Source organism: Thermococcus indicus, assembly GCF_006274605.1.
GTDB classification, from domain to species: Archaea; Methanobacteriota_B; Thermococci; order Thermococcales; family Thermococcaceae; genus Thermococcus; species Thermococcus indicus.
Map to the genome: position 1 here is coordinate 1 of NZ_CP040846.1, position 54,090 is coordinate 54,090.

Here is a 54,090-nt window from a genome sequence, read left to right on the forward strand (position 1 = left end):
ATGGCTGAAAGTGTTGGTGAAGTTCCAAGCGGCGAAAAGGAGTTCGCCGAATCCACCCGCAGGATAAGAGACATCATCGAATTTCCCGAGATAAATGAGGAAGAGTTTGAGCGCATGCTCAAGAGCGCGAGCAGGGCCTACGGAGGGCCCCTGCCGCACAGGACGTACTCCCTCTGTCCCGAAACGAGGAGGGTCGTTCCTGCCCTCGTTTGGGAGAACGATGGAAAGGTCTGGATAACCAAACGCTGTCCCGAAGGTATGATAACCGACGTTTATTACGAGAGCGTTGATCAGTACTACCGCTTCCAGAAGTGGAAGTTCGATTTCAAGCTCATGAGCACGAACGTTGAGAACACCGGAGTGAACTGCCCGTTCGACTGTGGATTGTGCGCCAGACATCGCTCCCACACGAACCTGCTCAACATCGTCCTGACCAACAGGTGTAATTTGAGTTGCTGGTACTGCCTGCCAAGGGACGAGGAGGTCCTCTTCAGGATAAACGGAGAGACGGTTATAGCAAGGATGGAGGACGTTTCCAAACTCATCAACTTCGAGCACAGGGTCGAGATAGACGGCTTCTCAGGCGAGTATGGAACGCCTGACTTCCTCGAGGTGCTGACCTTCAGGGACGGCAGGGCCGAGTGGACAAAGGTAACCAAATTCCTCAGAAGAAAGCATGAGGGTAAGGTCTACAGGATTAGGACCCACACCGGAAGGACTCTCAGAACGACCCCGGAGCACAAGTTCCTCGTCTACTCCAACGGCGGCTTCGTCAAGAAGAGGGCAGATGAACTTTCCCCCGGCGATGAACTCGTTCTGCTCTGGAACTTTGATGCCAAAGACGAAGTTGAGGAAATAGACCTCATTGAGGCCTTCAAAGAGCTGCCGGAGGAGGAAAAGGGGAAAGTTTACGTAAGGGGCATTAAAGACCTTGACCTCTCCCCGCTAAAGGCCAAATACGGCGAGAGAATCTACCAGTGGAAGGGCCAGGACTCAATGCCGCTTAAGGCCTTCTACGAGCTCGGCGTTGGTGGAACCTTCAGGCTTGGAAGGGACGCCACAAGCCACGAGATTCCTTCGAGGCTAAAAATAACCCCCGAATTCGCCAAGCTCATCGGCTACTTCATAGCGGACGGCCACTACACTGACAAAGACCTGAGAATAACCGTCGCCCACGAGGACGTTGAGAGGGAGATAATCGGCATAATCGAAAGCCTTGGCTTACCGCACAGCACTCTCGAATGGGAGGGCAAGGCGAAGCAGATAGTCATTGGCAGCAGGCTGATGAGGCTCGTCTTCAAACACGCCCTGGGAATCCCGGAGAAGGCCGAGAACAAGAGGCTTCCGAAGAACTTTCTGAGGTTGCCCTTCGATGCCAAGGTTGCCCTCCTGAGCGGGCTCTTCAACGGCGACGGCTACGTTGTGAGGGGTAAGAAACACCTCAACATAGGCTACGCGAGCGTGTCGAGGGGACTGATAAGGGACATCCTCTACCTGCTGGCCTCCCTCGGAGTGTTCGCGAGGGTCTACACGGTTCCAAAGGAGAGAATGAAAGGGGCCAACCACGACCTGTACAAGCTCTACATAGCGGGTCAGGATATGGTCAAGCTTGTCGAGATGCTTGAGCTGAGGGAAGGCCACAGGGAGAGACTCGGCGACGTCGGGGAAAGAAAGCCCGCGAGAATAGACCGCGTGGGAGACTTCTTCATCGACACGGTTGAAGCCATCGAGACGGAGGAATACAGCGGCTACGTCTACGACCTTGAGGTTGATGCTGAAGAGCATGCATTCATTGCGGGCGATGGAATGCTGATAAGCAACTGCTTCTTCTACGCCAAAGAAGGCCAGCCGATTTACGAGCCGACCCTTGAGCAGATAAGGATGATGCTCCGCAACGCCAAGAGGCAGCACCCGGTTGGGGCGAACGCCATCCAGCTCACCGGCGGCGAGCCAACCCTCCGCGAGGACCTCATCGAGATAATCAAAATCGCGAAGGAAGAAGGTTACGACCACGTCCAGCTCAACACCGACGGCATAAAGCTCGCCTTCGAGCCGGAGCTGGTGAAGAAGATCCGCGAGGCGGGCGTTAATACCCTCTACATGAGCTACGACGGAATGACGCCCCAGACCAACTGGAAGAACCACTGGGAGGTTCCACTCATCCTCGAGAACGTCAGGAAGGTCGGCGGGCCCGGCATAGTCCTCGTCCCGACCACCATCAGGAACGTCAACGACCATGAGCTCGGTGCCATAATCAACTTCGGCCTCAACCACATCGATATAATAAGGGGTGTGAACTTCCAGCCCATTTCCCTCGTCGGAAGGGTTCCTCGGAAGGAGCGCCAGCGCTTCAGGATAACGATCCCCGGGGCCATAGAGAGGATAGAGGAGCAGACCAACGGGGCAATAGCCATGGACGACTGGTACCCGATTCCGATAGCAGGACACATAGCCAGGTTCTTTGAGGCGTTCACCGGCTCCCGCTACTACATGACCAGCCACTACTGCTGCGGCGCTGCCACCTACGTCTTCCTCGACCGCGAGAACAAGAAGGTGGTGCCCATAAGCAGGTTCCTCGACGTCGAGGGCTTCGTCGAGTACCTCGAGAGCAAGGCTGAGGAGATAGAGAACTGGAAGACCATGGGCAGGTTCCAGAAGCTCAAGCTCGGGGCGGAGATATTCATGAAGTTCCGCTCCTTCTACGACGACAGATACGCACCCAAGGGCATCAAGGTCCTCGACCTCATAAAGAACGCCTTCATGTACGGCAACTACGACGCCCTCGGAAAGTTCCACACTAACGCTCTCTTCCTCGGAATGATGCATTTCATGGACGAGTACAACTACGACGTCGAGCGCGTCGAGCGCTGCGTCATCCACTACGCCATGCCGGACGGCAGGACGGTGCCCTTCTGCACCTTCAACGTGATTCCCGAGCTCTACAGGGACAAGGTGCAGGCCCAGTTCAGCTACACCTGGGAGGAGTGGAAGAAACTCCACCCGGACTGGGAGTACCACAGGGACAAATACATCAGGACGAAGGAGTTCGTTGAGCGGATGAAGAACAGCGAGCTTTACAGGAAGACCTACATCGACATAGAGGACTACTTTGGCCTGAACACGAGGTGAGGTGGTGGAGATGAGCGAGGGGATTTACAGCAGGGCCCTCATCAGGATGGACCTCAAGTTCGGCAGGGTAACCCCCGACGAGGCCCGCGCCAGACAGTACGAGCTCCTCAAGGACGGACGGATATGGAGGGTCTCCATCAACGGCTACGCCCGGAGCGGCTTCGTGGTCTTCGACGAGGGAGCCATATCAAAGGACGAAGTGCTTGAAAAGCTGAGGGACTTCGAGCCGGAGGTCACCGCCATAAGAAGGCTCACCGTCGCGGAGCTTATCGAATCGAGCTACTCATGGAACAACGTTCTTTCAAAGGCATGAGGCCGTTTATCGTGTTTCTTCACTTCTCCCCATTTGAATGCCCGCAGACCACTATCGGACCTCCATTTCGCCAAGAATACACCCCAGAGGACTTCGCTTCCAGAATGAAAAAGTAATCACCTACATACCGCCCTACACAAAAGCGCTTTAAGTTTTGAGGGTTATAACATCAATAGTCAGACATTGGTATACTGTTCAGTCGTCTGACGACCGTGATGGACCACAGGCAAGGGGTGGTTTCCATGCAGTTTAAGAAGAAGATCATCATGACAATGGCGGCGGCTCTGATTATTACAATACTGATAGGCTCCCTCATTGTGATATCATCCTCGCTCATGATGAGGGACAACATACGCAAATCCCTCGACCAGGAACTGAGCAACAACCTCCCCCGGCTCATGGCGGAGGGCATCAAGGACCCGACAACCAAGGAGGCGGGGATGATAGCAACGGGCTCCGCTGAACTGGGTGCAAAGCTGTTCGACGATTACTTTGAGAAGATGAAGGTTATGGGATCGGTTGCCATAGAGGCCGTTGACGTGGCGTATTCGAACTACGACGAGAGCGATCCAAAGTTCAAAGCGTTTCTCCTGGACAGGTTTAAGGCGGTTAAAGACCTGGATCCAAACATAGCCTACGTCTACTTCGGAAGCACGAGCGGCGGAATGTACATGTGGCCCGACGAGCCCCTGCCAGAGGGCTACGACCCGAGGGTCAGGCCGTGGTACCAGGAGGCGGTGGCAAAGAACGGCCCGATATGGACGGAGCCGTACCAGGACGCGTCAACCGGAAAGTGGATAGTCACGTACTCCGAGCCCATCTACATCAACGGCAAGCTCGTCGGCGTCATAGGCGTTGACGTCTTCGTCTCCACGCTGATAGAGCAGTCAAAGGAAATAAAGATAGGTCAGAGCGGGTACATAGCCATCCTAAACAAAGACGGAACCATCATAGTGCACCCCAACGAGAGCCTGGTTCAGACGTTCAACATAAACGACGACCCCAACCTCAGGTCCCTCTCCGACGAACTCAACAAGAACAAGGATAAGGGATGGGTTCTCTATTCATTCCAGGGCGTGGAGAAGGTCGCGGGATACAAGAGGATGAAGACTACCGGGTGGATAGTCCTGGCCACGGTGCCTCTCCACGAGCTCACTGACCCCCTGACCGAGGCAATATCGGGCACGCTCAACCAGAGCACGGATAAGATAACAGCTTCCATCAACAAAACAGTCGATGACGGTCTGAAAACGACGATAATGGGCTCCATTATAGCGGTCCTCGTCGGAATCCTCATGCTGTTCATCGGTTACAGAACCCTCAACAAGACACTTAAGCCGCTTGAGGAGTTGAGGCGGGTCGCGCAGGCTCTCGCCGAGGGAAGATTAAGCGACGTGAGCAAACAACTCAACCAAATCCACTACATTGAAGACGACGAAATCGGAGCCCTCATAAAAGCCTTCGAAGCCGTCGGAAAAGACCTAGTCGGAACACTCAACGCAATAGGCGAAAAACTCGAACGCCTCGCCGAAGGCGACCTAAGCAACGGCCTAAGCGTCGAAGCCAGAGGCGAACTCCAGGAGATCATCCAGGACCTCAAGGACACAACCCATAAGCTCAAGGGCCTCATCGGCGAAATAGTCAACGTCACCAACGAACTCGACAAGAGGGCCAACATCCTCGCCCAAATCACAACCGACGTAACAGAAGCCATCAACCAAGTCAACGAAGCCGTACAACAAGTCAGCATCGAAGCCCAAAGACAACAAGAAAGCATCAACGAAATAACCGAAGGAATGCGCTTCGTCTCAGAAACAAGCGCCGAAAGCGTCAGAGCAATGGAAGAGTTCGAGGCAGCGGTAACGGAAGTCCTCAACATAGCCAACGAAGGCAGGCAGAAGGGCGAAATCTCAGCCAGACAGATAGAGAGCATCCAGGAGATGATGAGCAGCATCGAGAGCGCCGTCAGGAAGGTTGCTGAGATGAGCAGGAGTATTGAGGAGATTACGAACGTGATTACTAACATTGCCGAGCAGACGAATCTCCTGGCTTTGAACGCTGCGATTGAGGCGGCGAGGGCTGGTGAAGCTGGAAGAGGCTTCGCTGTGGTCGCCCAGGAGATTAGAAAGCTTGCAGAGGAGAGTAAACAGGCGGCCGACAACATCAAGAACATCATCGACCAGATTACCGGCGAAATCCGCGATGCAGTAGACAGCACCCAGAAGGGTGTCACCGTGGTGAGTGAAAGCGCGGACACGCTCAGGGAAACCATAACGTACCTGACCAATATCGCCGATCTGCTTCAGGATGCGAGTTCGAGGATGGGTGAGGTTAAGGAGCAGATTGTTAGGACGCAGGATGAGGTTGAGAATGCTTTGAGGTCTCTTGAGAACCTGGCTGCGAGTGCCGAGGAGACCACAGCTTCAGCGGAGGAGGTAAGCTCGGCAGTTGAGGAGCAGACTGCAGCAACGGAAGAACTCGAAAGAGCCGCCAAAGACCTCAAAAACATCGTGTCCCAGCTGCGGACAATAATAAGCAAGTTCAGGCTGTGAAAAAAAAGGGCTCAGCGGAGCTCTATTCTCACTTTTCCTTTCATATCCCCTTTCTCCAGCTCGAAGCCCACGATGCCGCTGAAGGAGTCCAGCTCAAGGATGTTCTTCCCCGCCCTAACGTCGAACCTCTCGGCGACTGCCTCCCCCGCCGGGAGCGATAGGTCGTACTCGTAGACCGTCAGCCGGTTGTCGCCGCTGAGGTGAAGAACCATTCTCGGCTCGCGGTAGCCGTCCAGCGGGATTCCACCGAAGGTCCCCGCCCCAATGTCCTTTGCGGCACTCGGAAGCGCGAGCGGAAGGGAGAAGCTCACCGCCGGCGGCCTCTCTTGAATTATCCTCTCGTCGAGAACCACTACCTCCCTGTTCCCCGTGTCGAAGGGCGTCGCCTCCGTCGCGCCCGTGTTGGGGGCGGTGTTGGTGGCAACGAGGAGCCTTCCGCCGACTTTCTCGATGCTCGTCACCCTGGCGCCGAATGCCCCGACTATCCTGACCATCGGCGGGGCAACGTAGATGAGAACGCTCGGCCCGACGACGGTGTTGGTGGCGGCCCACTCGATTCCCGCATCCTGGGAACCTGGCCTGTAAACCGCGTCGTGGTGCGCGTTGAAGGCGGTGATAATGCCCCCGCCGACGTTTATCGCGTTCACCCTGAATGGGGCGTAGAAGGTGTAGAAGTCGAAGAGCCTGAAGAACCTGAACTCCTCGCCCATGAGGGGATTCCCTGCCAGAACCCCTCCCCTGACGAAGGCGAAGGCGCGGTTGTAGGCGGAAGCCATCGCCCCGAGCTCGGGCCTTATGTACGGCCGTCCATCGACGCTTCCACCGGGCTGGAACGTCTCCCATCTCCCCTCCACCAGGTCCAGCGCTTTAAACTCCCTCAGACCGCCGGTGAAGTTGTTCCCAACGCCGAAAAAGGCGGCATCGTGAACCCTGGTTCCCTTGGGGGCCGGCTCGTGAATCAGCGCCTCGGCCTTTCCGGTTCTTCTGTCGAGGGCGTAGACGCCGAGGTTGGCGTGGCCGTCCTCCCTCGCGAGGAGAAGCCTGTCATTGTAGGGGTCGTAGAGTATATCGCTCACCTCTCCCGCCCAGTCGGTCTCGTGGTGGATGGAATCCTTCCAGAGAAGCCTTATGGAGTCGTTCTCGGTGTCGTAAACGTGAACGTGGGAGTACTTGTTGTGGAAGAGTATCCTCCTGTCCTCACGGTAAATCGCCGGCGCGTGAACCCAGCCACCGAAGTAAATGAACTCGTCAACCGTCTCGACCGCGTTGTAGGTGTCGCCGCCGCTCGTCGGGGCGTCTCCGAGGAGGGTGAAGTCGTAAACATTTTCCTCCCCGCTCCCGAGGTCTATGAAGTGCGCCTCCGCCTCAAAGGCCAGCGTGAAGTAGAGCGTCCCGTTGTGATATTTCAGCCCGAATATTCCTCCGCTGCCCCATTCTGGACCGTAGCGACCCGGAAAACTGTAGTTCCCCATGAGCATGATATCACCGGTGGTGTTACGCAACGGGGGCTTATTGGCCTTTCGCATCACCCGGGACGCTTTTATATGGAGGCACCCTAGACTGGAGCATGAGGCCCTACCGCGGACTGGCGATAATATTCGGCTTCTACGCGCTGGGTGAGTTTACAGCATATGCCCTCAACCTGACGATTCCGGGGAGCGTGCTCGGCATGCTCTTCCTCCTGGGCGCACTGCATACAGGTCTCATCAAACTGGGGTGGGTTGAAGGGGAAGCGGAACTCTTCGTCAGGAACATGAGCGTCATGTTCATCCCTCCTGGCGTGGGCATAGTGACCTACCTCGGCCTGATAAAGAGCCAGGCGGTACCGATATTCGTCGCCCTGGTTCTGAGCTTCCTGATTACGCTCGTCGTAACGGCGAAGACCGTCGAGTTCCTCAGGAGGGAGGAGGAATGAACCCGCTCGGAATAACCCTCACGCTGGTGGTCTTCTACCTGTTCTCGGAACTCCACTCCAGAAAGAGAGCCTTCTACACGAACCCGGTTCTCCTGTCCATAATCACGATAGCGGTTATCCTCAAGTGGTTCGGAATCCCCTACGGGAGCTACATGGATAGCGCGGTTATACTCAAGTTCCTTCTCGGGCCGGCGGTGGTGAGTCTGGCCGTTCCGGTTTACAAGGGCAGGGAGACCATAAAAGCCTACGCGAGGGAGATAGCGCTCGGAGTAGCCGTCGGCGGAACGGTTGCAATCCTCAGCGCCTTCTACATCGCCAGACTCCTCGGCGGAAGTGAGGAAGTTCTCCTCAGCATAGCCCCCAAGAGCGTTACCACCGCCATAGCGATCGGTATAAGCGAGAAGATAGGCGGCATTCCAGCTTTAACCGCGGTACTCGTGATACTGACAGGGATAATGGGGAACGCGGTCGGGCCGGAATTGCTCGGCCTCATCAAGGTTAGGGACAGAATAGCACGCGGTCTGGCGATGGGGGTTAGTTCCCATGGCCTTGGAACGGCGAGGATAATACTGGACGATGAGCTCGCGGGAGCGGTGAGCGGCCTTGCGATGGCCCTGAACGGCGTCTTCACGTCACTCCTGCTTCCCCACCTTATCGAAGTCCTCAAGTAGGCACTCGCTTATCCTGAGCCGGTCCTTGGCATCAAGGAAGAGCGTGAAGTCGCGCTTCGCTATCCTGTCGCTTATCGGGGCGTGCTCCACGAGAAAGGCGATTATCTCCGCCGTGCTGTACGGCACCTTGATTTTCAGCTCGTCGGCCTTCAGGAAGAGCCTCTCCGGAACGTTGAAGATGTCCTCACCCTTCCTCACATCGACGCTTATCTTGGAGTTTATCTGCTCCCAGATCAGGAGGGTGTTTCTGGCCTTCTCGATCTTGTCAAGCGCGCGCCTCTCAAGGATGCTTATGTTGGCCCGGCTCGTTCCGAGCATCTCGGCTATCTCGCTCTGTTTGAGGCCCCTGGCGCGGAGGCGGAGAATTTTAATCTGCTGCTCGGTTAGAAAGCTCCCCTTCCCCATTTTAAACACCTGAGTTTAACAAGGCGCAGAAGGTTAAAAGTTTTTCTCGATACCCTTCCAACCGGATATCTAAAAGATACCCAAAAAACACCGCCCAAAATCGGTACGGTAGGGAGAACGTCGCAGTTCAGAACTTTTAGAACAGGAGAGGGTTTCTGGTGGTCCCGCGGCCCGGATTTGAACCGGGGACCTGCGGATCTACAGTCCGCCGCCGCTCCCAGGCTAGGCTACCGCGGGACCTCTGCCCGTTCCATAGTGCCCCGGGTAGGTTTATAAATTTTTCTCCCGATTCAGTGGGGGTGGGAGCATGAAGCTGTACGAACCGGTCACACTCGCGATGCCCCTTGCAAAGAGGATCGGCGAGTTCATACTTGAGGAAGGCCGCATTCCGGAGGGGGACGAAATCAGGGGATTCATGAGGGAGTTCGGACTCGAGGAGAGCTGTCTCGAGAGGGGGATGGCGGTATACAGGACAAAGTTCCTGGTCGCCCTCGCGTTCCCGCGCGGAGAGAACGTCGTCATCGACGTCATATCATCCAGCGGAGAGCTGAGCGACGCCCTGGAGGTCATAGCGTACAGGGACCGGGAGCTGGGTGCCTTCGTCGTGGAGATACTGCCGGCGAACGACCTCGAGTACGGGGGCAACATAGGCGTAGAACCGATAATCATAGACGAGAAGACCCTCGAGCCCGAGAGCTTCCCTGTCCTCGGCCACTTCGAGGAGGATGAAGAGGGACTCTTCCTCGTCATAGACCGCGAGACCTACTCGAGGTGGAGGGAAAACGGCGACCCGCACACCTGCCCAATATGCGGCGGAGAGCTCGCCTGGAAGGGGAAGAAAGCCTACTGCCGGGACTGCGGCTATGGCGTGAGGGTAAAAGGTTAAGTACCAAGAGAAAGAACCATTCCCGGGGGAGTGTGATGATAGTAAAGTTTGACGTGTATTTCGATGGAGAGTACTGGTGTGCCAGAGGAATTAACGAGGACATCTTCACTCAGGGAAAAACCCTAGATGAGCTAATGGAAAACCTCCAGAAGGCTGTAGAGCTCCATTTTGAGGAGGATATCGAGAGGGGAGAGAAGATAATCGTCATGACGCTCTCGGAGTTTGAGGTGTCCAGAGTTGAGCAAACTGCCAGCGGTTAGCGGCGAGAAGTTGATAAAACTCCTCAAAATGCTTGGATACACTGTTGTAAGACAGCGCGGAAGCCACGTCAGACTTGAGAAAAGAACCCCATTGGGGACGCATAAGATAACTGTTCCGTATCATGACGAGATAGCCAAAGGAACCCTCAACGACATCCTCAACAAAGTTTCCCTCTGGAACGGGATTCCCCGGGAAGAATTGATTGAGATTCTCAAAAAGCTTTGAGGTGAAACCATGAGCAGGGCAGTAAAAACCCAGCTTGTTAAATACTCCCGCCTCGCCCACGAGCGCGGTTTGACGGCCGCCTTTGGAGGAAACCTGAGCATCAGGAGGGGAAACCTCGTCTTCATCAAGGCCACCGGGGCGGTAATGGACGACATGACTGCCGAGCAGGTCGCCGTAATCGACATGAGCGGAAGGCAGGTCTCCGGGGTGAGGCCGTCGTCGGAGTACAGGCTCCACCTTGCGGTTTACAGAATGAGGCCCGACGTCAGGGCCATCGCCCATCTGCACCCGCCGTACTCCATCGCCGCCTCGACGCTGGTGGAGGGGGAGCTGCCGATAATAACACCGGAGGCAGAGATATACCTGAGGAGAATCCCGATAGCCCCGTTCAGGCCCGCTGGGACGAAAGAGCTGGCGGAGGTCACCTCGGAGGCCCTCCGGAACTCAGACGCGGCAATAATGGCCAAGCACGGCATAGTGACCGTCGGAAGAACCCTGAGGGAAGCCTTCTACAAGGCGGAGCTCGTTGAAGAGAGCGCGAAGCTCTGGTACCTTGCCAGAAAAGGCTGATTAAACGCAGGAAATGAGCGTAAAAAGGAAACGCTCACTTGACCTGCTCGAGGGCACCGAGGACCTCCCAGATGATCGTCCTCGTGTGCATCGGCATGTTCGGGTCCTCGCTTATCTCCTCGAGGATGGCTATCGCATCGGCGGCCCTGACGGCCGGCTCCTTGCTCTCGTCGAGGAGGGCCTCTATGGCCTGCTCAGCGGCGCGCCTTATGTTCCTGGGAACAACGGTGTCCTGAACGACCTGCTCCTTGAGAACCTGCACGATCTGGCCGATGAGCTCGCTCATTCCATCACCCCCTTTTCTAAAGAATTGTTACTAAAACCTTCCCGGATTATCTTAAGCTCTCCTAACTAAAAAGCTTTTCGGTCAATCGTCGAAACCAAAGGAGAGGAGAGAGCCTGAATCAAAACTCAACACCCCTCCTGGCGAGGATACCCTTCTGATAGGGGTGCTTTATCTCCCTCATCTCGGTGACGTAGTCAACTAATTCAAACAGCTCCTCTGGACAGTAGCGGCCGGTCAGGACGAGCTCCGTGTGGGGCGCTCTGTTCCCGATGAGCTCTTTGACTTCCTCGACATCGAGCATTCCAAAGCCGAGGGCGACGCAGATTTCGTCGAGGATCACCAGATCCCACTCCCCGCTCGAGACTACCTCCTTGGCCCGTTGAAGGGCTTTCTTTGCCGCCTCGATGTCGTCGGGCTCGGGCTTTCCGTGGACGAACTTGGGCAAACCGAAGGACTCTATAACTGCACCGCACTCGGCTATCTTCTTCTGCTCGCCGTAAACGTCCGGGGCCTTCATGAACTGGAGGATTATCACCCTCCCGCCGGAGCCGAGCATCCTGACGGCGAGGCCGAAGGCGGCGGTGGTCTTTCCCTTCCCGTTGCCTGTGTAGATGTGCACAAGGCCGAGCTTGTCTTTCCATGTCATGTGAATTCACCGGGATGGATATAATCGCCAGGGGTTTTAAAAGGGTGTTGGATAGAATAGGGAAATGATTAAATTCTCGCCAGTGCAAATCCCAAAATGGTGAAACCAGATGGCGGATTACTTCTTAATATCCCTTTCAAACAGGGAAAACTTGGAGCTCTGCATAAAGTATAGCCTTGCAGGGTTCACAAATAGCATAAACGGCCTCTGGACCTTTTTTGATATAGATGTTGGGGATTATGTCTCATTTCTATACGGGGCTCGAGTTAGAAACCTCTACAAGGTTACCAAGAAAGTCGCCTATAAGAACGCCGAGAATCTTCCTCCTTGGCCACCAATAACATTTAGGTCAAAAAGAACGTATTATTTTCCATTCAGACTGTTCCTGAAACAGGAAAGGGAATTTAACGAACCAATGGTCAGACCTGAATTTTCTTACGTAGCTGAGAATCTGCTCTTGAGAGGAGGATATAGAAAGACCCATTTCCAAGCCGACACAATAACGTTTTACAACGTTTCCGAGATGGGAACAGTATTTGATGGCGAAATCAAGTATCTAGAGTTAAATGCCGAAACGTTTGAACCCAAAATTGTTTTTAGGAAAGAAAATCAAAAAATTCCGGAAAAGTTCTACTTTAAAGAACTTATACTCCAGTCTCTCGTGAGAAGAAAAATCCAAAGTTCCGTTCTCGATGATGCTTTGGAATTCTTTGGTGTTGATAAGTCCCCAGATGAGTTTGAAGTACTTGGTGAAAAAGCCCTTCCTGAGGGATACGTCGATATATTCATCAAGCTAAGACACCCAACTGGGACAAATAAGTATCTGCTCGTGGAAGTTAAAACAGGGAAGGCACAAAGAAAAGACGTAGAACAGTTAACAGGATACATAAGCGAATTTAGCAATGAAACTGTTGGGGGAATATTAATCGCCAGAGATTTTTCAAAGTCTGCTTTTAATAATTCCAAGATCCTACCAGTTAGATACTATTTTAATGACCTAGACAAATCGGCAGAGTATAGTTACAAAGAACTGCTGAGAATGCTAACTTTAGAGGTGGTAATATGAGAAAAAGACTGTTTATGTTCGTAACACCTGATGGAGTTACATATTCGTCCCCCAACGAGATGTATCCCGATGTGGAAAATCTCCAAGTGCTTGGATTTGGTGAAGGGTTGAATGAAGAAGAAGCGTTTGAGGACTTTATCAAGAACAATAGATGGGTGTTGGAGACACAGTTTAACGAAGTGATATGCATAGAGGTAAAGTCGAAAATTTACCAGGGCAAAAGATTTTATCTCAACAACGGAAGCTCGGCGAGCTCGACTTCAAATCCTTCATTCCAAAGCTAAGGTTGGTCACAGTCCGTGACCGCTTTGAGATGTTGTTTGCTAAAGAGCGCATACCTCAAAATTCATAACCTCTAATGGGGGATTTCTCATAGAAATCACCGTATATTTAAGTCCACTTTTCTTTTTGACGCCCGTAGGGCGTCGTATTTGAGGGACTACCTTTGGTTTGGCTAATTAACGAGAATCCAAACTAAAAATTAGCCTCTTGGTAGATGCACACTGGAAGAAGACACCTGAAAAGCTGTCACGAACTTTGATGAAACTTTGCCCAGCAAAGTTTCTTATGGGGCCAGGGCCGGGATTTGAACCCGGGCTAGGGGATCCACAGTCCCCTGTGCTAACCAGGCTACACCACCCTGGCCATTTCCAGCTAAACCTTTTGGGTTAGCTTTATAAAGTTTTCGACAGAAGGGGCTGAAAGAGGAAGCTGAGACCTTTTACTTACCACAACCCTCGCTTAACGACGCTTTCGCGGGAATTAAGAATCGTCAGGAGGTTTCAACATGAAAGCCAAACGCGAAGCCCTTGTGAGCCTCTTCACAGCTATGAGAGAAGGAAAGGTTGACGAAGATATAATTGACCTCCTGCTGCTCATCAACTCAATTAACGGCGTTTACACGACCTCCTCCTGCTCCGGCAGGATAGGCATAATGGAGGAACCGGACCTCGGGGCCAAGCCCCTCGCGAGGTGGCTGATCAAGGTCCACAGGCCGATGGAGTTCGAGGAGGCAAGGGGGGCCCTGAGAAACGCCGAGAAGGGCCTCATATTCCTCAAGAGCCAGCCGCCCATATTCCACATCGTCGCCGAGGACCTTGAGGGAGCGAGGAGGCTCCACGAGCTCGGCCTGTCGAGCGGCTTCAAGTACACCACCTTCAAGGTCGTCTCGAAGCGCTACCTTGTGGAGATAAACGCCACCGAGTACCTGACGGCACCGCTCGGTAGGGATGGAAGGATACTCGTGGACGATGAGTACCTCAGTTTCGCCGTTGACCTCGGCAACGACATGCTGAGACGGAGCAAGGGCCGGCTGCCCCGGCTTGAGGAGAGATTCAGGGCACTGCGGGAGGAACTCGGCGGGGACGAACTGTTCTACGAGCTGGCGGAACGATTCGAAGTTAAACTGCGGTGAGGGGCATGAAGCTTTTCATTGATGAAAGCGGCGACCTAGGAGGTATGCGGAGTGGTAAACGCTATTTTATCGTCGCTGGAGTGGTTTGCGACGAATCCGAGGCAAGACAGCATATAAAAGGGACACTTCGAGATCTCAAATCCCCCGAACTGAAATTCAGCAGACTTTCCTACGAGAACAAGCGGAAAGCGCTTTCCCTGCTGAGTACTATTGATTTCATGGCTGGATATGCCGTTCTTTCTAAAAACGACAGGGGATTAATGGAGTGGCTCGATAAGTCAAAGAAGAACAAGCTCCTGACAGCGGGATTTATGCACTGGGTTTTAATCTCGGGAATGGGCTTCTCGGAGGCCGTTATTGACAGAAGCCACTACTCACGGGAGATCACCAGATTGCTCTCGAGGAGGGGGATAACCATCACCTCCGAAGACTCCATGAGAAGTTCCTGCCTCCAGCTCGCCGATGCCGTTGCGAACGTTGTGTACCTCAGATATCAGCACCGGAACACCGAGCTTTTCGGAATGCTAAATGAAAAACTCACCTTCGAATGGTTTACCGGGGAAAGGGGACTCAGAAAAGGGATAGGAAAATTCAAGTCGGGTGGCTAGTCCCCAGCCGGGCGACCCCCACCCTCATTCTCCAATACAAGATATAGCGTAATAGCTTATTAAGTTTTTGACAGGCAGGCCCAAGCATCAACACCGCGGGGCTGAAATCGAAACAGGGTACCTAAAAAATGGAACAGTAAAGGATAACTCCAAAACTCACCGGCTCTCGTTCCACCCAGGATTTCCATATTTCTCCTCCACCAGCCTCTCGGCGAGCTCGAGCTCATAGTCGGTGAGCCCACCCTCCTCGAGCTCAAAGGCACTGAAGAAGCTCCCCTTGAGCAGCTCGTAGGCTTCCCAGCGGCTCAGATTTATGCCCTCGCGCTCCAGAGTTGTTACGCGCTCCCAGATGCTCGAAACACCCTTGTCGGCGAGCTTGGCCTTGGAGACCCTGAGAACCCTTCCGAGTACCTCGACGCGGGTGGAGTACATGAAAGTGCCGTGTTGCAGGATGACACCTTTCCGCCTCGTCTGTGCGGAGCCGCTGATTTTTTTCCCGTTGGCAACTATGTCGTTGAGGCCAGAAAAGCCCGCCTCAAGGCCGAGCTCTTTCAGCGCATCAACAAGAGGGCCGGCCAGATAGCGGTAGCTCGTCTCAACGTTCCTGAGCATTGGGTGGTATTCCTCGCCGACAACGACGGAGTAGGTTACCTCACCGTATTCGTCGTGGAACACCGAGCCGCCGCCGGTTATACGCCTGACGACGGGGATTCCGAGCTTCCTGGCCTCCTCGAGGTTCACATCGTGGACGACGCTCTGGAAGCGGCCTATGGTCACGGAGCTAGGCGAGAACGCGTAGAGCCTGACCGTATCGGGAACCTTCCCCTCGATCCTGGCGCGCATTATCGCCTCGTCTATGGCCATCTGAACCTCGGGTCTTGCGACGATGAGCGGGATGAAGCGCATTGCCATCGCGACCACCAGGGTTTAAAAGGTCATGAGCGTTTTTAAGCCCAGCGATGATGACGCCCAAGCCCTTCCGAGGGAACGATGAGGAGAGCGGTCACCACTGAGCGGATAGAAACTTTGCCTTCGCAAAGTTTCTGGGGGTGTGGGGGCGTTAGCCCCCCGGCAAGCTTTGCTCGCGCAAAGCTTGACCAAAATGGCTTAACTGTTCAAAAGAGAGTAGTCAAAAGTTGGCATGCTTCTTCGAGGGTTGCCTTTGAAAGGGTTTGCACTCATGGTAGGAGATTTAATGAGTGTTTGCTTTAAAAAGGCGCCCGAAGGGCGCTCAAGCATGGAAAACACGCTTTGAAATTGCCAGTCTAGAAGTTAAACCCCATCAAAAAAGCCAAACAAAAAAGCATGCCAAACTTTGATGAAACTTTGCCCAGCAAAGTTTCCCAACGCGGGGCAAAACCCCACTACGGGGTTTGAGAGTACAGGAAGCTTTTGGAAAAAGCTTCACCAAAAGTTTGTAGCTCACCATTGAAGGCGTCATTACAGTCGGTTTTCCAAATCGAGGGCGTTTCTTTTTGAGGGAGACAAACTGCAGGGAAGCATCTGGAATGGTTTACTTCCCCATGACGCCCTACGGGCGTCTTTTAAGGTTAAACCTTCCTTTAAAAAGAGTTCCTAAAGAGTCTCCCACTCAAAACAATGGACTTCAAGTGGAAAAACCCAAAATCTGGCACTTAAAAAAAGGAGCTACAAACTTTGATCAAACTTTGCTTGTGCAAAGTTTCTGGGGGCGTGGGGGCGTTAGCCCCCGGAGGATTAAGGAATAAGGAAGGTGTGGAAACGTAGTTTCCCAGGTTTTTAGAGAAAAACGGGGTTGTGGGGCGAAGCCCCACTCCGGGGTTTGAGAGTACAGAGAGATAAGGGGGCGGAGCCCCCTTGTCTTTCGTAGGGTCAGGGGCCGATTAGCTCCTCATCGCACCGCTCGGCCACCTACCCTCACATCATCCCAGGCCCAGGTTCTCCCGGATTTCAAGGGGGATGAGGCCTATCTTCGGGAGCACCAGCAGGGCCTTGTCCTCGACGGCATAAGCGGGAACGCACGGCACCATACCGTAGGGGGTCGGGTATTCGGGGTCGGGGGCCCAGTTGTTGTCGCCCCACGTGAGGAAGCATTTCTCGGTCTTGCCGCCGAGGTTCACCTCGCTTATCCCCCTGACGCGGTGGATGATGGGGTACTCGTAGCCGGGACGCTTGTAAACGATGACGTCATTGACCTGGACATCATCGATGTTCTCCTCGCTTATGCCCTCCAGCAGGACGACGTCCCCGCGGTAGAAAACCGGCTCCATCGAGCCGCTGACTACTATGACGAGGGGGGAGTCGGTATGGAGCGCAACCTTAAGGCCAAACTGGAAGATGAAGACAACTATGACCGCTATCAGCACCCATGCTAGATCTTTCTTCCACCCGTCTTCCATCTCAGAGCCTCCATGAGGGTGCTTATCCTCGCGGGAATGGCACCGATGGCGGTGCACGTTTCGAGGCTCACCCTTTTTCCAGTTATGTCCATGTGGTAGCGGGCGGTCTTAAAGATTTCCTTGGGGAGGCCGTGCCGTCCGAGGCCCACCAGGAGGAGAAAGCTCTCCCCGCGGAGGGCGCGTTCGGCGAGCTCAATGGGTGTTATCTCCTTCTCAGCACTGGGCTTCCTGGTGGTGGCTACGGGTGTCCCGAACTGCGGCGGGAAGCCTTTCCGGGGAAAATCCAGGAGGTGGAAGCGGTTCCCCTCCGCCAGTTCCATGAGGTACCTGCCGCCCTCGCCTATCGTGGTGTGGCCGCTTATCTCCCCCGCCACATCGATCGGTCTGCCCTCGAAGGGAAAGCCCACCAAGGCCAGGTGGAAGCCGTAGGCATACGCTATGGGTCCCGCTCGGGCTATGGCGCGCAGGTGTGCCTCATGGAGCCTCCTGGGGTCGTAGGTGTTGTACAGGGCTATCGTCAGCATAATCCTCACCCAGAGTAATCAACAAATATTTATAAGGATTTAGAGCGAATTAAAAGGTTAGTATGGCGACGCTTGAAGATGTCATCCCCCTGATAGAGAGGGGCTACTACGAAGAGGCCCTGGAGAAAATAGAGGGGCTCGACGACCCGATGGACAAGGTGGAAGCCCTGACCCGGCTGGCCGTTACGATACACTCCAAAGGTGGGCCCACAGATTGGATACCTGGCATAATCGATGATGCCTCGTACATAGTGCAAAAAATGGATTACCCCTCGGACAGGGCCATGGGGTACTCGATGATAGCCTCGGCCCTGGGGAGGATGGAGTACCACGAGGAGGCCGCAGACTTTTTCAACACCGCCATAGAAGAGCTGGACAGGGCGAAAGACCCCGTGGAGAAAGGGATAGCCCTGGCATTCCTCGCGTACCATATGGCCCTCTCCGGGTACTCCGAGCAGGCCCTCGACGTTTTTGACCTGGCCTTTGACAGCATCATTAACGCGGAGGTGGCGTACCGTCTCAAGGTGGATGGCCTCCTGAAGATCGCGGAACTTCTGGAGAAGGCGGGAGACAGCGTACCATCCAGCAGAGCGCTAAAATTCTATGAAATGTCCTTCGATATATTCGACAAGCTCAACGTCAACCAGCAGGCGGCCATAATCGAGAAGAAAATAGAGCTAACGAAAACCGTCTACGACGTTGGCCTCCCCCAGATTCGAAGGGCACTTATGGAGGGCAAAAACCACTACGCGCTGGCGATCCTGGACAGGAAATACAGTGGGGTGGTCAAACTCATAGGGGCTCTTGAGATAGCCCTCTGGATGAAGAGGGTGAACAATCCTGAGTACCTTGACATCATGGACAGGGCATTTGAGAACTGTCAGAACCTGCATTTCACCGAGGCGAACGTTCAGCAGATAGCCAGACTGCTCACAGCGCTGGGAAGTCTCAAGAGGGCACTGGCGTTCGCCATAAAGATAAAGGACGTCCGAAAGAAGAGCGAGGCGATGAAGGCGATAGCCCTCGAACTGGCCCTCAACGAAGACGTCGAAAATGCCGAAAAGCTCGCAGCCAACATCCCTGATCCCCAGGTGAGAGAGGAGGCCCTCATCGAAATCGAGACGCTGAGGGAGGGCAAGCCGTGATATTCGACGCCCATTCAGACCTGCCGACGCTAATTCACGATGAGAGGATGAACGGAAGGAGCCTTGTGCTGGAAAGGAACTTCGAGAGGTTCTTCGATCCCTGGGTTAGGGCTAGGGTTATGGCCATCTGGACGCGGCCGGAGAGAAGGGGAGACGCAACGGCCTACGGTTTTGAGGTCCTGAACTCCCTGCTGAAGGACATCGGGGAGAGCGAGCGCTTTGAGCTGGTCACAACCGTCGATGGAATGAAAAAGGCGATCGAGGACGGAAAGGTCGCCCTGTGGCTCAGCCTTGAGGGTGGGGAGCCGATAGGGGAGAGTTTAGAGCTCCTCGAGCTCTTCCACCGCCTCGGCTTGAGGGTTCTGACGCTCACCTGGAGCCTGAGGAACGCGATAGCCGACGGGGTCTTTGAGAGAACCGGCGGTGGACTGACGAATTTCGGCGTTGAAGTCGTCGGAAAGGCCGAGGAGCTCGGGATACTGCTTGACCTCAGTCACATCAACGACAGGGGCTTCTGGGACGCCCTGGATGTCACGGCGTTCCCCATCATAGCGTCTCACTCCAACACGAGGAAGCTGTGCGACCATCCGCGGAACCTGACGGACGAGCAGATAAAGGCGATAGCGGAGAGGGACGGTGTAATAGGGGCGGTTGCAATTCCCAGTTTCATTCACCGGGAAAAACCAACGCTGGAGAGGTACGTGGAGCACATAGCTTACATGGTCGATCTGGCCGGCTACCGCCACGTTGGGCTCGGCTTCGACTTCGTTTACTACCTCAAAGGCTGGAGCGGGAGGAGCATTGAGGGCTTCGAGGACGAATCGAGGATACCCTCCCTGATAGAGAGGCTCTCGGAGACCCTCAGTGAGAAAGAAGTCGAGGCGATAACCTTCGAAAACTTCGAGCGCGTTTTTGAGCGGGTCGTGGGTTAGGTTTTTAATGATTTTTTCAAATCCCCTATGGGGAGTGAGAATGGGGACAAAGATAGTTGCTGTTTATGAGAATGGCGTTCTGAGGCCCAAGAACAGGCTTAACCTTCCAGCCGGCACGGAGGTTGAACTGATAATCCGGCCCTCCTTAAAAGGACTCATGAAGCTATTTGAGGGCATAGAGGTCAAGAAGGACGTTGAGAGCACCCTCAAAGAGGCCAGGGAGAGGAAACTATGGGAGTAGTCATAGACTCATCGGTTGTCCTTAAAACATTCGAACGCACCCTCAGGTGATACCATGGAGACCCTTTATTTTCTAACCGCCAGAGACGCGAGAAGACTGCTCTTCGCGAAGGGCGGAGCGAGGCTCAACCTCGACCTGAGGAAAACCAGCCGTTCGTGGCTGGTAACCCTCGACGGGGACGGGTTCATATTCCCAGATGGAACCAGGGTCGAGAGGGACGTCATCGAGAGGATCGCGAGGGACGAGGGTAGCGTTTACTTCGTGAGAGGGGGTGGGGTTTATAAAGCCGCCATCGCAGGAGAGCACTTCTACAAGCTCGTCCCGACGATTCCACCGACGATAGAGATAAACGGCATCAGAATGCACAGGACGAAAGACATCAACCCGCTCCAGGACACAAGGAACAAGGTGAACGCGGTGAAGCCGAAGGAGGGCGAAACGGTTCTCGACACCTGCATGGGGCTAGGATACACCGCGATAGAGTCCGCCAAAAGAGGGGCGTACGTCATAACCATCGAGAAAGACCCCAACGTGCTCGAATTGGCAAGGATAAACCCCTGGAGCAAGGAGCTGTTCACCGGCGGGAGGATTCAGGTGATACAGGGCGATGCCTTCGAGGTGGTGAAGCGCTTTAAGGACGAGACCTTTGACGCCGTTATCCACGACCCCCCCAGGTTTTCCTTGGCAGGCCACCTCTACGGGGAGGAGTTTTACCGCGAGCTGTTCAGGGTTCTCAAACCCGGCGGGAGGCTCTTCCACTACGTCGGCAACCCCGGGAAGAAATACCGCAGAAAAGACTTGCAGAAGGGCGTTATGGAGCGCTTAAGAAAAGCGGGCTTCGTCCGGGTTAAGCGCGTTGAAGAAGCGCTCGGCGTTGTGGGGAAAAAGCCGGGAAAGGAAAAGGGGAAGGATTAAATCCCTCCAACCTCCTCCATCTCCTCGAAGGCTTCGAGGTTCGTGTAGTAGTCCATGAGCTCTGAGATTTCCTTTCTAAGCCTGAAGCTCTTGGCTATCGCTATTCCAAAGCCTATTACCGACGGCCAGGCCAGGAGGAGCAGCAGCTTGGCGTCGCTTATCGGTATCGGCCTTGGGTCGGTGAAGCGGTTGAAGTTCCATATCATGAAGGCTATCATCAGCCAGGCCGTTGAGAAGTTGGTAAGCCCACTACCGCTTTCTCCGAGCTTGAAGCCCGGAACGACGTCCTTGGTGAGGGGTGGGAGCAGGTTGCTTCCCATGAATCCGAGCTGGTCCTCGAAGACGTGGAGCCACTGACCTATCATCGAAGCGAGTGCAAGCTCGGTCGCGTGCTCGTAGCCAATCAGCCTGAAGAAGGCGAAGACGACGAGGCCTATTATCATGCCCATTGTGAGGGAGTGGCTGAAGCCGTGGTGCCAGGGCAGGAACCTGTCCTTGACGACCGTCTTGCCCTTGAACTCAGCCCTCCTGAAGGCTATCTCCGGGCCCGAGAAGGAGTCTATCCTGGTGGGCTTGGGGTAGGTCTTGATGAAGGGAACGCTTACCTTCGCTACCCCGTACTTCCTGTACTCGGGAACGTCGCCGCCTATTGCAACGCCACCTGGCGTTACTATCGGGCCCATCTCGACGCGGACTTCCCTCTTGGGCGGGTCGGGGTGAACCCAGAAGCGCCTGTAAACGTCGCCGGGGAGGCGAATGTTGTGTATCTTGACTATCCTCTCACCCTCGCGGTAGGCCTCCTCAATGGCTCTGGCTATCGTTTCCGCTATGCCCTGCGGGTGGGGGGCATCGCTGACGACGAGCTTAAGCGAGCCGTCCTCCTCGAGGTCGACGTAGCCGAAGACGAGTAACCTCTTGCCCCCCTCGATCCTTCCGAACTCCTCCTCGAAGAACTCGTAGTCATCACCGAAGGCCTCGACGGTTATCTTCCCGGTTCCGTCGTTGAGGGTGAAGACTATGCTGTTGTAGGTCTCGGTTACCGTCTCCTCGCCCCCGTCCTCGCGGAGAACCTTGTAGGAGACCTTCCCGGAACCCCTGGCCAGTATCTCCTCCACCATCCCTTCGATGGCGAAGAACTGGTAGCGGTTCTTTTCGCTCAGCTCGGAAACCTTGACCAGCTTCGGCGCGTAGTGCTTCTTCTCGTCCCAGGGGGCAGGGTCTATCTCATAGTCCCTTCTCGCCAGGAACTTTCCGAACTTGAAGTCCACGAAGTCGGGGAAGTAAGCGGCGGCAGCCGCTATGACCGGAATGAGTATGCCGAGCCTTAAATCACCGACGAGCGCTCCGAAAAAGGTCGCCGCTGCCAAACCAGAGATGTAGTGGGTGAAGCCTCTCATCTCCCATCACCCCAGTCCGAGCAGGTGCATGAAGTAGCCGGTGTGGCCTGTCATGCTGATGAGCACCGGAAGGATAAGCCCTCCGAGGCAGTAGCTCCTCCTGGTGTTGAAGGCGGCCGCCATGAGGCCTATCGCCGTCGAGACGAAGAGCACTGCTAGGCCCATCGGCCCGGTGAGGAGGTAGCTTATGACCACGAGCGTAACTGCAACAACGTAGGAGAGCTTCTTGATGTGGACGACGTTGAAGCTGTTGGCTATGAACCTGGAGAGGTAGTAGGTGAAGAGGAAGCTTATGCCCGCGCTGAGCAAGATGACCCCTATCGCGGCCAGGTACTCGGCGTAGCTCTTGGGGGTGTAGATCGAGCTGACGAGCCAGGCAGCCGCTCCCCTCGTGAGCCTCAGCTGGGGGAGGAAGAGGAGGGTAAACGCGCCAACGTAGTAGATGACCCTGTTCACGCCCTGGCTTATGATGAAGGCATCGTCTCCGCGCTGGCTCGTCATGTGGCCGGCAACTAGCGCGCCCATTCCTCCAGTGATTATCGGATAGACCGCCGCTATGGTTCCTCCTAAAGCGCCGCCGAAGCTGGCCTTGAGGGTGTTGTAGAGGCTACTCTCGACCCTGTCGTCGGGAACCTGCTCCAGCATCGGCGGGTTGGAGAGTATGTTGAGCAGCACCCAAGACATTCCGAAGAAGCCTATGAACATCGGGGTCAAGCGAGTGTATGCGCTCGTCGTCGGTAGAAGGTTGGTGTTCATAACTATGAAGCCCAAGAGGCCGGAGAGGAAAAACACCAGGATTCCGCCGAGTATCTGCCTCCAGGCCAGCCAGAGCCTCTCCCCCGGAGTCCTTCCGCGGTCGCCCTCCTTGGGCCACTCGCTCATGAACATGAAGACCACTATCGCAACCAGGAAGTAGGTGATGTACGGGCTGGTCGCCTGGTAGATCGGCGGGAGGACCCTCGGGAAGATGAAGAGGGCACCCAGCACGAGGAAGAGGGTTCCAGCCACCGCCCCGATGAGGTAGAGGAGCACAGCCTCGTGTCCCCTGCCGAGAAGCAGGTATCTCTGTGTGGGGAAGAGGAGGAATACTGCGCTCTCGTCGGCGACGCTGAAGTAGACACTGGAAATGGCGCTCACGTAGGCGTAGGCGACTATTGCTCCAATAGCGAAGAATGGAAAGGCCTGGACGGGCATCAGCTCGCCCACGCCGAAGACTGCCACCAGTAGGGCCATTATGTTGAATATGTGGAAGCCCGGGATCCAGGATATCAGCGAGCCGAAGATGACTCCCGCGAGGGACCAGATTAAAAGGTCTGAAAGGGGAACCATGGCCATCACCTCACCTCGATGCAGTCTCCCCTGTATGGAATGACCTCAACGGTTCCCTTGTACTCGGCAACGTAGCCCGCAATCCTGACCGTCTGACCCTCGGTGAAGCTCAGGTCTCCCGCAACGCTCTTCGGGATGAATATCACAAGCTCTCCGCTTCCGTCGTCGATGGTCAGCTTGACGAAGGTACTGCCGGTGTAGACGTCCTTGACAGTTCCCTCAACGACCACAGTCGTTCCGAGGAGGTCGAGGGTAACGTCGCCCGTCCTTAATTCCTCCGCCGGAACCGCCTCGACGACGGTTATGGAAACCACCTCCCCGGCGCTGGTGTCGTAGGTTATCCTCAGCGTGCTCCCAGTCCCCGCTTCCCTCGGGTCGGGGAGGAGGGTCCTGGCCACCTTGAGCTTCGTGCTTCCTGTGGAGTCGTGGATAGCCATGTAGTAGGCACCGTTTTCGTAGCCCAGCCCGTCCCAGGTGACGGTGAGGTTCACCCTTCCGGTAGCTTTAGAGAGCTCCGCAACCGTCACCTCCTCGATTTCACCGGTTCCGGAGGGCCTCTCCACCTCGATGGCAGAGAGGTCGTAGACGATTATCTCCGGCTCGTCCCTGTACTCGTCGACATAGCCTGCCAGGTGGACGGTCTGACCCTTGCTCACACTGACGTTGGCCCCTCCAGGAATGAAGACCGCTATCTCACCGCTTCCGTCATCTACAGTCAGCTTGAGGTTGCTTCCGATGATGGCCACGCTGGAAACCGTTCCGTTTATTGCAACAGTCTTACCCTTCATCGAGAGCCCGATTGAGCCGGTCCTGAGGATCGGCGAGGGCTTGGCTCTGGTGACGTTCAGCCCGGTTATCCTGCCGGAGAGCGGGTCGGCTATCACCCTCAGCGTGCTGCCCGTTCCGGCGTTGAGCGGGTTGGGCAGGAGGGAGCGCTCGGCAAGCAGGGTTGCGCTTCCGGTGGGGTCGTGGAAGGTTATGACGTAGTCGGGCTTCTGGTAGGCAATCGAGTCCCAGGTAACGGTAAGGAGGAGCGGCTCTGTGGCGGTTTTGAGGTCACTTACAGTACCCTCAGTTGGCCCGCTGGCTTCCAGCTTCTCGATCGAGGCCGGGTTGAAGAGCACTACCTCCGGCTCGTCGCGGTAGATTTCAACGTATCCTCCAATCTGCACCAGGTCGCCCTTGGCCGGGACGTAGGTCAGCTCGTTGGCCGTTGAGCGCGGCACGAAGACCGGAAGGTTGCCGACGACTATCTTGAGGTTGCCGCTGAGGTTGGCAACGTCGGTGACCTTGCCGACAACCGCGACAAGCTGTCCCTCCATATCCACGGTGACCTCATCTGGTTTGAGCGGAATTGGAGCTATCGGCACCTCTACGGTGATGTTTTCACCCTTCACGAGGTTATCTCCAGCCACCAGGCCCCTTATGACCACCGGACTTCCGGTTCCTGCTTCAAGCGGGTTGAGGTTCAGCAGGGCCTCCCTCGGGAGCGAGGCCTTGACGCCGTCCACGGTGAGGTAGTAGGTGCCGTTGGCGTAGGTGAGGCCCTCGATGGATCCAGCGAAATCGACGAGCTGGCCCTCGTAATCAGCCAGCTGGCCAGCGGTGACCTTTGGGAGCTCTATCTCCTCCGGTGGGAGCGGCTCTCCGAGGGCCCTTATTCCTTCTCCAGTGTAAACAACTACCTCAAGCTTTCCGCGGTACAGTTCAAGGTAGCCACCAACCTCGACTCCGAGGCCGACCTTGAGCTGGGCCTTGGTCTCGTTGGAGAGCTCCGCGAGAGTAGCTGACGGAACGAAGACGTCCAGCCTTCCGGTTCCGTCGTCGATGACGAGCTTGAGGTTCGAGCCTATTCTATCGACCTCTTCGATGTTGCCCTTCACGGCCACTATCGAGCCGCGCATGTCCAGGGTTAGGACGCCGATCGGCTTGAACTCGGTTTTCACTGGCTTGACGGCCTCCAGGTAGGCCGCAACGAGCCTGCCGTCGTCACCCATTCTTCCCGCGACCCTGACCGTGCTCTCGCTCGAGGCGTTGAACGGGTTGAGGTTCGCGAGCACCTCGCGTGGAACGAGGGCGTCGAGATAGTTCCCACCGTCGGTGAGGGTCAGGGCGTAGCGGCCGTTCTCGTAGGTTATTCCGGCTATGGAACCCTCAACCGCAAGCACCATTCCCGGATAGTTGGGTGCCTCGCCTATCGGGACTACCGGGGCTTCCTCGATCGGAGTCACCGCAAGCTGGGTGAGGTTCCTGACGACTATCTCCGGCGAGGTACCCTTGTAGAGGTAGACTATTCCCGGGGCATAGATTGTATCCCCGACCTTAACGGAGAGGTTGTTGAAGACGAGTAGAACCCTCGGAACGAGCACCGAAACGAGGGAATCCCCGGTATCGACGGTCAGCAGGTAGCCGGAGCTGACGTTGGAAAAATCCGTGATGATGCCCTCAACGGCCACGTAGGTGTTGCTCATGTTGGCGTTGAGGGACTTGACGAGGGGCGGTTTCTCGGAGTAGAGCTTCGAACGGAAGTGCAGGCCGTCGAGGTACTGGAGCATCGAGTAGGTGTAGGTTTCCCTCACGCGGAGCTGGACCTCGGCGGTAACCTCGTCGCCGGGGAACGGAACGAGGCCCTTCCGTATCATCTCGTCCGCCAGGGGGGAGTAAACGCGAACGTCTATCTGTCCCGTTCCATCGTCCACCGTGAAGGTAATGCCGAGCTTTCCGCCGGTCTGGGAGACGTAGGGAACCGTAACGACCGTTCCGTTTATCCTGACGACGGCGTAGTTCATCAGGTAGTTGCCGTAGACGTCGCTCACCCTGACGAGCGGGGCCTGGGCGCTCTGGGCAGCCACCAGAAGAACGGCGACGCCGATTACAGACAGGAGAATCGAGAGGTATTTGAGCCTCGAAACATCGAGCTTCTTCTGCTCCTTCAGGCCGTGATAGTAGAGCTTTTTCTCACCCTTCTTTCCCGACATGAGCAGACCTCCGGATTATTTGACATAGCAACTCAGTTGATGGGTGCACCTTTTAACGCTTTCGTGACAAAGAACGTCAGAACTGGGCAGGTTTGAATAGGAGGGAGCGTTACGAGACCGGAAAATAATTTAAGCCCCGGGGAGCTATTGCGACCATGCGGGTCATCATTGTCGAGGACAAAAAGAGGCACCTCTTCCACCCCCTGCTCGTCTCCAGGGCGAGCAGGGCTTTAGTGGATAGGAACAGGTGGGAGTTCGAGGCCGTTCTGAGGGAATTCGAGCGGAACTACTTCATGGAAGGGCTGATGAAGTACAGGGGCGAGTCTTTTCTCGAACTCCTGGGCAAGTACCTCTTCTTGGGTACCGTGGCGGGGTTCAAGGGGGCCGAGGAGCTCGTCGAGGAGGCAAGAAAAGGACTCCGCATCGTTGAGGTCGGCGACCCCTACGTCCCGTTTTATATATCCGGAACCCTGTTCTTAGCCGGAAAACCTGTCCCAAAAGAGATTGTAAAAAAGCTCCCCCACCCAATCCACGACCTCGAGGACGATGATTACATCGCCTTTCTCCTCCGGCTCTTCGAGCACAACCACCGCTTCGGGATAGTCAGCTGTGCCCGCGAGTTCTGGACGATGAGGCAGGCGCTTTATGGGGGACTGCTGAGGCCAGAAAGGCAAGAAATCTGGGAGGGAGAAGGCTGCTTCGTTGGGGTGCTTCACCTGAACGGAGAAGAGGACGGCATTGAAGGGAACACCCGGGGGAATTTCAAAATAGCCTGCAGGAACGGGTGGTGCGTCTTCTACTTCCGGGGAAGTAGAAAAAGGCTGAAAGGAAAGCTAAGGGAACTGGGGGTCAGTTCCCTCCTTTGAGTACCTTCTCGACCTCAAAGCCCTCCTCGTACTTCTTGAGCTTCCTCTCGAAGAACTCGATGAAGAGCTTGTAGCGCTTTGAGCGGTGCTTCGGACTTCCGCGGATGCTGTGGCCGTGGGGGCCCTTCTTGAAGACCGCTATGTAGGCCTCCTTGCCCAGATCCCTGAGCACGTGGTAGAACATCAAACTCTGATCGAGGGGACAGCGGTAGTCCTCAAGGGAGTGGATTAGGAGTATCGGCGCTTTAACCCTCCCCGCGTAGAACAGCGGACTCAGCTTGCGGTAGTTCTCGTTTTCGAGCGGGTTCGGGCCGATTACCTCCACATCGTACCAGAGGCCTATGTCCGAGAAGGCGTAGCTCGTCAGCCAGTAGCTTATGCCGTTCTCGCTTATTCCGGCCTTGAAGAGGTCGCTCTGCGTTAAGGCCCAGTTGGTCATGAAGCCGCCGTAGCTTATGCCCGTTATTCCAACGCGCTCCCTATCAGCTTGAGGTTCAAGTTTAAAGAACTCCTCGATGCCGGCCATTATGTCCTGGAAGTCCTCCAGACCGGTTCTCTCCAGAACGCGCAACGCGAAGTCCTCGTCGTAGCCGTCGCTACCGCGCGGGTTCACGAAGACGACGTAGTAGCCCTTGCTCGCCATCAGCTGCATCTCGTAGACGAATCTGTAACCGTACATGCCCTTGGGCCCACCGTGGACGAAGACTATCACCGGCGCCTTTTCGTCCTCCTTGAGTTCCGGCCTGAGATACCAACCGTCTATCTCAAGGTCCTTGCTCCTGAACCGGAAGTGCCTCGGCTCGGATGTCTTGAGCCTCTCAAAGATTGGCCCGTTGTAGTCGGTCAGCTGCTTCAGTTCGCTGTCGTAGAGGTAGAGCTCTCCTATCCTGGTAGCGGTCATTATCAGGAGCAGGGCCCTTCCCTCGCTGGCATCTAGTCCATAAATCCAGTGGTTTCCAACCACAACCCTCTCGGCCTTTCCGTCCCAGAGCCAGAGGTTCACCCTGCCAGCGTCGGGAGTCAGGAAGTAAACCTTCCCATCGGTGAGCTTGGCAGAGTAAACGTCGAGCGGGCCCTCGTAGACCGCTTTAAGCTCGCCGTCCCAGATGTAGAGCCAGTCGTGCTCGCTGATGAACCGCTTTTCCCTCTTGCCCCTAAGGAGGAGGGCTTTCCCGTCGGAATCCACAGCCTCAAAGGAGACCCTCTCGAAGAGCTTCTCCTCTTCTCCATCTTTCCAGAGGTAGATGTCGTAGAACTTGAAGAGTGCCGGCTTGCTTCCCTCGCGGTGGGGGACGTTGACGACTATCGCATCGCCGTGCCATATCCCGCTCGAAAACCTCGGCTTCTCAAACCGCTCGATAACCTCTTCGCTCTCCGTGTCGAGAACCCAGAAGGTCGTTTTTTCACCGTCGAAGAACCCCATGCTGTCGAACCAGGCGGGAACGTCGTCGTCGAAGACGAAGTCCTCATCATCGCGGCGCTTGAAGCCGATTACAAGGAGTCTCCTCGAATCGTCGTTCCACTGGATCGAGCGGACGTTTTTAGCGCTCAAAACCTTCTTGGCGCTCAGGGTCTGAACGTCCGCCACCCATATCTCGCTCGTCTTCTTCTCCTCGTTAAAGCGGGTGAAGGCCAGCTTTTTGCCGTCAGGCGAAATCCTGGGCATGGAAGCGTTCTCGATGAAGCGTCTCGCCCCGATTTTCAGGTCATCAACGACCACCGTGCTCTCGTATTTGTCCTCCTGCAGGTTGGCCTTCGTGAGGGTATAGGCCACCAGGTTTCCCCTTATCCGCGGGTCGCCGAGGTAGGCGAACTTAGAAAAGGTCTTCTCATCCCATTCGATGTTGCTCATAACGCTATCACCGGCCTATCATGGGCATCAAAGTATATAAACTTAACTATCATGCGCAGTAACAAACGCGAGAAGGTTTAAAAGGTCATCACCGATAGCGGGTGGTCAGGTGGAAACATGAGGGAGGAGCACGGGGTTGGAATCATACTCGGTCTTGGGATATTCATCTCCGTGGCGTTCAGAACCTACGCCGGGGTGACAATAGCCGCCGTCGGGATACCCCTCTACCTCGCGTACGTCGCCCGGCAGCAGAACATCCTGGCAAAGTCCAGGCTCTTCGACAGGGACCTCTTCCTGATGATGGCGATAGCCGTGGCCGTGATACTGGTCTTCAACTACCTCTGGGATCCGAGGATGGGCCTGATAGCGATGGCCGTGGCGATACCTCTCCTGGCCCTCTACGCCGACAGGCTAAAGGCGAGAAAGAAGGCCCAGAAGGCCTGAGAGCTTCCCGGTTCTCTTGTAGTTCCGCACCTCCTCCCTCATCTCCTCCAGGAATGCCCGGTCCACCCCGAATTTCTCCCGAACCCGGCGCGAGATGTGGTTGTCGTTCAGGAACACCATTGCCATCGCGGAGGTGAGGTTCTTCGGCTTCCTCCAGCCGGACTTTTCGAAATCTATCAACCAGACCCTCTCGCCGACTATTACGTGCTTTCCCCCCTGAATCTGGCCGTGATCGAGACCGAGCCTGTCGAGCAGGGCGGTTTTCTCAACTATCTCAAAGATGTGTCGCTTTTCGAGGTCCGCGTGGAAGATTATCTCCCCCTCCGCGAACTCCCGAACGAGATACTCAAGGCCCTCAAAGACGCCGTAAGCCACGAGCGGGGGGGTTATTCTGAATGGCTCCACCGCGCGGATAATTTCGGCCTCCCTGGCGAAGTTCTGCCTCGGGGAGTCCGGTCGTTGAAGCTTTATTATGACGTTTTTTTCATCCAACCGGGCGCAGAAGATGAGACTCGTGGTTCCCTTGGCGTAGGGCCGAATTTCCTCAAATCCAAGCGATTTCAGGCGGGAGTAAAACCGCCCCAATTGAGCTTCGCTTATCAAGTGGTGGAACATAGGCCTCGATAAGCTTAAATACTCCGCCGATAAAATACTTTTGGTGATAGCCATGGTGACGGCTTTTATTTTGATGGTGACGGCCGCTGGAAAGGAAAGGGAAGTTATGGAGAAGCTTCTGGCCATGCCGGAGGTTAAGGAGGCTTACGTGGTCTATGGCGAATACGACCTCGTCGTAAAGGTCGAAACCGACACGCTCAAGGACCTCGACCAGTTCATAACCGAGAAGATAAGGAAAATGACCGAGATCCAGATGACCTCGACGATGATAGCCATCTGATTCTCTCGTTCTTCGTTCTTCCGTTCTCCATTATGCCAGCACCCCTTCTGAAGTCTCATCCTCCCAGAGCAGGGCAAAGCCCACGCTCAGAAGCACCATCGTGACGACAGGTGCTAAAAACCACCACCATCTGCCCGCGTAGAGGGCATTCTGGTTGAGGCCCTCCAGTATGAACGAACCCCAGTTGTCGCTCGGAATCATGTTGAAAAACCCGAGTATCGCCACGAGCGCGACCACCTTGGGGAACAGGAGGCTGAAGTGGCTCAGGGCGTAGGGGATTACAGGCTTCAGGATATGCCTCCTGAGGATGTGGAGATCACCCGCTCCGAGCGCCCTCGCCGCGGCAATGTGCTCCTTGACCTTCTCCTGAACGACGAAGCCCCTCACGGCGCTCCCGAACTTGCCCGCGAGCAGGAGGGCGAGTATCAGTGACAGGGTTTCCGTTTTTATTTCCCGGGTCATCGCTATGCCCGTCGTTGAGAATGAAAATATCATCAGCATCGCGAGGGGAAGGACGGGGAGAGCTCCGAGAGAGTTCAGCAGGCTCTCGAGAAGAATCGCGGGCCGGCTCCGATAGTAGCCGGCGAAGAGGCCGAGGAGCAGGCCGATGATCATCACAAGGAGGGAGACCTCAAGCGACACGAGTAACGTGCTTCTACCGGCCAGGACGAAGCCCACCCAGAGGTCGCGGCCGTAGGAGTCTGTACCGAGGAGACCGTAGGAATCGCCAAAGACCGTGACGGCAACGGGGGAAGTGGATTCGACCTCGAGGGTGTACCTTCCCTCCAGAACCTCGCCGCCGTACCCCATGAAGAGGAGCTGGGTGGGGGTGAAGAGGGGCCTGCTCTCCGGGCCGTAGCCGAGGGACTCGGCAAACTCGTAAGCCCCCGCGGCGAGTGCAGGGTTGGAGTTGATGCTCGTCCTCCCATCCACCTCCACCGGACCGAGGACCACGGAAAGGCCGTCGGGGCGGTGAATCACGAGCCTAACCGTCGAATTGCCCTCAAGCATTATATTTCCTGGAACGATGCCCTCAACCGCAAAGGTAATTGAAAAGTTCGTTCCAGCCGATTCAAGGGTTCTGAAGCCCGAAGGGAGCCAGATGGGCCGGGCGTTCTTGGGGTAGTCGTTCCAGTAGGGCAGGTAGTTCCAGTTGGCGGCCTTTTCCGGGGGCACGAGGAGACCCACTGGGACGACCGCGAGGAGCATCACCAGCAGTATAAGCGTGATTCCGGCTTTTTCCTTCCGGTCAAGCCTCAACGCCGCCACCTCCAGGGGTTAGGAGTTCTGACAGAACCGTAACGGCCAGGAGGACGAAGAAGTTCACCACCATGAAGACCGCTATGGGGTAGAAGAAGACGTCCGGGTCGAGGGTGTAGAGGTCGCCCGATATGCGGAAGCCCCACTGGAGCATCTTGCCGAGGCCGAAGAGGCCGAAGAAGGCATCGACCACAAGGGCGAGCGTCGAGACCTCGACGAAGTGCTGGAAGAGGAAGCCAAGGAAGGAGGGCATCACGGCGCGGAGGACGTGCCTCTCGATCCTGCGCTCCGGCAGCCCCATCGCCCTCTTGGCGCGCACGTACTCCTTCCCGAACTCGTCTCGGAGGAGTATCACCAGGGCCTCGACGAACTCCCAGAGGGCGACGAGGACTATGGAAACCAGCGGGAAGGCCATGTAGGCGAGGGTCCTGGTGGGGGAGGTCGATGTGCCGAGGCCGTTTATCAGGTAGTTGGGAAGCGCGCTCATTATGATGAGGAGCGAGAAGAGCGCCGCCACCGCCCAGACGGGGAGGCCGTTGAAGACTCTGGCGAGAAAGCGGACGGTGGAGCGGAGGCGCCTTTTCCTGAGGGCGAGCTTCGCCAGCGGGAAGCCGATGAGGATTATCGTGATCTCAGCCAGGGGGATTAGCACCAGCGTTCTGGCCACCATGAGCTTTCTGGGTATCGGGTAATCGTAGTCCGGCCTGAAGAGGGCGTGGTGGAGCGTGTAGAGCCCCGCATGGAGGGGGTTCATCACGAGGGTTGGGTAGTCCTTTGGGGCCACGAAGTTCATGTAGTAGTCGTAGGGGTCCATTCCCATGGAACTCGCGTTGGCCTCTATCACGGTCCTCTCCGCCGAAGGAAGAAGGCTAAACTCCATGTCCGCCCGGTAGAACTGGTAATCCTTTATCCCGATGCCAGAGATGAGCGCCACTAGGAGGATGAGGAGGAGGTAGTTGAGGAGGGTGCGAGTAACTGCCCGACCCACAGAATCACCTCGCAAAAATATTGAAACAAAGGCTACCCGACGAGCTTGAGGAATATTTCCTCCAGGCTGGGTTCTTTCACCTGCATTGTCAGAATCTTCGCCCCCTGATTCGCTACAAAGTCATGAAGCTCCTCCCTTATGTCCTCTGGCGAAACCACCCGGTACTTATTCCCACCGAGCGGACTCACACTCCACTCCACCGAACTCCAGTCCACGGGCTTGTTAGTCTCAATGACGATGGTATAGCCAGCCTTCCTTAAGAACTCCCGCCTGATGTTCTCAATGCTGTCCTCCAACCGGAGTTTACCCTTAACAATCACTCCAACCGTGTCGCAAACCTCTTCCACGTGCGCGAGGATGTGGCTGGAGAAGAACACCGTTTTTCCAGCCTTCCTCTGCTCTCTAATAATCTCCTTGAACTCCGCTATTCCTCGCGGATCCAAACCAGTCATCGGCTCGTCGAGGATGAGAAGCTCCGGGTCGTTGATGAGCGCCTGGGCAAGCAGGAGGCGCTGCCTCATTCCCTTCGAGAACTTGCCAACCTTCCTCCTCCTGGCTTCCTTCAAACCAACCAGGTCGAGAAGTTCGCTAATCCGCCTCTCCTTCTCAGCCCTCGGAATCCCGAAAGCGTCAGCGATAACCTCGAGAGTCTGCTCGGGAGTCAGAAAATCCCACAAAGTAGCATGCTCGGGCATGTAACCAATCCTCGCCTTGGCTTTGACGAGCTTACCCTCGTCAAACTTGCCGTCCCTGAAGACTTCCTCGCCAAACAATTCAATTCTCCCATCCTGAGGGAAGATGAGGCCGAGGGTGCTCAGGATTGTCGTGCTCTTCCCGGCTCCATTCGGACCGAGGAAGCCATAAACTTGACCAGGCTTAACCTCAAGGTTAAGACCGTCCAAAGCCCTAACGTCCTTATAAACCTTAACAAGGTTCTCAACCCTAAGCATGACCATCACCTCAAATCCATCCTTCCGAACCTGAAGAGGGCCAACCCGAGGTAGACAGGGATAAGTCCAACTATCAAGGCAGTCTGGGCGGAATTGTCGGCTATGGCTCGCCTAACCCCAAGGTACTCGACGGTGTACGTGCCGTCGTCGTTGAATGTGGTTCTGTCTATGTCAGTGAATATGTCAAGCATGAGTACCTGGGGGGCGTAGAAGAGGTATCTGAGGTGGTACTCTCTGTAAAGCTCGTTCAGGCGCTCGCGATAGGCCCTCAACTCGTCTTTCGAGAGCTTATCAAAGTCATTCCAGCCCTTAATTCCGAACTCTTCCTTGGCTTTGTCCTCCGCAAAGCCGTCCACCACCTGGGGCATGACGAGACCGGTAACGAAGAACAGGACCAGGGCCAGCCCCAGGGCGGTGTTTGAGGAGCGGACAAAGGTTGAAATCAGCAGACCGAGAGCTAAAAGCTGGAGCATCGCAAACAGGATCAGCAGGTTGGAGAGAACCAGGTCCCCAACGAGGGAAGTGGTGAGGGAGAGGCCGTAGTACTTCGTTATCGCGAAGGAGAGCAGGGTGGCAAAGGCCATCGCCACGACTATGCTGAGCGCCTGGCCGAGGAACTTGCCGAGCAGGTATGAAATCCTCCCCAATGGCTTGCTGAGGGCCACCCTCACCGTTCCGTTCTCAAGGTCATTATTAACTGAAGTCGCCCCGGCCATGAGGGCGTAGACGCCGATGAAGAGGAACGCGCTGACCGCTATGTAACCTATGACGCTCGTGACGAGCACTTCCTGCGGGTTTGTGGCGCCTTCGAGGTTGTCCTTCACTTCCCTGAAGGCCATGGCGTAGATTAGCAGAATCAGAACGAGTATCAGCCAGAACTTCTTCGTCCTCAGACTTTTCTTCAGCTCCAGCTCAAACCCCCACATTCTATCACCTCAGGTCGGCTTTTCTAAACCTGAGCCACGAGATGGCTAAGTAGACGAGCGTCGGAACGACCAGCATCGCCAGGTTGCCGGGATAGTTTAGAATCTCCGAAAGGGACTTCGGTGGAAGGTTCCTCCTCGGAGAGACTGCCATCGCAAGCACGGTGTACTGCAGGAAAGGACTCGGCACGAGGAGGGAGTTTTTGGCCAGAGCATCAACGAAGGAACCCCCTGCCGAATTTGAAGCTGCGATGACGGCGATTGGAACGGCGAAACCCAGGAGAAAGGCGAAAATCAAAGAGAGGAAAAGCGCTTTCCTGCCCCTCATGAAGGCTGAAAGCAGGTAGCCGAGGGCCAGATACTGGACGAGCGAGAGGAGGAGCAGGGAACCAAAGGTAAGGCCGAGTTCAAGGGTTTTACTCATGGGAGCACCCAAGTGGAGGGCGTAGGCAACGAGGAAGACAACGTAGAGGGCAGTTCCAATGAACACCGCAAAAACGTCGCTCAGGAGCGTCCCGAGGAAGAAGTCCCTCCTTCTCAACGGCTTGCTCAGCAGAACCCTAACGGTGCCGTTCTCGATAGCCGAGCCTATCGAGACTGCCCCGAGAGGCAGAACAACAAAGGGCAAGAATACGCCATTCAGAGCTGAAATTAAGGCTCTTAAAAGACCGGAAAGGCCATAGCTGGCGTAATAGTCCCCGAGCGTGTCCAGGTTAAGGAAGGCCGTTAGGGCGGCCAGGGCGACGAAAGCTATGAAGCGCCTGCTCTGAAGGCTTAACCCAAGGAAAACACCATAGAGCCCGCGGGGGGAGAAGGAAAAACCGGGCACCGGTAGGGGTTCGGAGCTTCTAAGCTCTTTCCGCCTGAACAGCTCCATCCCGATTAGCGACAGGCCAACGGAAAGGGCCAAAAGCTCCCCAACAGCTCCGTGGGAGATGAAAACGTCCTCTCCAATGGAAACGGCCCTCTCAAGGTAGACCGTTGGAACGAAAGAGTAGTCAGATTTTCCGAGGAGCAGGAGCGCAATAAAGGCCCCGAGCCCGAGAAAAACCCCCGAATCGCGGGAAGTCGTAAGGGGGATTAGGAGCAGGGCGATTCCGAGGACGCCGACCAGCGAGAGCGAAAGGGCGAGGGAGCCGACGAGGTAGTCCCCAACCGCGAAACCGTGAGCCAGCATCGCGAGCGCTCCCGAGAGTGCAACTCCAAGGGCAGAAATTAGGGCGAGCTTCAGCCCCTCAGAGGCCCAGTCGAGGAAGTAGCGCCTCCTCGTGAGGGGCTTTGAGAGGAGTAATACCACGTTGCCCCGCTCGAAGTCCGAGCCGAAGCGCGAGAGGAGCAGGATTAGGATTAGGGGAACCAGCAGGAACTTGAGAAAGTTGGGGAGCCACTTTGTGAGCAGGTCGGCGGTTATTAGGTAGCCGAGCCTTTCAGGAGGGACGTTCGGGTAGTGAATAGCAAATCTGTGAACGTCTATCTCGACCGCTATGGCCGGGAAGAGGGAGATGAGGAATAGAACGGACGAAGATCCTGCCTGTTGGATTTCAAGTCGCATTTTTCTCACCGCAAATCCTTCTTGTCGAACACTGCAACCGAGATGCTCACGTAAATCCCAACTGAGGCAATTGCCGTCAGCGCGTCTCCGTAGGACAGCGTTCCGTTCAGGAAAGCACCACTGAGGGAAAGCACAGGCAGGAGGAGCTTCTCGGCGAGGTTCGGGGAGGAAAACTTAACCATTGTCCCAATGAACGCGAAGACCACTCCAACGGACCAGATAACCCTTAGCTCCCTGCCGAGGAAAATAGCAGGCAGAAGGGAGAATGCAGAAACGCTGAGAAGGAAGAGAATTAGAACTATGGCAGAGAGCTCAACGGCGTGGGCGTTTGGGTAGTAGTGCCACTCGATGGGCATAGCGATTACTGGGAAGAGCACTGAGAGCAGGGCAACTGCCCCAAAGTGCTGGAGAAGTGCTGAGAACCTTCTAATGGGCTTCGACAGGACGAGGGGCTCTCTCGGAAGCTCAGTAGAGTGAAACGCTATCAGAATTCCCCCGAAAAGGGCCATGAAGAAGGTGTAGTTGCCCACTACCATCTCGGGTGTCAGAACTTTGTCTGGGTCGCTGAAGAAGCTCACAGTGTAGAGAACCGAGATTAATAGTACGCCATAGAGGGTCTTCGAGTGCAGATACTTCCTGAATTCTAAGCCAATCAGCCACATTTCAAGCCCTCCATTCGCGTTTTTTCATCACGACAAAGTAGAGCGAGGAGTAAATGCTAATTGAAATCAGCTGATAGAAAACACCGCGGTAGGAGGAAAGGAGTGGATTCCAGAGTGAGAGGAGTGGCGAGAGTCTTAGGAGTGAGACAAAAGTAAGAATGAATAGAATCGGCAACACCAGGGAGAGTTTTGGGCCGAGACCCAAGCTTCCAATGAAAAGACCCGCGGAAACTCCGGAAACCACTACGAGAACGGCGCTCAAAAAGTGTTTGGAAAGGGCAAAGGGAACAAGAGGGATCAGAAGGGCTATCAGGTATGAAATCATCATGGCGAGGGAATATTCAACCCTCGATACAGGATTCTTAAGTTCAAAAACGGTGTTTTCGAAGGCCATCGAACAGAGTGGGAAAGCAAGAATGAAGATGAACAGCGAGTACGTCATGGCGGGTGTTGTGGAGGGGGAGAATGAATAGTAAACAAGTCCAAGTACAAAGAGGATAGATGTGATATTTGCCAATCGTTTAAGGTACAGACGAACAATCCAGTACATACTTAAACCTCCTAACTGATTTAAAAAATTCAGAAAATTAGAAAAAATAAAATTTGCGAACTCAGTCCCACCAGTGGCAGTGCTGGTCGGTTTCACAGGCATCACTCTTCCAACACAAGTCAATGTAGCAGTGATCAGATCTACAGGAGTCCTTACTGCAGAGATCAAGCCCAGCACATGCAGGAAGAACGTCCCCTGGTCCTCGTCCATTTAGCTTCTTAAACATTACATTCACCTCCGTCAGTCCTTTCCACAGGTGTCTCTCCAGATGCAGATATCTATGTCACAACCAGTATCCTCCACACATTTGTCGTGGAGGACACATATCCCATCTAAAACCACAATACAGATGTCCGGCTCCACCGGGTTATCGCCGGCGTTCAGCTTCTTAAACACCAGCTATCACCTCCTTCAGTTTTTGGGTTTTGGCCTCATCGGACTCCTCGGCCCTCACCCCTCTCTGGGGTGAGCGTGAGAAGACCTCATTCAACCAATCCTCGTCAAGATTCGAGTAGAGCCAAGAACCCCACTTCACAAGAGCAAACATGTAGGCGCAGTGGAACTCGTCGGGGAGGAATATATCGCCGTTGTAGTAGTGGTTGTTGTAAATACAACCACCGCCACAGTAGGCCCTTATCGGGCAGTTCGAACAGTTGGGCCGCCTATCTACGGTATGGCGCAGAATCTTCTGAATGAACCCGTTCTCCCACCTGAAATCATCAACGTGACCAATCACGAATTCTTCCATCCCAACGAACCTGTGGCAAGGATATATCCTCCCGTCCGCCGAAACTCCAAAGTAGCTCCTGGCAACGCCGCATGGATAATGTCGGTAGGTGCCAGAGTAAATCATGTGAACCATCTCACGGAGCTTCGTGTAAACGATTCCCTTCTCCTTGTAGTGTTCAAGCTCGTCCTTCGCTATCTTCTCCAGGGCGGACTCAATGAGTTTGGCATGCTCCTTGGTTAGCGGTGTGCTGGTGGTGGCGGGCTCAAGATGAATACTCCTAAAACCAAAATCAACGAAAAACCGATAAATCTCATAGTACCTGCCGATCTGTTCGGGCAGAATCGTCGCGCGGACGCTGACCTTAACGCCGCGCTCAAGCATCTTTCGAGCGTTCTTGGCCACAACATCAAACGTGGGGAATCCACCCCTCAATGGCCTGTTGTGGTTTTGAACCTCCCTGGGACCATCAAAGCTCAAAGTTACCGTGAAGTTGTTCTCGAGGAAAAAGTCAATGACATTATCTGTGACGAGGTAACCGTTGGTTGTTATGCTGAAGGTAACAACTTTATCGTGTTCCTTAGCTCTCTCTTTTGCATATTGAACCAGCTCCCGAATCAGCGGAAAGTTCAACAAAGGTTCGCCACCGAAAAACTGAAGGTTAACAGCTTTCTTCCCTTCCCTCATTAGCAGATCAATGGCCTTTTTACCAACTTCAGGACTCATTCTGGTGTTGGGAGTATGATACGTTCCACCATCACCGTAACAGTAAACGCACGCAAAGTTGCAGTCCTCCATGACGTTAAGGGAGAGGGAGGAGATCTTAGATTTCATAATTCCAAGATAGGGTTTTACAGGAAGTTTAGCTTCAAAGAACACCCGGCGCAGGCTCTCATCGGATTTAATTTCATCTATCAAAGAATCCCAGTCAGATTCGGAGTACTCCATTACAAAACGCTCTCGGGCATCACTCCAGCCCAGTTCTGCCACAAACCTGCAGAAGTCGTAGGTTTTCTTATCGACTTCAAAGAGGGTTCCTGTGGATGAATGCAAGACAAAATACTTGCCACCAACGTGGAAGGTGTGCAATTCCGGTCTCACGTTACCAGACATTGTACTCTAACACCTCCGAAAAAAAACTGTGGTTAATGCATATAAGATTTTCTATTCATTCAAAAAACAATAGAGTATTAAAATTTTTCTACCCCATCAAAACGATCAAAAATAAGCAAAAACACGTCCTCAAGTGATAGGTCCTCCACCTTAATTTGAAGGGTACCTTTCGAGGAGAGAAACCTCACGAACTCATCGACCTCGTTGAGCCTGAGATAGGCCCTAACGTGGGTGTAGTCCCCTTTGGTAAGACACTGAACCATAGACCATCGAGCACATTCAACTCTCCCCTTAACAATCGCGCTGACCTTTTTATCAACCGGAGCCCTAAGCTTCCTGCTTATCTCCTCGGGCTTTCCCTCCAGGATAGGCCTCTTGTTGAAGAGCAGAACCCTGTCGCTCAGCTTCTCCGCCTCCCCAAGGTCGTGGGTGGTGAGGATAACCGTTGTCCCAAAGTCACGGACTAAGCTTAATATTGCATCATGTATCTCGCTCTTGGTTATCACATCGAGAAAAACCGTCGGCTCGTCGAGTATGAGGTATCTGGGCTGTACCACCAGGGCGGAGGCGATGTAAACCTTCTGCTTCATTCCGGCCGAGAGCTTCTGGTACCACTCGTCCCTCTTCTCCCACAGGTTCAGCAGCTTGAGCGCGTACTCTATGCGCTCCCCTATCTCACCCTCCGGGACCTTCCACAGCCTCGCGATGAACTGGAGGTTTCGTTGAACGCTCAGACGCCACTGGAATATGCCCCACATGTCCCTCTCGCCGGTGAAAACGGTGAACATCTTGCTCGCAACTTTGCCGTGCTCCCTAAAGCTGTCGTGGCCGTCGATGAGCAGTTTTCCAGAACTCGGCTCGAGGAGGCCGTTGGCGATTTTACAGAGGGTTGTCTTTCCCGCGCCGTTGGGGCCGAGGAGGCCGAATATCTCCCCCTCCCTCACCCGGAAGCTCAGGTCTATGAGGGCCGGAATCTCCTCCCTGGGCTTTCCGAGAAAATCACGAAGGCTACCCAGATCGAAGAAGCCCCTGAAAGGGGGCGGATAGTACTTGGTGAGATGCTCTGCTTCTATCATCTAACCACCTCACACGTGCCCGAGGGTTCCCAGCTGCATTGCCTTTCCAACGCCCCACCGAAAGGTCGCGATTCCAACCAAGAGCATAATGCCAGTGGTCAGGGCAAGGTTCACGAAGCTGGGCCAGATCTGAGATACTGAATAGCCCCCACCCATCGTCAGCCTGGCCATCTCAAGAATATACCTCTCGGGGTGTATCTTGGAAATAGGCTGGAGCCACCAGGGGAGCGCGTCGGGCGGGAAGTAGAGACCGCTCACGAGCTGGGAGGTGAGGTTGAGAAACCAGTTTATCGGGTCCTGCCTGGCCTTGGTCGCCGCCCGAAAGCCGGCGGAGAAAAGTTCAAGGGCGAAGGTGAGGGTGAAGCCCGCGAGGATAACGAGCAGGGCACCGAGGTTGATGTGTATGACCAGACCGTAGAAGAGAACGAAGACCCCCGTTATCAGGCCCATTATCATAAGGCTCCAGACGACGTTCCAGGCGTTTATTCCCACGAAGATCGCCACCATTCCGGCGGGGGAGGCGTAGAGCATCGGGAAGCTCCGCCCAATCAGGAGCTTGGAAAGACTACCGCGGGGAAGGAATATTATGTTGTGCACGATGAAGCCTATCAGAAAGAACTGGAGGAAGGAGTCAGTCCCGTACTGCTCGATGTTCGCGTTTATAGTCACCAGGCTGGCGAATATCCCCATCACCGCAACCTGGATTAGAAGGCCTATCAGATAGCTGACCACGTCCCAGCGGTAGCTGAAAAAGACCTCCCTCTGAACCTTGAAGAACTCGCGGACTATTCTAACACCGTCCTTCATTCCCACCGAAAAAAGTCAGAAGGGAGGTTTAAAAGAATATCGGCTCACTTGTTCATCATGAGCCTTATCCTCTCCGCCGCATCCTTGGCCTTGTCCGAGATGTTGCTGAGCGTTCTGGCGATGTTTAGGATGTAGAAGCCGTCGCCCCAGCTCATGGAGTCGGCGTTTTCAAAGACCAGCTGCATGAGCTTCGTGTCGAGGCCGTCTATCTCCTTCTCAACGCTCTCTATCTGCCTGATTATCTCGTACTCCCGCTTTATCTCACCCTCGGTGAAACCGCTCTCTATGACGCGGTCCATCTGAACTATGGCCTCGTGGACGAGCTTTGCAGCTTTGATGCTCTCCATGCCCATCTCGAGAATTATGTCCTTGGCCTCCGTCGGGACGCAGTCGGGCTTCTTGACGAGCAGCCACTTGGCGGTGTCCTCGGCCGCATCCGCCACCTTGTCCTGCATGTGGAGGTAGATGAGAACGTCCTCCCTCGCGACGGCCATCATGAGCTTCGAGCTGAGGGAATCCCTTATCTCCTCCTTTATCCTGTCCGCAACGTCCTCAAGGCGGTCAACCTCGATGGCAAACTCTCTCATACCCTCGTAGTCGCACGCGTACCATGCCTGAAGCGCCTTCTCGAGCGTTTCAACGGTGTTGAGCACGACATCCGCGTGCTTTATGAGGGGCTTGAAGGGGCTCTTCGCGAAGAGCTTAGTCCACACCTGCATGCTATCACCCCACGATCATCAGGAGCTTGAATATGGCCGCGCTTATCAGACCCGCGACCGGAACGGTAACGAACCAGGAGATTATTATATCCCTAACGATGTCCTTGTTTATTGCCTTTACTCCCCTTGCGAGGCCTATTCCTATGACCGCGCCGACCACCGTGTGGGTCGTCGAGATGGGCAGTCCAAGCCAGCTGGCGGCGAGAACAACGGTTGCCGCCGAAAAGTCGATGGTGAAGCCGCGCGTGTTGGTTAGCTCGGTTATCTTCTTACCGACAGTTTCCATCACCTTGTAGCCGTAGGTGGCGACACCGACCGCTATCCCGAGACCGCCCATGGCGAGTATCCACTTAGGGACGGGAACCTGCATGCCGCCGAGGCCCATCGTGGCCACCGCGTAGACGGCAGCGACGGGACCTATCGCGTTCGCCACGTCGTTGGCGCCGTGGGCCAGGGCCACGTACCCGGAAGTAACCACCTGCGCCTTCTTGAATATCGCCTCAACGCCGATGAAGGGGTCGCTGCTCGGGAAGCGGAGCTTTATCAGGAGGTAAGTTACCACGAACACGATTATGCCCAGCGGAATACCGTACATCAAAACTCCCGTCTTGAGGTCCTTCCCGTGGAGGACCTTGATGTAGAACATGGTTCCGATGACGACGAACGCCAGGCCAATCCAGAACGGGGACCATATCCTGGCGCTTCTGACGGGGTCCTTTCTCTCGAAGATGCTCTTCGTGAAGGCCTTGAAGATGAGGTAGGCCATTATGGCGCCGATTATCGGCGAGAGGATCCAGCTGAGAACCACCTGGCCCATCTTGCCCCAGTTGACTATCGCGGTGCCGGCGTAGACTATTCCGTAGCCCGCTATTCCTCCTATGATCGAGTGGGTGGTCGAGACCGGCAGGCCGAACTTGGTCGCTATGATGAGCCATATCGTGGCCGCGAGAAGGGCCGCAACGGAGCCATACACGAGGACCATCGGGTCGGTTATCATCGTCGGGTCGAGGATGCCCTTCCTTATCGTTTCGGTGACGCTCTTTCCGAAGAAGTACGCGCCCGTGAACTCAAGGAGGCCGGCTATTATAACCGCCTGCTTCGGGGTTATCGCCTTGGCACCGACGGCGGTGCTCATCGAGTTTGCGGCGTCGTTGGCACCTATCGCCCAGGCCATCGAAAATCCTAGCACCACGGTTATCAGTAGCCATACGTCCACACTCACCACCGGGAGAGGCTCGAGGGAGGCATATAAATACCTTGCCGCAGTAGAATATAGTTCTATACCCGCATCTATATAGGGGCCAATAGAATAAATAGGAGCCAGGGTGCGAGTTCATGACTCCACCCTGACGGGCTCGACCGTTATCGTGCCGTTGGAGAGCATGCCGAGCCTGACGTAGTGGTAGAAACCTCCCTCGTCCGCTGGAGCGTAGAGCGGAGCACCACCACCGCCGGTGATTACCATCTGGACGCCATCTTCCTCGCCGTACCAGTAGATGTGGATGTGGCTGAAGATTCCAAAGGCGTTGTAGGATTTCATAAGGGCCAAAAGCTTCTGGGCGTCCGCGGGGTTCATCGCGTGGTCACCGTTCGGCCTCGGGTCGATCGGCGGCGCGTGGAGAACGAGGACCGGCCTCCTGCCGGATTCCTTCGCCTTTCTGAGTTCGCTCTCGAGCCAGGCGAATGTCTCATCGCTCAGCCCGTAGTCGTGCTCGATGTTGTTGATGATGATGTAGTAATAACCGCCCAGGGCAAAGGAGTAGTCGTCCGGACCGAAGAACCGGTGGTAGACGTTTATCCCCTCGCCCCTGTACTCGTGGTTGCCCGGAGCCACGAATATCGGCTTGTTCCACTTCCACTCCTTGAGGAGCTCGCCCCACTCGTCCACCTTGCCGGAGTAAACGAGGTCACCGCCGTCGAGGATGAAAAGGGCGTCACCTTCGTCGTTTATCCTGTCCCGTATCTTGAGGAACACCGGCGGAAGCTCCTTTCCCCCGTCGGGCCTGTGGTCTCCAAAGGCTATCACCGTGTAGTTGCCGACGTCCTTTGGAGTTACGCTGAAGGAGGAATCAGAGGCGGTGAACTTGACCCAGGTATCGCCCGTCTCGGCCCCCTCGGGCAGGTTCAGCACAGAGGGATTGGTGTTCTCGATGACGTATGTGAGCGTAGCCCCGGTTCCGTCCTTAACCTCCACGCTGACGTTGAAGCCCAGGGCGTGAATGTAAACCGTGGAGCCGTTGACGAGCCTTATGAAGCCGCCCTTTACTGTGACGTTCTCGCCATCAACGATGCGCCAGTAGTAGATGAACGGCTCCACCGTCTTGAAGGAATCGAGGTACCAGCTCTCGCCGTCGTCCGGAATTCCGTTCCAGTTGTTGTCCCCTATGACCTTGAGAAGAATCCCCTCGAACTCGCCGCTCCTCAGGACGTCATCCGTTCTAAGGGGTGCCCCGCTCTTTAGGTTCATGGCGTACTCAAGGGCCGCGCCAGCGCCGGCCTTGCTGGTGCCCGTGAAGACGAAGTACGCCTTTCCATCCTCGTTGAAGGCGGCGAAGACACCCTTGTCTTTTCCAACGAACTTGACGCCGAACTTGTAGACTATGTAGCCAAAGTAGTCGTTAACCGTTATAAGTATCGGCTTTCCTCTGAGGAGCTCTCTTGCATCGGCGGGGGACAGTATTGCAATACCCCCATCGTACTGGCTCGCGGGAAGTATCTGCGCGTTCGGGAAGTAGTGCTTCGCGAGATCCTCGTAGCCCTCGCTGACGTAGACCCTGGAAACGTCCGCAAGCTCGGACCAGCCCGCAAGAACCTCGCCCTTTCCGTAGGCCCCGAAGTCTATCCCGCCGGCGGGAGAGGTAGCTGTAGTGGAAGTCCCCGTTGGAGTACTCTGGCTTATGCATCCCGACGCCAGCACGATGAAAACCAGGAGAATTCCAAAAACGGCCCTCTTCATTGCGTTCACCTTCCGAAAAATTGGAACGGGAGCTTAAAGCACTTTTGATTGGCATCACGAACTCGGCAGATTTAAATAGCCCCAGGCCGAAAGTATTTCGGTGATACCATGTTCGTCGGACACTACACCGAGGTCCCCGAGAAGGACACCGGTTTTGAGGGAGTGACGATAAGGTGGCTCGTTTCTCCAAAGCTCGGAGCAAAGAACTATGCGATGCGCTACTTCGTCCTCAGGAAGGGCGCGGAGATACCGCTCCACGACCACGACTGGGAGCACGAGATATTTATCGTGAGGGGAGAGGGCATCATAACGAACGGAAAGGAGGAGTTCCACGTCAGGGAGGGCGACTTCCTCTACGTCCCGCCCAACGAGCCCCATGGATACAGGGCGACCGGAGAAACGCTGGAGTTCCTCTGCATAATCCCGGCCAAGAAGGAGGCAATTCCAGAGGACGAGTGGGCCTAATGGCGCCGGTAGTGGTAGGCCTTTATCTTCTTCCTTCTTAGAACGAGGATATCGGCTTTTCTGGATTTTGAACGTGGGGGTTCCTCCTCGAGCAGGAGCCACGCCAGGTCGTATGCGAGAGAGGCGATTATGAACAGGAAAATCCCGAAAACTATCAGCGGGGTGTAGTACCAGACCACACCGACTCTTGGAATCACCAGAACAACCCTGCCAACCACTTGGGAGTAATAGACCCGCCAGGGGTCTGTGTAGTTCCTGTTGTCCCCCTTGGTGATATAGTACATCCGCATTTCCGGATCGGCATTCATGCCAACGATGCGGTGGGTTATCCTGTAGGTCGTGTTGCCTATGTCCACGCGGTAGAGGATAACATCCCCCACGTGAAGCTCACCAGGAGAAACCGGCATCGTGATGACGAGGTCATTGGGGTTGATATTGGGCTCCATTGAGTCGGTGAGTATAACGACGTACTGGAAGCCGAAGACGAAGTGGAGAACGATCACTAAGGCCACGAAAGCGAAGAGGAGATACGAGACAACCGAAAGAACGTCAATGCGACGCTTTCCCATTCAGCACCACCTAATTAAAGCCGCACTCGGCACCCATCCCAGCGATTTCAGCGGTGTACCTTGAATACCGCACAACACAAACCCAGTCGATGTAGGCTAAAAGGTTGACGGTGCTCCACCAATCAGCGTTCGCCTGGCCGAAGCCGATGGAAATCTCCCTGTTCCTGAAGCGGTTGCTGGTTTCAAAGGTGTAGGAAGCCACCAAAGCCCCGCTCGAGAACTTCTCGATCCTGCCGGTGCTGTTCCGAGGGGTAACCAGTATCTCGCCGAGGTAGTACTGCTTCCCGGCGTACTTGTTGGTCTCGTCGCTTCCGCTCCGGTCGTTGCCGAACTCGAAGCGGAACTTGGAGTTGGAGTTCTCCTTAATCGCTATGTAGTCGTATCTGTCCCCGTTGCCAACATCGGCATGAATGAACATGTAGAAGGGGTAACTGACGACCCCCTGCTTACCGGAGCCCCTTTTGAACTTGAAGACTACGGCGTAGGAGTCATCGACCTTGAGCCTCACCAGCTCGGCCTCCTTTGCCGTGCTTCCAGACCACCAGTCGGTCGAGATGGTCGAGTTCACGACCAGCTTTCCCTTCTTGATGTAACGCTCCCCGCTCCCAAAGGCCCCCGAGCTGGAGAAGATGCCACTATCGACGTGGGGGTAGTTCTTGAGGCTGTTGAAGGACTCCCAGTAGACGAAGAGCTCGGCCGGTTTCCTGTACCTCCTATAAGGGTTGTCCGAGCCGTAATAGATCCGCACGGTGGCCCGGCCGTTGGGGGCTATGTGGGGGACCTTGAAGAAGACCGTGAAGACGCTGGAGGACTTCCGCATCACCCAGTAGTAGAGGGGCTTCCCGTTTTCATCGACGACGTAGACGTTGCTTAGCTTCAGCCTGGAGTAGGCGACTATTCCCTCAGAGGGCATCGTGATGTTGAAGGTGTAGTTGACCAGCTCACGATTCTCGAGGTTGGTGACGTTCACATCTATCCAGAACTTCTCGCATTGGGAAGCCCCGATGGACTGGACGCTAACCCATATCGAAGGGACTGCAAGGGACGGAGTGAGAAGTAAGGCAGTCATGAGAAGGGCCACCAGTGGAAGTTTGGCGTCGATGTGGTGGCGTGGCATGTTTAGCACTCATAAGGGTCAGAAAACGTGGAAAATGAAAGGAGGTCGGGCGTGTAGCGTTCATCCAACCTATGCCAAGTGCCAATCATGTATTGACCTGATTGCCAGCAATAACAAGGGACACACTCTTGATGTAGTTTTGAGTAAGGTCTATGTTAATGCCTGAAGACACCGTAATTGTAGTATCAGAGGCCCCAATGTTGCCATTAACATGAATAACATTATCATCGTCGAGGGTTATGTAGAGATCCCAAGTGCCATCCACACCAGGCCCCTGATCAAGGGTTATCGTAGCGCCAGTTATAGTGGTCCCTGAGATATCCCAGTTGATGGCGGCAGTAGTAGTGTCTATCTTAGCATCCGTATTGGAACCACCACCAACCTGCTGAACGTTCACAGTAATTGCCGGAACAGCCAGTGCAGCTCCAACCATCGCCAGCACAAGGGCGAGTGCCAGCGGAATTAACCTCTTCTTATTACTCCTTCTCATTCTGATTCACCCCCTAGGCTAGAGAGCTATAAGGTATGATTAAACGATAGTATAAATAGTTTTCTAAATCCAACCGGATTGGTTCACCCTTTGATATTGTAAGTTCTACAATGAAACCTAAAACCCGTTAGATATCCCTCAACAAGCATTGAATACTCCTCAAGGGAGATACCTCAGCGGAGGGGTATGCCCTTAAGATACGTTGAACCGGCCCACTCGACCCGAACCTGCAGGAATTCGCCGGGCTCGCCGGAATCGAGGATTATATCCTTGTAGTTGAACGTTCTGCCCTCTATTCCACCCTTCTTCCCCTCGCCGTGGACGAGAACCTCAACGGTTCTCCCAACGTAGGCGCGGTTTATCTCGTAGGCGATGGCCAGCCGGAGCCTGTGAAGCTCCCTCGAGCGCTCCTTGACCTTCCAGCCCGGCAACTGCTTCCATTTTGCCGCTATCGCCCCTGGCCTCGGCGAGTAGCGCGAAACGTTGATTTTGTCGGGCCTAACGCGCTCCACCAGCTCAACGGTGTTCCTGAAGGCCTCGTCCGTCTCACCAGGGAAACCAACTATTATGTCCGTGTTGAGGTTCAAATCACAAACCTTCTTACGAAAAGTTCGAACTATCTCCTCAAACTCTTCCACAGTGTACGTTCTGCCCATTCTCTTGAGAACCTCATTATCCCCGCTCTGGACGGGCAGGTGGAGGAACTTGTAGACCTTCTCATCGGTGTAGGCATCAACGAGCTCGTCGAGGAACTTGAGAACGTGGTTCGGGTTCATCATTCCAACCCTGACCCTGAAGTCGCCCTCGATGGCCGTTATCTCGTCGAGTAGCTCCGCCAGGTTCGTCCCGATGTCGAAGCCATAGCATCCGGTGTCCTCACTCGACAGCTGTATCTCCTTGTATCCCCTGGCGAGGGCCTCCTTAACCCACTTAACGACGAGCTCAGGTTTGTAGCTCTTGAGAACCCCGCGGGCGAAGCGGGTTGCACAGTAGGTGCAGGCGTTGAGACAGCCCTCACTTATCGGGACGACGAAGGCAACGCCGCCCTTCCAGAGGCGGGGGAGCTCGAGCTTATCTATGTTCCTCTCACGCCAGCCCTCGACGCTCACCAGCTTTCCGCCGCGCTCCGCTACGCCCACCGCCTCGGCTATCATATCTATGCTCTTAACGCCGAGTATTCCCGAGACGCGTGGATCTATGGCCCCAGGATTCACGTGGACGAGACAGCCGGTGGCGATGACCTTTTTCCCGGAATCGAGGAGCTCCTTTATCCTCTCGCGCATGTGCTTCTCGGTGGGGTCCTTTACGGCGCAGGTGTTCACGATGACGTAGTCGGCATTTTCCGGGGTTTCCACCAGCTCATAGCCCGCGCTAACCAGAAGAGCCTCCATCATCTCTGCATCGGCCCTGTTCCTCGTGCAACCGTAAGTCTCGACGTGAACCCTAACCATCGGTGGGCGCTCTGGGAAGGGGTTTAAAAAGGGTGCGGTTCAAAAATGAGGATTAAACCACACCCAGCATACTCAGGAGCATGAAGAGAGCGGCGAAGAGGAAAACGGCCAAGAAGGCCAGTTTCTTCCGTATCCAGCCGGGGGGCTTGTTGTAGTGCCTCATGACCAGAAAGGAAAGGAGGGAGACTATGAGAACCGGGACGAGGGCCGAAACCGCTATGAAGAGCGTGCCCGGCAGGTGGCGGTCGATGCCAGAGGTGTCGAGAAAAGCCACAGTCCAGTAGAGCAGTATCGGCGAGAGAAGAACCAGGAACACAACTATAGCCACGATAATCGCGGACTCCTCGTCCATGGAACCACCAGGAAAATCTTGGTCAATGCATTAAAAACGTCTCGCAAAAGAGCGGGTAAGAATAAGAGGGAAAGGAAATCAGATGACTTCGCCAAAGGCGAACTTCCTCTTGACCGAGTTAATGACGATCTCAACCTCGTCGCCGACCTGGGTGTTCGGGACGAAGATAACGAAGCCCTTTATCTTGGCGATACCATCGCCACCCTTTCCAAGGCTCTCAATCCTAACTCTATACCTTTCTCCAACCTTAACAGGGGCTTCGTAGCCACCGCCAAATCCATCTCCATACATATCTAACACCAACTCTTTCAACTTTCAGGGCTCCCTCGAAAGACTCCGAGAAGAGTCCCATTGAGAACTCATCGTCAAGGGTATATAAAGCTTTGGGTAGATTTTGGGCCCTTAAAGTCACCAAAATGCTGTTTCGAGCCACATGAGGACACTGATGCATTATTTTTCAGAAATCCCGCGCTTCCAACCCTTAACCGTGGAGGGTTTCGGCGCCGATGTCAGCAGGCAGATAATTAACCTTTGGTTAATAACAAAGGGTTAGATACCTTTGTTTTCAATTCTAAGCTTCAAAAAACCCTTTTAAGAGAATTTTTTCTATGTTAAGCGGAAATCCGGGAAAATGAAGCCTAGATAAGGTTGTAAACCAAAAGTGGGGGGACGCACAATGGGTTTCATTCCTGTATTCATTTGGTCATTCGTGCTCTGGCTTGTGCTGACAGCGGGCAGCAAGGGCATGCTGTGGAGCCCCGAAGAGCTCGTCGCGGGAGTGGTGTTCTCGGGGATAATCGCATTCACGACGAAGGACATCATAGGTGAGAAGGCCGCGAGGTTCCTCAACCCGGCGAAGTGGGCCGGCTTTGTGGTTTACTCCATCGGCCCGCTCTTCTGGGGCATGGTCAAGGCCAACCTCGACGTTGCCTACCGCGTCATAACCGGCAGGATAAAGCCCGGAATCGTTCGCGTTCCGGTTGAGCTCGAAAACGACGCTCAGTACACAATCCTCAGCAACTCAATAACCCTCACCCCCGGAACGCTCACCGTGGACGCCTGCCCGGAGGAGAAGGCCCTCTACGTCCACTGGATAAACGTGACCGAGAAGGAGCCAGCGAATTCCGAGGTCATAGCGGGTTCGTTTGAAAAATGGGCGAGGAGGCTGGGAAGATGATAGCACCGGAGTTCTTCTATGCCGCGGTCATAGTCATGATCGGAGCATTCCTGGCTCTGCTCAGGGTGTTCTTCGGACCGAGCGTGCCTGACAGAGTGGTCGGAGTCGACACCCTCAACACGCTCATCGTTGCCGGAATGGTTCTCCTCGGAGCGGCCTACGACAGGACGATATACATCGATATCGCCATCGTTTACGCCCTTCTGAGCTACGTGGGAACCCTGGCCATAGCCAAATACCTCCAGGGGGGATTGGAATGAGTGCGGTCACCTACGTCATCTACGCATTTCTCACGATAAACATAGTCTTCAACCTACTGGGCAGTTTCTCGCTCCACAGGTTCCCGGACGTCTACACCAGACTCCACGGGGCGACCAAGTGCACCACCTTCGGGACGATATTCGCGGTTCTGGCGGTGGTAGTTCACGCCGCCTACCAGCTCCACCTCACCGGCGACCCCAAGTACCTCCAGATGGCGCTTCACAGCCTCGTTGCCCTAATCGCCCTGCTCCTCACAAACCCGACCGGAGCGCACGCGATAGCCAAGGCGGCCCATCTGAGCGGCTACAAGCCGGCCAAAGCCGTCATTGACGCGTACGAGGACAAGCTCAGGGGTGGTGCCGAATGAACGCCCTTTCGATGGACATGGTCATACAGTTCGGGATACTCCTCGGCGTGCTGGTAGCGGCCTACATCACGATAACCATGCGCGACCTGCTCAGCGCGGCCATCGCTTCGGCGGCCATGAGCCTGCTCCTCAGCCTTGAGTTCTACATGCTCCACGCGCCGGACGTTGCGATAGCCGAGGCCGCGGTCGGAGCCGGCGTCGTTACGGCCGTGGTTGTGTATGGAATCGCCAAAACGGAGAGATGGGAGCGTGAGGGACCATGAAGAGGACTTTCGGAGCTCTCGCACTGTTGTTCCTCCTCGGAGTGCTGCTCGTCGTTGCGAGCCCTTCAACCGGAATAAAGTTCGGCCTCGGCGGTGAGGACTGGAAGGCCTACCGCTACACCGACCAGTACTACATCGAGCACGGTGTTGAGGAGGTCGGGGGAACCAACATAGTCACCGACATAGTGTTTGATTACAGGGGCTACGATACCCTCGGAGAGGCGACCGTTCTTTTCACCGCCATAGCCGGAGCGGTGGCCCTGCTAAGGCCCTGGAGGAGGGATGAGGATGAAGAGTGACATGGGACTGATCGTTAAGACCACCGCGAGGGCAACCATTCCGCTCATAGGAATCTTCGGTGCCTACGTGGTCTCACACGGTCACCTTACGCCGGGAGGCGGCTTCCAGGGTGGAGCGACCATAGCGGGAGCCGGGATACTGTTCCTCATAGCCTTCGGGCTGGGCGAGATGAAGAGGCGCTACAACCACCACCTCTACTCTGCCCTCGAAGGTCTGGGTGGCCTGGTATTCCTCGGAGCGGCGATGCTCGGCCTGGGAGTTGCGTTCTTCTACAACACGCTGTGGCACAGTGGGCCGGTCTTCAACGGCCAGCCGGGAACGCTGCTCTCTGCCGGTTATCTGCCGGTAATGAACATCGCCGTGGGACTTAAGGTCTTCGCGGGACTGGTCAGCGCGATGGTTGCCATAGCGGCATTCAGGAGGTGGAACGAATGATACCGTTCCAGTTCATCACGGCGTTCCTGCTAATAGCCATGGGAATCTACGCCCTCCTCTACAAGAGGAACCTCATCAAGCTCATACTGGCCCTCAACATCATAGATGCAGGCATCCACCTGCTCCTCATAAGCTTCGGATACCGCATAGAGGCGGGCCAGATACCGACGGCGCCAATCTACACGGGCTACGAGACCGTAAAGAGCGCCATGGTCGCCCCGATTCCGCAGGCGCTCACGCTCACCAGCATAGTCATCGGGGTCTGCGTTCTCTCGCTGGCGATGGCCCTCACGATAAACGCCTACAGGCACTACGGAAGCCTCGACGTTAACAAGCTCAGGAGGTTGAGAGGATGAACGGGCTGATCCCGTACCTCATCATAGTCCCGCTCCTCGGAGCGTTCGCACTGCCCATAGTGGGCCTCGCGGGAAGGAAGGCCAGGGAGCTTTGGGCGATACTCATAACCGGCATCACCCTCGGCGTCGCGGCCGGACTGTTCAGAGAGGTCTGGAAGAGCGGCGAGATACTCGTCTACACCCTCGGCGCGAAGAGCCCCCTCGGAAACGGAGTTCCGTTCCCGATAAGGATAGTCTGGGAGGTGGACCTGCTGGGCGCACTCTTCGCCCTGATGGTGACCTTCATAGCCTTCGTGGCCGTGCTCTACTCCAGTGAGTACATGAGGCACGACACCGGGCTTGAGAAGTACTACGCCCTGGTCCTCGTCCTCGAAGTTGGAATGCTCGGCATAGCCATAACCGGCGACCTGTTCAACTTCTACGTCTTCCTGGAGATAATGAGCATAGCGAGCTACGCGCTGGTGGCGTTTAGAAACGACACCTGGGAGGGCATCGAGGCGGGCATAAAGTACATGTTCGTCGGCTCGCTGGCCAGCTCGTTCATCCTCCTCGGCATAGTGCTCCTCTACGGCCAGTACGGAACGCTGACTATGGCCTACCTGGCCAAGATGATAGCCGAGAACCCGACCTTCACCGCCAAGGTGGCCCTCGGCCTCCTCGCGGGAGGGCTTCTCTTCAAGAGCGGTGCCGTTCCGGTGCACATGTGGCTCGCGGATGCTCATCCAGCGGCTCCGAGCTCGATCAGCGCCATGCACTCCGGCCTGGTCATCAAGATAGGCGGTACCTACGCCCTGGCGAGGCTCGCCTTCAGCGTCTTCAGCGCCGGAATCAGCACCAGAACGGTCGGCTGGATAATCATATTCTTCGCCTGCGTGACCCTCATAGTCGGAAACGCGATGGCGGTGATACAGACCGACATGAAGAGGCTCTTCGCCTTCTCGTCGGTGGGACAGATCGGCTATATCCTGCTGGGAATCGGAATTGGCCTTGCCGCGTATGGAAGCGACGTCGGCCAGGTCGCTCTGGCGGGTGCGATATACCACACCGTGAACCACGCGATAATGAAGGCCCTCCTGTTCCTGGTTGCTGGAGCGGTCATACACCAGCTCGGAACCAAGAACCTCAACGAGCTGAGCGGAATAGCCAGGAAGATGCCGGTCACGAGCTTCGCCTTCCTGGTCGGTGCGGCCGCGATAATCGGCCTTCCGCCGCTCAACGGCTTCGCAAGCAAGTGGCTCATCTACGAGAGCTCGGCGCTCTTCAACCCGTTCCTCGCGGCAATAGCCGTCATAGGCACGGCCTTCTGTACGGCAGCATACATCAGGGTGCTCTTCACGTTCTTCGGAAGGCCGAGCGAGAGG

The 54,090-nt window shown here is 55.3% G+C and carries 61 protein-coding genes and 2 tRNA genes (1 of these 63 only partly in view); 29 read left to right on the top strand and 34 right to left on the bottom strand.

The genetic code is table 11. The annotated features are described in order from the left end of the window. The 3 genes from tes-int (at position 1) to FH039_RS00015 (ending at position 5,994) form a co-directional block, all read left to right on the top strand. Entirely contained in the window at positions 1-3,129 is a 3,129-nt protein-coding gene (gene tes-int, locus FH039_RS00005; protein ID WP_139679721.1) for a tetraether lipid synthase Tes, intein-containing, read from the top strand. A gap of 10 nt (positions 3,130-3,139) precedes the next feature. Continuing rightward, a complete protein-coding gene (locus tag FH039_RS00010) occupies positions 3,140-3,442 on the top strand; it encodes a DUF3213 domain-containing protein (protein ID WP_139681498.1) in 303 nt (100 codons plus the stop codon). Between the two features lie 242 nt (positions 3,443-3,684). Continuing rightward, the gene (locus tag FH039_RS00015; protein WP_139679722.1) at positions 3,685-5,994 is read left to right on the top strand and encodes a methyl-accepting chemotaxis protein; all 2,310 of its coding nucleotides are present in this window, start codon (positions 3,685-3,687) and stop codon (positions 5,992-5,994) included. A gap of 11 nt (positions 5,995-6,005) precedes the next feature. On the opposite strand, the gene FH039_RS00020 is transcribed toward FH039_RS00015, so the two are convergent. After that, positions 6,006-7,472, bottom strand: coding sequence for a DUF2139 domain-containing protein (locus FH039_RS00020; protein ID WP_139679723.1), 1,467 nt, complete (start codon positions 7,470-7,472; stop codon positions 6,006-6,008). Positions 7,473-7,561: 89 nt separating this feature from the next. On the opposite strand from FH039_RS00020, the gene FH039_RS00025 reads away from it, so the two are divergent. Continuing rightward, positions 7,562-7,909 carry a CidA/LrgA family protein gene (locus FH039_RS00025; RefSeq protein WP_139679724.1) on the top strand — a complete coding sequence of 116 codons (348 nt, stop codon included), beginning with the start codon at positions 7,562-7,564 and terminating at the stop codon, positions 7,907-7,909. After that, complete coding sequence (locus FH039_RS00030; RefSeq protein WP_139679725.1) at positions 7,906-8,580, top strand: CidB/LrgB family autolysis modulator; 675 nt, start codon at positions 7,906-7,908, stop codon at positions 8,578-8,580. Before FH039_RS00025 ends, FH039_RS00030 begins: the two co-directional genes overlap by 4 nt. Here the strand turns inward: FH039_RS00030 and FH039_RS00035 are convergent. Continuing rightward, complete coding sequence (locus tag FH039_RS00035; protein WP_139681499.1) at positions 8,542-8,985, bottom strand: Tfx family DNA-binding protein; 444 nt, start codon at positions 8,983-8,985, stop codon at positions 8,542-8,544. The genes FH039_RS00030 and FH039_RS00035 overlap by 39 nt on opposite strands. Positions 8,986-9,144: 159 nt before the next feature. Then, positions 9,145-9,222: transfer RNA gene (locus FH039_RS00040), tRNA-Tyr, on the bottom strand. 70 nt (positions 9,223-9,292) lie between these two features. On the opposite strand from FH039_RS00040, the gene FH039_RS00045 reads away from it, so the two are divergent. The 4 genes from FH039_RS00045 to FH039_RS00060 are packed head-to-tail and all read left to right on the top strand — an operon-like array spanning position 9,293 to position 10,927. Further along, on the top strand, positions 9,293-9,871 hold the full coding sequence (locus FH039_RS00045; protein WP_139679726.1) for a transposase: 579 nt from the start codon (positions 9,293-9,295) through the stop codon (positions 9,869-9,871). A 35-nt stretch (positions 9,872-9,906) separates the two neighbouring features. Then, positions 9,907-10,131, top strand: coding sequence for a type II toxin-antitoxin system HicB family antitoxin (locus FH039_RS00050; protein ID WP_139679727.1), 225 nt, complete (start codon positions 9,907-9,909; stop codon positions 10,129-10,131). After that, positions 10,109-10,357: a type II toxin-antitoxin system HicA family toxin gene (locus FH039_RS00055; RefSeq protein ID WP_168188348.1), complete on the top strand. Its 249-nt coding sequence runs from the start codon at positions 10,109-10,111 to the stop codon at positions 10,355-10,357. The genes FH039_RS00050 and FH039_RS00055 overlap by 23 nt, the downstream gene beginning before the upstream one ends. A 9-nt stretch (positions 10,358-10,366) precedes the next feature. Next, a complete protein-coding gene (locus FH039_RS00060; protein WP_139679728.1) occupies positions 10,367-10,927 on the top strand; it encodes an aldolase in 561 nt (186 codons plus the stop codon). A 34-nt stretch (positions 10,928-10,961) separates the two neighbouring features. Here the strand turns inward: FH039_RS00060 and FH039_RS00065 are convergent, their stop codons facing one another. Together FH039_RS00065 and cobO are read right to left on the bottom strand one after the other, a co-directional pair. Then, positions 10,962-11,213, bottom strand: a complete 252-nt coding sequence (locus FH039_RS00065) for a UPF0147 family protein (RefSeq protein ID WP_014013138.1) — start codon at positions 11,211-11,213, stop codon at positions 10,962-10,964. Between the two features lie 118 nt (positions 11,214-11,331). Then, positions 11,332-11,859, bottom strand: a complete 528-nt coding sequence (gene cobO, locus FH039_RS00070; protein WP_139679729.1) for a cob(I)yrinic acid a,c-diamide adenosyltransferase — start codon at positions 11,857-11,859, stop codon at positions 11,332-11,334. A 109-nt stretch (positions 11,860-11,968) separates the two neighbouring features. Here cobO and FH039_RS00075 point away from each other — a divergent pair, with 109 nt between their 5' ends. Then, positions 11,969-12,925, top strand: coding sequence for an endonuclease NucS domain-containing protein (locus FH039_RS00075; protein WP_139679730.1), 957 nt, complete (start codon positions 11,969-11,971; stop codon positions 12,923-12,925). Continuing rightward, on the top strand, positions 12,922-13,209 hold the full coding sequence (locus FH039_RS00080; protein WP_139679731.1) for a hypothetical protein: 288 nt from the start codon (positions 12,922-12,924) through the stop codon (positions 13,207-13,209). Before FH039_RS00075 ends, FH039_RS00080 begins: the two co-directional genes overlap by 4 nt. Positions 13,210-13,493: 284 nt before the next feature. On the opposite strand, the gene FH039_RS00085 is transcribed toward FH039_RS00080, so the two are convergent. After that, positions 13,494-13,570 (bottom strand) — tRNA-His (locus FH039_RS00085). Positions 13,571-13,712: 142 nt separating this feature from the next. On the opposite strand from FH039_RS00085, the gene taw3 reads away from it, so the two are divergent. Both taw3 and FH039_RS00095 read left to right on the top strand, forming a co-directional pair. Beyond that, positions 13,713-14,339 carry a tRNA(Phe) 7-((3-amino-3-carboxypropyl)-4-demethylwyosine(37)-N(4))-methyltransferase Taw3 gene (gene taw3, locus FH039_RS00090; protein WP_139679732.1) on the top strand — a complete coding sequence of 209 codons (627 nt, stop codon included), beginning with the start codon at positions 13,713-13,715 and terminating at the stop codon, positions 14,337-14,339. 5 nt (positions 14,340-14,344) lie between these two features. Beyond that, positions 14,345-14,947 (top strand): DUF3800 domain-containing protein, encoded by a 603-nt coding sequence (locus tag FH039_RS00095; protein WP_139679733.1) that lies wholly within the window; start codon positions 14,345-14,347, stop codon positions 14,945-14,947. A gap of 156 nt (positions 14,948-15,103) precedes the next feature. On the opposite strand, the gene FH039_RS00100 is transcribed toward FH039_RS00095, so the two are convergent. From FH039_RS00100 to FH039_RS00110, 3 genes are all read right to left on the bottom strand, one after another. Next, a complete protein-coding gene (locus FH039_RS00100; protein ID WP_139681501.1) occupies positions 15,104-15,853 on the bottom strand; it encodes a lipoate--protein ligase family protein in 750 nt (249 codons plus the stop codon). Between the two features lie 995 nt (positions 15,854-16,848). After that, positions 16,849-17,325, bottom strand: coding sequence for a signal peptidase I (locus FH039_RS00105; RefSeq protein WP_139679734.1), 477 nt, complete (start codon positions 17,323-17,325; stop codon positions 16,849-16,851). After that, on the bottom strand, positions 17,298-17,849 hold the full coding sequence (locus tag FH039_RS00110) for a DUF531 domain-containing protein (RefSeq protein WP_139681502.1): 552 nt from the start codon (positions 17,847-17,849) through the stop codon (positions 17,298-17,300). The genes FH039_RS00105 and FH039_RS00110 overlap by 28 nt, the downstream gene beginning before the upstream one ends. 62 nt (positions 17,850-17,911) lie before the next feature. Between FH039_RS00110 and FH039_RS00115 the strand changes: the two genes are divergently transcribed. The 4 genes from FH039_RS00115 to FH039_RS00130 are packed head-to-tail and all read left to right on the top strand — an operon-like array spanning position 17,912 to position 21,082. Beyond that, positions 17,912-18,994 carry a hypothetical protein gene (locus FH039_RS00115; RefSeq protein WP_139679735.1) on the top strand — a complete coding sequence of 361 codons (1,083 nt, stop codon included), beginning with the start codon at positions 17,912-17,914 and terminating at the stop codon, positions 18,992-18,994. Beyond that, positions 18,991-19,926: a dipeptidase gene (locus FH039_RS00120; RefSeq protein WP_139679736.1), complete on the top strand. Its 936-nt coding sequence runs from the start codon at positions 18,991-18,993 to the stop codon at positions 19,924-19,926. Before FH039_RS00115 ends, FH039_RS00120 begins: the two co-directional genes overlap by 4 nt. A gap of 40 nt (positions 19,927-19,966) precedes the next feature. After that, positions 19,967-20,167, top strand: coding sequence for an antitoxin family protein (locus FH039_RS00125; RefSeq protein ID WP_139681503.1), 201 nt, complete (start codon positions 19,967-19,969; stop codon positions 20,165-20,167). Positions 20,168-20,221: 54 nt separating this feature from the next. Next, positions 20,222-21,082, top strand: coding sequence for a class I SAM-dependent methyltransferase (locus tag FH039_RS00130; RefSeq protein ID WP_139679737.1), 861 nt, complete (start codon positions 20,222-20,224; stop codon positions 21,080-21,082). Here FH039_RS00130 and FH039_RS00135 read toward each other — a convergent pair. Genes FH039_RS00135 through FH039_RS00145 form a run of 3 tightly spaced genes read right to left on the bottom strand, consistent with a single transcriptional unit; the run spans position 21,079 to position 26,786 of the window. Further along, positions 21,079-22,479: a metal-dependent hydrolase gene (locus tag FH039_RS00135; protein ID WP_139679738.1), complete on the bottom strand. Its 1,401-nt coding sequence runs from the start codon at positions 22,477-22,479 to the stop codon at positions 21,079-21,081. The genes FH039_RS00130 and FH039_RS00135 overlap by 4 nt on opposite strands. A 6-nt stretch (positions 22,480-22,485) precedes the next feature. Beyond that, entirely contained in the window at positions 22,486-23,808 is a 1,323-nt protein-coding gene (locus FH039_RS00140; protein WP_139681504.1) for a tripartite tricarboxylate transporter permease, read from the bottom strand. Between the two features lie 5 nt (positions 23,809-23,813). Next, positions 23,814-26,786: a hypothetical protein gene (locus FH039_RS00145; RefSeq protein WP_139679739.1), complete on the bottom strand. Its 2,973-nt coding sequence runs from the start codon at positions 26,784-26,786 to the stop codon at positions 23,814-23,816. A 155-nt stretch (positions 26,787-26,941) separates the two neighbouring features. Between FH039_RS00145 and FH039_RS00150 the strand changes: the two genes are divergently transcribed. Then, on the top strand, positions 26,942-27,652 hold the full coding sequence (locus FH039_RS00150) for a hypothetical protein (RefSeq protein ID WP_139679740.1): 711 nt from the start codon (positions 26,942-26,944) through the stop codon (positions 27,650-27,652). Here the strand turns inward: FH039_RS00150 and FH039_RS00155 are convergent. Continuing rightward, entirely contained in the window at positions 27,636-29,504 is a 1,869-nt protein-coding gene (locus FH039_RS00155; protein WP_139679741.1) for an alpha/beta hydrolase family protein, read from the bottom strand. The genes FH039_RS00150 and FH039_RS00155 overlap by 17 nt on opposite strands. Before the next feature lie 117 nt (positions 29,505-29,621). On the opposite strand from FH039_RS00155, the gene FH039_RS00160 reads away from it, so the two are divergent. After that, on the top strand, positions 29,622-29,948 hold the full coding sequence (locus FH039_RS00160; protein WP_139679742.1) for a hypothetical protein: 327 nt from the start codon (positions 29,622-29,624) through the stop codon (positions 29,946-29,948). Here the strand turns inward: FH039_RS00160 and FH039_RS00165 are convergent. Continuing rightward, a complete protein-coding gene (locus FH039_RS00165) occupies positions 29,916-30,563 on the bottom strand; it encodes a serine/threonine protein kinase (protein WP_139679743.1) in 648 nt (215 codons plus the stop codon). The two genes, FH039_RS00160 and FH039_RS00165, sit on opposite strands and share 33 nt — an antisense overlap. 52 nt (positions 30,564-30,615) lie before the next feature. Here FH039_RS00165 and FH039_RS00170 point away from each other — a divergent pair, with 52 nt between their 5' ends. Then, positions 30,616-30,843: an Lrp/AsnC family transcriptional regulator gene (locus tag FH039_RS00170; protein WP_014013114.1), complete on the top strand. Its 228-nt coding sequence runs from the start codon at positions 30,616-30,618 to the stop codon at positions 30,841-30,843. Positions 30,844-30,873: 30 nt separating this feature from the next. On the opposite strand, the gene FH039_RS00175 is transcribed toward FH039_RS00170, so the two are convergent. From FH039_RS00175 to FH039_RS00235, 14 genes are all read right to left on the bottom strand, one after another. Further along, positions 30,874-32,103: an ABC transporter permease gene (locus FH039_RS00175; RefSeq protein WP_139679744.1), complete on the bottom strand. Its 1,230-nt coding sequence runs from the start codon at positions 32,101-32,103 to the stop codon at positions 30,874-30,876. After that, a complete protein-coding gene (locus tag FH039_RS00180) occupies positions 32,093-33,091 on the bottom strand; it encodes an ABC transporter permease subunit (protein WP_139679745.1) in 999 nt (332 codons plus the stop codon). The genes FH039_RS00175 and FH039_RS00180 overlap by 11 nt, the downstream gene beginning before the upstream one ends. 32 nt (positions 33,092-33,123) lie before the next feature. Next, positions 33,124-34,041: an ABC transporter ATP-binding protein gene (locus FH039_RS00185; RefSeq protein ID WP_139681505.1), complete on the bottom strand. Its 918-nt coding sequence runs from the start codon at positions 34,039-34,041 to the stop codon at positions 33,124-33,126. A gap of 5 nt (positions 34,042-34,046) precedes the next feature. Continuing rightward, on the bottom strand, positions 34,047-34,967 hold the full coding sequence (locus tag FH039_RS00190; protein ID WP_139679746.1) for an ABC transporter permease: 921 nt from the start codon (positions 34,965-34,967) through the stop codon (positions 34,047-34,049). Positions 34,968-34,971: 4 nt separating this feature from the next. Next, the gene (locus FH039_RS00195; protein ID WP_139679747.1) at positions 34,972-36,516 is read right to left on the bottom strand and encodes an ABC transporter permease subunit; all 1,545 of its coding nucleotides are present in this window, start codon (positions 36,514-36,516) and stop codon (positions 34,972-34,974) included. 5 nt (positions 36,517-36,521) lie between these two features. Then, on the bottom strand, positions 36,522-37,178 hold the full coding sequence (locus FH039_RS00200; protein WP_139679748.1) for a hypothetical protein: 657 nt from the start codon (positions 37,176-37,178) through the stop codon (positions 36,522-36,524). A 1-nt stretch (position 37,179) separates the two neighbouring features. Continuing rightward, a complete protein-coding gene (locus FH039_RS00205; protein ID WP_168188349.1) occupies positions 37,180-37,938 on the bottom strand; it encodes a hypothetical protein in 759 nt (252 codons plus the stop codon). Positions 37,939-37,968: 30 nt separating this feature from the next. After that, positions 37,969-38,124, bottom strand: a complete 156-nt coding sequence (locus FH039_RS12080) for a hypothetical protein (RefSeq protein ID WP_168188350.1) — start codon at positions 38,122-38,124, stop codon at positions 37,969-37,971. Beyond that, positions 38,117-39,568: a radical SAM/SPASM domain-containing protein gene (locus FH039_RS00210; protein WP_139679750.1), complete on the bottom strand. Its 1,452-nt coding sequence runs from the start codon at positions 39,566-39,568 to the stop codon at positions 38,117-38,119. The genes FH039_RS12080 and FH039_RS00210 overlap by 8 nt, the downstream gene beginning before the upstream one ends. A gap of 77 nt (positions 39,569-39,645) precedes the next feature. Beyond that, positions 39,646-40,644, bottom strand: a complete 999-nt coding sequence (locus tag FH039_RS00215) for an ABC transporter ATP-binding protein (protein ID WP_139679751.1) — start codon at positions 40,642-40,644, stop codon at positions 39,646-39,648. A gap of 9 nt (positions 40,645-40,653) precedes the next feature. Beyond that, positions 40,654-41,451 (bottom strand): ABC transporter permease, encoded by a 798-nt coding sequence (locus FH039_RS00220; RefSeq protein WP_139681506.1) that lies wholly within the window; start codon positions 41,449-41,451, stop codon positions 40,654-40,656. Between the two features lie 44 nt (positions 41,452-41,495). Then, positions 41,496-42,170: a TIGR00153 family protein gene (locus tag FH039_RS00225; RefSeq protein ID WP_139679752.1), complete on the bottom strand. Its 675-nt coding sequence runs from the start codon at positions 42,168-42,170 to the stop codon at positions 41,496-41,498. Positions 42,171-42,174: 4 nt separating this feature from the next. Continuing rightward, positions 42,175-43,344 carry an inorganic phosphate transporter gene (locus FH039_RS00230; protein WP_394344282.1) on the bottom strand — a complete coding sequence of 390 codons (1,170 nt, stop codon included), beginning with the start codon at positions 43,342-43,344 and terminating at the stop codon, positions 42,175-42,177. Between the two features lie 159 nt (positions 43,345-43,503). Then, on the bottom strand, positions 43,504-45,126 hold the full coding sequence (locus tag FH039_RS00235; protein ID WP_139681507.1) for a metallophosphoesterase family protein: 1,623 nt from the start codon (positions 45,124-45,126) through the stop codon (positions 43,504-43,506). A 108-nt stretch (positions 45,127-45,234) separates the two neighbouring features. On the opposite strand from FH039_RS00235, the gene FH039_RS00240 reads away from it, so the two are divergent. After that, on the top strand, positions 45,235-45,591 hold the full coding sequence (locus tag FH039_RS00240) for a cupin domain-containing protein (protein ID WP_139679754.1): 357 nt from the start codon (positions 45,235-45,237) through the stop codon (positions 45,589-45,591). On the opposite strand, the gene FH039_RS00245 is transcribed toward FH039_RS00240, so the two are convergent. From FH039_RS00245 to FH039_RS00270, 6 genes are all read right to left on the bottom strand, one after another. Continuing rightward, the gene (locus tag FH039_RS00245) at positions 45,588-46,160 is read right to left on the bottom strand and encodes a signal peptidase I (RefSeq protein ID WP_139679755.1); all 573 of its coding nucleotides are present in this window, start codon (positions 46,158-46,160) and stop codon (positions 45,588-45,590) included. The two genes, FH039_RS00240 and FH039_RS00245, sit on opposite strands and share 4 nt — an antisense overlap. 10 nt (positions 46,161-46,170) lie before the next feature. Further along, positions 46,171-47,277, bottom strand: a complete 1,107-nt coding sequence (locus FH039_RS00250; RefSeq protein ID WP_139679756.1) for a DUF2341 domain-containing protein — start codon at positions 47,275-47,277, stop codon at positions 46,171-46,173. 85 nt (positions 47,278-47,362) lie between these two features. Further along, positions 47,363-47,767 (bottom strand): hypothetical protein, encoded by a 405-nt coding sequence (locus tag FH039_RS00255; protein ID WP_139679757.1) that lies wholly within the window; start codon positions 47,765-47,767, stop codon positions 47,363-47,365. 173 nt (positions 47,768-47,940) lie between these two features. After that, complete coding sequence (locus FH039_RS00260) at positions 47,941-49,218, bottom strand: tRNA (N(6)-L-threonylcarbamoyladenosine(37)-C(2))-methylthiotransferase (protein ID WP_139679758.1); 1,278 nt, start codon at positions 49,216-49,218, stop codon at positions 47,941-47,943. 52 nt (positions 49,219-49,270) lie between these two features. After that, the gene (locus tag FH039_RS00265; RefSeq protein ID WP_139679759.1) at positions 49,271-49,570 is read right to left on the bottom strand and encodes a hypothetical protein; all 300 of its coding nucleotides are present in this window, start codon (positions 49,568-49,570) and stop codon (positions 49,271-49,273) included. 78 nt (positions 49,571-49,648) lie between these two features. Further along, entirely contained in the window at positions 49,649-49,861 is a 213-nt protein-coding gene (locus tag FH039_RS00270) for a TRAM domain-containing protein (RefSeq protein ID WP_014013099.1), read from the bottom strand. A 385-nt stretch (positions 49,862-50,246) separates the two neighbouring features. Here FH039_RS00270 and FH039_RS00275 point away from each other — a divergent pair, with 385 nt between their 5' ends. The 8 genes in view from FH039_RS00275 to FH039_RS00310 are tightly spaced (each overlapping or abutting the next) and all read left to right on the top strand, a layout consistent with a single transcriptional unit that may run on beyond the window. Beyond that, positions 50,247-50,747: a monovalent cation/H+ antiporter subunit E gene (locus FH039_RS00275; protein ID WP_139679760.1), complete on the top strand. Its 501-nt coding sequence runs from the start codon at positions 50,247-50,249 to the stop codon at positions 50,745-50,747. Next, entirely contained in the window at positions 50,744-51,007 is a 264-nt protein-coding gene (locus FH039_RS00280; protein ID WP_048056655.1) for a cation:proton antiporter, read from the top strand. The genes FH039_RS00275 and FH039_RS00280 overlap by 4 nt, the downstream gene beginning before the upstream one ends. Next, on the top strand, positions 51,004-51,375 hold the full coding sequence (gene mnhG / locus FH039_RS00285) for a monovalent cation/H(+) antiporter subunit G (RefSeq protein WP_058938998.1): 372 nt from the start codon (positions 51,004-51,006) through the stop codon (positions 51,373-51,375). The genes FH039_RS00280 and mnhG overlap by 4 nt, the downstream gene beginning before the upstream one ends. After that, positions 51,372-51,638, top strand: a complete 267-nt coding sequence (locus FH039_RS00290) for a DUF4040 domain-containing protein (protein ID WP_014013094.1) — start codon at positions 51,372-51,374, stop codon at positions 51,636-51,638. The genes mnhG and FH039_RS00290 overlap by 4 nt, the downstream gene beginning before the upstream one ends. Next, positions 51,635-51,937: a hydrogen gas-evolving membrane-bound hydrogenase subunit E gene (mbhE, locus tag FH039_RS00295; RefSeq protein WP_139679761.1), complete on the top strand. Its 303-nt coding sequence runs from the start codon at positions 51,635-51,637 to the stop codon at positions 51,935-51,937. Before FH039_RS00290 ends, mbhE begins: the two co-directional genes overlap by 4 nt. Next, entirely contained in the window at positions 51,927-52,373 is a 447-nt protein-coding gene (locus FH039_RS00300) for a Na(+)/H(+) antiporter subunit B (protein ID WP_139681508.1), read from the top strand. The genes mbhE and FH039_RS00300 overlap by 11 nt, the downstream gene beginning before the upstream one ends. Continuing rightward, positions 52,370-52,729: an NADH-quinone oxidoreductase subunit K gene (locus tag FH039_RS00305; RefSeq protein ID WP_014013091.1), complete on the top strand. Its 360-nt coding sequence runs from the start codon at positions 52,370-52,372 to the stop codon at positions 52,727-52,729. The genes FH039_RS00300 and FH039_RS00305 overlap by 4 nt, the downstream gene beginning before the upstream one ends. Further along, on the top strand, positions 52,726-54,090 hold the 5' portion of the coding sequence (locus tag FH039_RS00310; RefSeq protein WP_139679762.1) for a proton-conducting transporter transmembrane domain-containing protein. 177 nt of this gene lie beyond the right edge of the window; the window shows 1,365 of its 1,542 coding nt (coding positions 1-1,365); its start codon is at positions 52,726-52,728; the stop codon falls past the right edge of the window. The genes FH039_RS00305 and FH039_RS00310 overlap by 4 nt, the downstream gene beginning before the upstream one ends.

Coding starts and splice junctions, on each gene's coding strand:
- tes-int (WP_139679721.1), top strand. CDS start 1: ATGGCTGAAAGTGTTGGTGAAGTTCCAAGCGGCGAAAAGGAGTTCGCC.
- FH039_RS00010 (WP_139681498.1), top strand. CDS start 3,140: ATGAGCGAGGGGATTTACAGCAGGGCCCTCATCAGGATGGACCTCAAG.
- FH039_RS00015 (WP_139679722.1), top strand. CDS start 3,685: ATGCAGTTTAAGAAGAAGATCATCATGACAATGGCGGCGGCTCTGATT.
- FH039_RS00020 (WP_139679723.1), bottom strand. CDS start 7,472: ATGCTCATGGGGAACTACAGTTTTCCGGGTCGCTACGGTCCAGAATGG.
- FH039_RS00025 (WP_139679724.1), top strand. CDS start 7,562: ATGAGGCCCTACCGCGGACTGGCGATAATATTCGGCTTCTACGCGCTG.
- FH039_RS00030 (WP_139679725.1), top strand. CDS start 7,906: ATGAACCCGCTCGGAATAACCCTCACGCTGGTGGTCTTCTACCTGTTC.
- FH039_RS00035 (WP_139681499.1), bottom strand. CDS start 8,985: ATGGGGAAGGGGAGCTTTCTAACCGAGCAGCAGATTAAAATTCTCCGC.
- FH039_RS00045 (WP_139679726.1), top strand. CDS start 9,293: ATGAAGCTGTACGAACCGGTCACACTCGCGATGCCCCTTGCAAAGAGG.
- FH039_RS00050 (WP_139679727.1), top strand. CDS start 9,907: ATGATAGTAAAGTTTGACGTGTATTTCGATGGAGAGTACTGGTGTGCC.
- FH039_RS00060 (WP_139679728.1), top strand. CDS start 10,367: ATGAGCAGGGCAGTAAAAACCCAGCTTGTTAAATACTCCCGCCTCGCC.
- FH039_RS00065 (WP_014013138.1), bottom strand. CDS start 11,213: ATGAGCGAGCTCATCGGCCAGATCGTGCAGGTTCTCAAGGAGCAGGTC.
- cobO (WP_139679729.1), bottom strand. CDS start 11,859: ATGACATGGAAAGACAAGCTCGGCCTTGTGCACATCTACACAGGCAAC.
- FH039_RS00075 (WP_139679730.1), top strand. CDS start 11,969: ATGGCGGATTACTTCTTAATATCCCTTTCAAACAGGGAAAACTTGGAG.
- FH039_RS00080 (WP_139679731.1), top strand. CDS start 12,922: ATGAGAAAAAGACTGTTTATGTTCGTAACACCTGATGGAGTTACATAT.
- taw3 (WP_139679732.1), top strand. CDS start 13,713: ATGAAAGCCAAACGCGAAGCCCTTGTGAGCCTCTTCACAGCTATGAGA.
- FH039_RS00095 (WP_139679733.1), top strand. CDS start 14,345: ATGAAGCTTTTCATTGATGAAAGCGGCGACCTAGGAGGTATGCGGAGT.
- FH039_RS00100 (WP_139681501.1), bottom strand. CDS start 15,853: ATGCGCTTCATCCCGCTCATCGTCGCAAGACCCGAGGTTCAGATGGCC.
- FH039_RS00105 (WP_139679734.1), bottom strand. CDS start 17,325: ATGGAAGACGGGTGGAAGAAAGATCTAGCATGGGTGCTGATAGCGGTC.
- FH039_RS00110 (WP_139681502.1), bottom strand. CDS start 17,849: ATGCTGACGATAGCCCTGTACAACACCTACGACCCCAGGAGGCTCCAT.
- FH039_RS00115 (WP_139679735.1), top strand. CDS start 17,912: ATGGCGACGCTTGAAGATGTCATCCCCCTGATAGAGAGGGGCTACTAC.
- FH039_RS00125 (WP_139681503.1), top strand. CDS start 19,967: ATGGGGACAAAGATAGTTGCTGTTTATGAGAATGGCGTTCTGAGGCCC.
- FH039_RS00130 (WP_139679737.1), top strand. CDS start 20,222: ATGGAGACCCTTTATTTTCTAACCGCCAGAGACGCGAGAAGACTGCTC.
- FH039_RS00135 (WP_139679738.1), bottom strand. CDS start 22,479: ATGAGAGGCTTCACCCACTACATCTCTGGTTTGGCAGCGGCGACCTTT.
- FH039_RS00140 (WP_139681504.1), bottom strand. CDS start 23,808: ATGGTTCCCCTTTCAGACCTTTTAATCTGGTCCCTCGCGGGAGTCATC.
- FH039_RS00145 (WP_139679739.1), bottom strand. CDS start 26,786: ATGTCGGGAAAGAAGGGTGAGAAAAAGCTCTACTATCACGGCCTGAAG.
- FH039_RS00150 (WP_139679740.1), top strand. CDS start 26,942: ATGCGGGTCATCATTGTCGAGGACAAAAAGAGGCACCTCTTCCACCCC.
- FH039_RS00155 (WP_139679741.1), bottom strand. CDS start 29,504: ATGAGCAACATCGAATGGGATGAGAAGACCTTTTCTAAGTTCGCCTAC.
- FH039_RS00160 (WP_139679742.1), top strand. CDS start 29,622: ATGAGGGAGGAGCACGGGGTTGGAATCATACTCGGTCTTGGGATATTC.
- FH039_RS00165 (WP_139679743.1), bottom strand. CDS start 30,563: ATGTTCCACCACTTGATAAGCGAAGCTCAATTGGGGCGGTTTTACTCC.
- FH039_RS00170 (WP_014013114.1), top strand. CDS start 30,616: ATGGTGACGGCTTTTATTTTGATGGTGACGGCCGCTGGAAAGGAAAGG.
- FH039_RS00185 (WP_139681505.1), bottom strand. CDS start 34,041: ATGCTTAGGGTTGAGAACCTTGTTAAGGTTTATAAGGACGTTAGGGCT.
- FH039_RS00190 (WP_139679746.1), bottom strand. CDS start 34,967: ATGTGGGGGTTTGAGCTGGAGCTGAAGAAAAGTCTGAGGACGAAGAAG.
- FH039_RS00195 (WP_139679747.1), bottom strand. CDS start 36,516: ATGCGACTTGAAATCCAACAGGCAGGATCTTCGTCCGTTCTATTCCTC.
- FH039_RS00200 (WP_139679748.1), bottom strand. CDS start 37,178: ATGTGGCTGATTGGCTTAGAATTCAGGAAGTATCTGCACTCGAAGACC.
- FH039_RS00205 (WP_168188349.1), bottom strand. CDS start 37,938: ATGGACGAGGACCAGGGGACGTTCTTCCTGCATGTGCTGGGCTTGATC.
- FH039_RS00210 (WP_139679750.1), bottom strand. CDS start 39,568: ATGTCTGGTAACGTGAGACCGGAATTGCACACCTTCCACGTTGGTGGC.
- FH039_RS00215 (WP_139679751.1), bottom strand. CDS start 40,644: ATGATAGAAGCAGAGCATCTCACCAAGTACTATCCGCCCCCTTTCAGG.
- FH039_RS00220 (WP_139681506.1), bottom strand. CDS start 41,451: ATGAAGGACGGTGTTAGAATAGTCCGCGAGTTCTTCAAGGTTCAGAGG.
- FH039_RS00225 (WP_139679752.1), bottom strand. CDS start 42,170: ATGCAGGTGTGGACTAAGCTCTTCGCGAAGAGCCCCTTCAAGCCCCTC.
- FH039_RS00230 (WP_394344282.1), bottom strand. CDS start 43,344: ATGGCCTGGGCGATAGGTGCCAACGACGCCGCAAACTCGATGAGCACC.
- FH039_RS00235 (WP_139681507.1), bottom strand. CDS start 45,126: ATGAAGAGGGCCGTTTTTGGAATTCTCCTGGTTTTCATCGTGCTGGCG.
- FH039_RS00240 (WP_139679754.1), top strand. CDS start 45,235: ATGTTCGTCGGACACTACACCGAGGTCCCCGAGAAGGACACCGGTTTT.
- FH039_RS00245 (WP_139679755.1), bottom strand. CDS start 46,160: ATGGGAAAGCGTCGCATTGACGTTCTTTCGGTTGTCTCGTATCTCCTC.
- FH039_RS00250 (WP_139679756.1), bottom strand. CDS start 47,277: ATGCCACGCCACCACATCGACGCCAAACTTCCACTGGTGGCCCTTCTC.
- FH039_RS00255 (WP_139679757.1), bottom strand. CDS start 47,767: ATGAGAAGGAGTAATAAGAAGAGGTTAATTCCGCTGGCACTCGCCCTT.
- FH039_RS00260 (WP_139679758.1), bottom strand. CDS start 49,218: ATGGTTAGGGTTCACGTCGAGACTTACGGTTGCACGAGGAACAGGGCC.
- FH039_RS00265 (WP_139679759.1), bottom strand. CDS start 49,570: ATGGACGAGGAGTCCGCGATTATCGTGGCTATAGTTGTGTTCCTGGTT.
- FH039_RS00270 (WP_014013099.1), bottom strand. CDS start 49,861: ATGTATGGAGATGGATTTGGCGGTGGCTACGAAGCCCCTGTTAAGGTT.
- FH039_RS00275 (WP_139679760.1), top strand. CDS start 50,247: ATGGGTTTCATTCCTGTATTCATTTGGTCATTCGTGCTCTGGCTTGTG.
- FH039_RS00280 (WP_048056655.1), top strand. CDS start 50,744: ATGATAGCACCGGAGTTCTTCTATGCCGCGGTCATAGTCATGATCGGA.
- mnhG (WP_058938998.1), top strand. CDS start 51,004: ATGAGTGCGGTCACCTACGTCATCTACGCATTTCTCACGATAAACATA.
- FH039_RS00290 (WP_014013094.1), top strand. CDS start 51,372: ATGAACGCCCTTTCGATGGACATGGTCATACAGTTCGGGATACTCCTC.
- mbhE (WP_139679761.1), top strand. CDS start 51,635: ATGAAGAGGACTTTCGGAGCTCTCGCACTGTTGTTCCTCCTCGGAGTG.
- FH039_RS00300 (WP_139681508.1), top strand. CDS start 51,927: ATGAAGAGTGACATGGGACTGATCGTTAAGACCACCGCGAGGGCAACC.
- FH039_RS00305 (WP_014013091.1), top strand. CDS start 52,370: ATGATACCGTTCCAGTTCATCACGGCGTTCCTGCTAATAGCCATGGGA.